Source organism: Croceicoccus bisphenolivorans (assembly GCF_001634625.1).
In the GTDB taxonomy this organism is placed as follows: domain Bacteria; phylum Pseudomonadota; class Alphaproteobacteria; order Sphingomonadales; family Sphingomonadaceae; genus Croceicoccus; species Croceicoccus bisphenolivorans.
This window is the reverse complement of record NZ_LRSE01000003.1, coordinates 1-55,521: the sequence shown is the minus strand read 5'-3', so window position 1 is coordinate 55,521 and position 55,521 is coordinate 1. Positions and strand designations below refer to the sequence as shown.

General features: G+C 62.9%; 56 protein-coding genes and 1 tRNA gene (1 of these 57 only partly in view). 34 read left to right on the top strand and 23 right to left on the bottom strand.

What is annotated here, in order from left to right; translation table 11 throughout:
- Positions 1-1,002: the 3' portion of a DNA replication/repair protein RecF gene (gene recF, locus A7A77_RS03455; protein ID WP_066553709.1), read on the top strand. 96 nt of this gene lie to the left of the window's left edge; only the last 1,002 of its 1,098 coding nucleotides appear in the window; the start codon falls outside the window, past its left edge; it ends in the stop codon at positions 1,000-1,002.
- Here recF and A7A77_RS03450 read toward each other — a convergent pair.
- Positions 999-1,664 carry an arylesterase gene (locus A7A77_RS03450; protein ID WP_066553707.1) on the bottom strand — a complete coding sequence of 222 codons (666 nt, stop codon included), beginning with the start codon at positions 1,662-1,664 and terminating at the stop codon, positions 999-1,001. The genes recF and A7A77_RS03450 overlap by 4 nt on opposite strands.
- A 49-nt stretch (positions 1,665-1,713) precedes the next feature.
- On the opposite strand from A7A77_RS03450, the gene A7A77_RS03445 reads away from it, so the two are divergent.
- Both A7A77_RS03445 and A7A77_RS03440 read left to right on the top strand, forming a co-directional pair.
- The gene (locus A7A77_RS03445; RefSeq protein WP_066554411.1) at positions 1,714-2,421 is read left to right on the top strand and encodes an ABC transporter ATP-binding protein; all 708 of its coding nucleotides are present in this window, start codon (positions 1,714-1,716) and stop codon (positions 2,419-2,421) included.
- Positions 2,418-4,949 carry an ABC transporter permease gene (locus A7A77_RS03440; RefSeq protein WP_066553705.1) on the top strand — a complete coding sequence of 844 codons (2,532 nt, stop codon included), beginning with the start codon at positions 2,418-2,420 and terminating at the stop codon, positions 4,947-4,949. Before A7A77_RS03445 ends, A7A77_RS03440 begins: the two co-directional genes overlap by 4 nt.
- 12 nt (positions 4,950-4,961) lie before the next feature.
- Here A7A77_RS03440 and A7A77_RS03435 read toward each other — a convergent pair whose 3' ends face one another.
- Positions 4,962-5,372, bottom strand: a complete 411-nt coding sequence (locus tag A7A77_RS03435; protein WP_066553701.1) for a DUF805 domain-containing protein — start codon at positions 5,370-5,372, stop codon at positions 4,962-4,964.
- A gap of 118 nt (positions 5,373-5,490) precedes the next feature.
- Positions 5,491-8,139, bottom strand: a complete 2,649-nt coding sequence (locus tag A7A77_RS03430) for a TonB-dependent receptor (protein WP_066553695.1) — start codon at positions 8,137-8,139, stop codon at positions 5,491-5,493.
- 271 nt (positions 8,140-8,410) lie between these two features.
- Between A7A77_RS03430 and typA the strand changes: the two genes are divergently transcribed.
- The 3 genes from typA (at position 8,411) to A7A77_RS03415 (ending at position 11,496) form a co-directional block, all read left to right on the top strand.
- Positions 8,411-10,234 (top strand): translational GTPase TypA, encoded by a 1,824-nt coding sequence (gene typA / locus A7A77_RS03425; protein WP_066553692.1) that lies wholly within the window; start codon positions 8,411-8,413, stop codon positions 10,232-10,234.
- Positions 10,235-10,379: 145 nt separating this feature from the next.
- Positions 10,380-11,015, top strand: a complete 636-nt coding sequence (locus A7A77_RS03420; protein WP_066553688.1) for a 6-phosphogluconolactonase — start codon at positions 10,380-10,382, stop codon at positions 11,013-11,015.
- Complete coding sequence (locus tag A7A77_RS03415; protein ID WP_082835871.1) at positions 11,008-11,496, top strand: NUDIX domain-containing protein; 489 nt, start codon at positions 11,008-11,010, stop codon at positions 11,494-11,496. Before A7A77_RS03420 ends, A7A77_RS03415 begins: the two co-directional genes overlap by 8 nt.
- Before the next feature lie 9 nt (positions 11,497-11,505).
- On the opposite strand, the gene hemN is transcribed toward A7A77_RS03415, so the two are convergent.
- The 10 genes from hemN to ccoN all read right to left on the bottom strand — a co-directional run bounded on the left by hemN (position 11,506) and on the right by ccoN (position 20,877).
- Complete coding sequence (gene hemN / locus A7A77_RS03410) at positions 11,506-12,816, bottom strand: oxygen-independent coproporphyrinogen III oxidase (RefSeq protein ID WP_066553685.1); 1,311 nt, start codon at positions 12,814-12,816, stop codon at positions 11,506-11,508.
- A 35-nt stretch (positions 12,817-12,851) separates the two neighbouring features.
- The gene (locus A7A77_RS17730; protein WP_156500367.1) at positions 12,852-13,070 is read right to left on the bottom strand and encodes a hypothetical protein; all 219 of its coding nucleotides are present in this window, start codon (positions 13,068-13,070) and stop codon (positions 12,852-12,854) included.
- Entirely contained in the window at positions 13,067-13,216 is a 150-nt protein-coding gene (ccoS, locus tag A7A77_RS03405; RefSeq protein ID WP_066553680.1) for a cbb3-type cytochrome oxidase assembly protein CcoS, read from the bottom strand. The genes A7A77_RS17730 and ccoS overlap by 4 nt, the downstream gene beginning before the upstream one ends.
- Complete coding sequence (locus tag A7A77_RS03400) at positions 13,213-15,363, bottom strand: heavy metal translocating P-type ATPase (RefSeq protein WP_066553676.1); 2,151 nt, start codon at positions 15,361-15,363, stop codon at positions 13,213-13,215. Before A7A77_RS03400 ends, ccoS begins: the two co-directional genes overlap by 4 nt.
- Complete coding sequence (locus A7A77_RS03395) at positions 15,360-15,836, bottom strand: FixH family protein (RefSeq protein ID WP_066553673.1); 477 nt, start codon at positions 15,834-15,836, stop codon at positions 15,360-15,362. The genes A7A77_RS03400 and A7A77_RS03395 overlap by 4 nt, the downstream gene beginning before the upstream one ends.
- Positions 15,837-15,846: 10 nt before the next feature.
- A complete protein-coding gene (gene ccoG, locus A7A77_RS03390; protein ID WP_066554406.1) occupies positions 15,847-17,292 on the bottom strand; it encodes a cytochrome c oxidase accessory protein CcoG in 1,446 nt (481 codons plus the stop codon).
- 73 nt (positions 17,293-17,365) lie between these two features.
- The gene (gene ccoP, locus A7A77_RS03385) at positions 17,366-18,301 is read right to left on the bottom strand and encodes a cytochrome-c oxidase, cbb3-type subunit III (protein WP_066553671.1); all 936 of its coding nucleotides are present in this window, start codon (positions 18,299-18,301) and stop codon (positions 17,366-17,368) included.
- Entirely contained in the window at positions 18,294-18,464 is a 171-nt protein-coding gene (locus A7A77_RS03380; RefSeq protein ID WP_066553664.1) for a cbb3-type cytochrome c oxidase subunit 3, read from the bottom strand. The genes ccoP and A7A77_RS03380 overlap by 8 nt, the downstream gene beginning before the upstream one ends.
- The gene (gene ccoO, locus A7A77_RS03375; protein WP_066553661.1) at positions 18,461-19,210 is read right to left on the bottom strand and encodes a cytochrome-c oxidase, cbb3-type subunit II; all 750 of its coding nucleotides are present in this window, start codon (positions 19,208-19,210) and stop codon (positions 18,461-18,463) included. Before ccoO ends, A7A77_RS03380 begins: the two co-directional genes overlap by 4 nt.
- An 11-nt stretch (positions 19,211-19,221) precedes the next feature.
- Positions 19,222-20,877 (bottom strand): cytochrome-c oxidase, cbb3-type subunit I, encoded by a 1,656-nt coding sequence (ccoN, locus tag A7A77_RS03370; protein ID WP_066553657.1) that lies wholly within the window; start codon positions 20,875-20,877, stop codon positions 19,222-19,224.
- A gap of 410 nt (positions 20,878-21,287) precedes the next feature.
- Between ccoN and A7A77_RS03365 the strand changes: the two genes are divergently transcribed.
- Positions 21,288-21,977 carry an OmpW/AlkL family protein gene (locus A7A77_RS03365; RefSeq protein WP_066553654.1) on the top strand — a complete coding sequence of 230 codons (690 nt, stop codon included), beginning with the start codon at positions 21,288-21,290 and terminating at the stop codon, positions 21,975-21,977.
- Between the two features lie 34 nt (positions 21,978-22,011).
- On the opposite strand, the gene A7A77_RS03360 is transcribed toward A7A77_RS03365, so the two are convergent.
- Complete coding sequence (locus A7A77_RS03360; protein ID WP_066553652.1) at positions 22,012-22,710, bottom strand: Crp/Fnr family transcriptional regulator; 699 nt, start codon at positions 22,708-22,710, stop codon at positions 22,012-22,014.
- A gap of 429 nt (positions 22,711-23,139) precedes the next feature.
- Between A7A77_RS03360 and A7A77_RS03355 the strand changes: the two genes are divergently transcribed.
- The 13 genes from A7A77_RS03355 (at position 23,140) to A7A77_RS03295 (ending at position 34,817) form a co-directional block, all read left to right on the top strand.
- A complete protein-coding gene (locus tag A7A77_RS03355) occupies positions 23,140-23,382 on the top strand; it encodes a Flp family type IVb pilin (protein WP_066553649.1) in 243 nt (80 codons plus the stop codon).
- Positions 23,383-23,572: 190 nt separating this feature from the next.
- Positions 23,573-24,463 (top strand): Flp pilus assembly protein CpaB, encoded by an 891-nt coding sequence (gene cpaB / locus A7A77_RS03350; RefSeq protein ID WP_066553646.1) that lies wholly within the window; start codon positions 23,573-23,575, stop codon positions 24,461-24,463.
- 4 nt (positions 24,464-24,467) lie between these two features.
- Positions 24,468-25,826: a type II and III secretion system protein family protein gene (locus A7A77_RS03345; protein WP_245638380.1), complete on the top strand. Its 1,359-nt coding sequence runs from the start codon at positions 24,468-24,470 to the stop codon at positions 25,824-25,826.
- A complete protein-coding gene (locus tag A7A77_RS03340; RefSeq protein ID WP_066553645.1) occupies positions 25,816-26,082 on the top strand; it encodes a hypothetical protein in 267 nt (88 codons plus the stop codon). Before A7A77_RS03345 ends, A7A77_RS03340 begins: the two co-directional genes overlap by 11 nt.
- Before the next feature lie 45 nt (positions 26,083-26,127).
- Positions 26,128-27,804: a pilus assembly protein TadG-related protein gene (locus tag A7A77_RS03335; RefSeq protein WP_066553643.1), complete on the top strand. Its 1,677-nt coding sequence runs from the start codon at positions 26,128-26,130 to the stop codon at positions 27,802-27,804.
- Positions 27,801-28,289, top strand: coding sequence for a TadE/TadG family type IV pilus assembly protein (locus A7A77_RS03330; protein ID WP_066553642.1), 489 nt, complete (start codon positions 27,801-27,803; stop codon positions 28,287-28,289). The genes A7A77_RS03335 and A7A77_RS03330 overlap by 4 nt, the downstream gene beginning before the upstream one ends.
- Entirely contained in the window at positions 28,286-28,969 is a 684-nt protein-coding gene (locus tag A7A77_RS03325) for a TadE/TadG family type IV pilus assembly protein (RefSeq protein ID WP_066553636.1), read from the top strand. Before A7A77_RS03330 ends, A7A77_RS03325 begins: the two co-directional genes overlap by 4 nt.
- A 44-nt stretch (positions 28,970-29,013) precedes the next feature.
- Positions 29,014-30,153: a CpaE/TadZ family protein gene (locus A7A77_RS03320; RefSeq protein ID WP_172799823.1), complete on the top strand. Its 1,140-nt coding sequence runs from the start codon at positions 29,014-29,016 to the stop codon at positions 30,151-30,153.
- A gap of 2 nt (positions 30,154-30,155) precedes the next feature.
- Entirely contained in the window at positions 30,156-31,529 is a 1,374-nt protein-coding gene (locus A7A77_RS03315; RefSeq protein ID WP_082835870.1) for a TadA family conjugal transfer-associated ATPase, read from the top strand.
- Position 31,530: 1 nt separating this feature from the next.
- Entirely contained in the window at positions 31,531-32,532 is a 1,002-nt protein-coding gene (locus A7A77_RS03310) for a type II secretion system F family protein (protein ID WP_066553632.1), read from the top strand.
- Between the two features lie 2 nt (positions 32,533-32,534).
- On the top strand, positions 32,535-33,518 hold the full coding sequence (locus tag A7A77_RS03305; RefSeq protein ID WP_066553628.1) for a type II secretion system F family protein: 984 nt from the start codon (positions 32,535-32,537) through the stop codon (positions 33,516-33,518).
- Positions 33,519-33,544: 26 nt separating this feature from the next.
- Positions 33,545-34,297 carry a tetratricopeptide repeat protein gene (locus A7A77_RS03300; protein ID WP_156500365.1) on the top strand — a complete coding sequence of 251 codons (753 nt, stop codon included), beginning with the start codon at positions 33,545-33,547 and terminating at the stop codon, positions 34,295-34,297.
- A 43-nt stretch (positions 34,298-34,340) separates the two neighbouring features.
- Positions 34,341-34,817: an A24 family peptidase gene (locus tag A7A77_RS03295; protein WP_066553616.1), complete on the top strand. Its 477-nt coding sequence runs from the start codon at positions 34,341-34,343 to the stop codon at positions 34,815-34,817.
- Between the two features lie 5 nt (positions 34,818-34,822).
- On the opposite strand, the gene A7A77_RS03290 is transcribed toward A7A77_RS03295, so the two are convergent.
- Entirely contained in the window at positions 34,823-35,233 is a 411-nt protein-coding gene (locus A7A77_RS03290; RefSeq protein ID WP_066553613.1) for a response regulator transcription factor, read from the bottom strand.
- A 162-nt stretch (positions 35,234-35,395) separates the two neighbouring features.
- Between A7A77_RS03290 and A7A77_RS03285 the strand changes: the two genes are divergently transcribed.
- From A7A77_RS03285 to A7A77_RS03260, 6 genes are all read left to right on the top strand, one after another.
- Positions 35,396-36,079, top strand: a complete 684-nt coding sequence (locus tag A7A77_RS03285; protein ID WP_172799822.1) for a TonB family protein — start codon at positions 35,396-35,398, stop codon at positions 36,077-36,079.
- A gap of 193 nt (positions 36,080-36,272) precedes the next feature.
- Positions 36,273-38,639 carry a glycosyltransferase family 4 protein gene (locus A7A77_RS03280; protein ID WP_066553611.1) on the top strand — a complete coding sequence of 789 codons (2,367 nt, stop codon included), beginning with the start codon at positions 36,273-36,275 and terminating at the stop codon, positions 38,637-38,639.
- Positions 38,593-39,897, top strand: a complete 1,305-nt coding sequence (locus A7A77_RS03275) for a glycoside hydrolase family 130 protein (RefSeq protein WP_245638379.1) — start codon at positions 38,593-38,595, stop codon at positions 39,895-39,897. Before A7A77_RS03280 ends, A7A77_RS03275 begins: the two co-directional genes overlap by 47 nt.
- A gap of 12 nt (positions 39,898-39,909) precedes the next feature.
- On the top strand, positions 39,910-40,944 hold the full coding sequence (locus tag A7A77_RS03270) for a mannose-1-phosphate guanylyltransferase (protein ID WP_066553609.1): 1,035 nt from the start codon (positions 39,910-39,912) through the stop codon (positions 40,942-40,944).
- Positions 40,941-41,741, top strand: coding sequence for a class I mannose-6-phosphate isomerase (locus A7A77_RS03265; protein WP_066553607.1), 801 nt, complete (start codon positions 40,941-40,943; stop codon positions 41,739-41,741). The genes A7A77_RS03270 and A7A77_RS03265 overlap by 4 nt, the downstream gene beginning before the upstream one ends.
- 41 nt (positions 41,742-41,782) lie before the next feature.
- Positions 41,783-42,223 (top strand): DUF2721 domain-containing protein, encoded by a 441-nt coding sequence (locus tag A7A77_RS03260; protein WP_066553605.1) that lies wholly within the window; start codon positions 41,783-41,785, stop codon positions 42,221-42,223.
- Positions 42,224-42,227: 4 nt separating this feature from the next.
- Here A7A77_RS03260 and A7A77_RS03255 read toward each other — a convergent pair whose 3' ends face one another.
- The 4 genes from A7A77_RS03255 to A7A77_RS03240 all read right to left on the bottom strand — a co-directional run bounded on the left by A7A77_RS03255 (position 42,228) and on the right by A7A77_RS03240 (position 45,726).
- On the bottom strand, positions 42,228-42,524 hold the full coding sequence (locus tag A7A77_RS03255; protein WP_066553602.1) for a polyhydroxyalkanoic acid system family protein: 297 nt from the start codon (positions 42,522-42,524) through the stop codon (positions 42,228-42,230).
- A 22-nt stretch (positions 42,525-42,546) separates the two neighbouring features.
- Entirely contained in the window at positions 42,547-43,323 is a 777-nt protein-coding gene (locus A7A77_RS03250) for a hypothetical protein (protein ID WP_066553599.1), read from the bottom strand.
- A gap of 23 nt (positions 43,324-43,346) precedes the next feature.
- The gene (locus tag A7A77_RS03245) at positions 43,347-44,552 is read right to left on the bottom strand and encodes a toxic anion resistance protein (protein ID WP_066554391.1); all 1,206 of its coding nucleotides are present in this window, start codon (positions 44,550-44,552) and stop codon (positions 43,347-43,349) included.
- An 82-nt stretch (positions 44,553-44,634) separates the two neighbouring features.
- Positions 44,635-45,726 carry a transporter substrate-binding domain-containing protein gene (locus A7A77_RS03240; protein ID WP_066554389.1) on the bottom strand — a complete coding sequence of 364 codons (1,092 nt, stop codon included), beginning with the start codon at positions 45,724-45,726 and terminating at the stop codon, positions 44,635-44,637.
- A 117-nt stretch (positions 45,727-45,843) separates the two neighbouring features.
- Between A7A77_RS03240 and A7A77_RS03235 the strand changes: the two genes are divergently transcribed.
- Positions 45,844-45,975 carry an entericidin A/B family lipoprotein gene (locus A7A77_RS03235; protein ID WP_066553596.1) on the top strand — a complete coding sequence of 44 codons (132 nt, stop codon included), beginning with the start codon at positions 45,844-45,846 and terminating at the stop codon, positions 45,973-45,975.
- A 13-nt stretch (positions 45,976-45,988) separates the two neighbouring features.
- Here A7A77_RS03235 and A7A77_RS03230 read toward each other — a convergent pair whose 3' ends face one another.
- Positions 45,989-47,827 (bottom strand): glycoside hydrolase family 15 protein, encoded by a 1,839-nt coding sequence (locus A7A77_RS03230; protein ID WP_066553592.1) that lies wholly within the window; start codon positions 47,825-47,827, stop codon positions 45,989-45,991.
- 189 nt (positions 47,828-48,016) lie between these two features.
- Here A7A77_RS03230 and A7A77_RS03225 point away from each other — a divergent pair, with 189 nt between their 5' ends.
- Both A7A77_RS03225 and A7A77_RS03220 read left to right on the top strand, forming a co-directional pair.
- Positions 48,017-49,552 (top strand): DUF389 domain-containing protein, encoded by a 1,536-nt coding sequence (locus tag A7A77_RS03225; protein ID WP_082835868.1) that lies wholly within the window; start codon positions 48,017-48,019, stop codon positions 49,550-49,552.
- Positions 49,552-49,947 (top strand): MAPEG family protein, encoded by a 396-nt coding sequence (locus A7A77_RS03220; RefSeq protein ID WP_066553588.1) that lies wholly within the window; start codon positions 49,552-49,554, stop codon positions 49,945-49,947. Before A7A77_RS03225 ends, A7A77_RS03220 begins: the two co-directional genes overlap by 1 nt.
- Positions 49,948-50,041: 94 nt before the next feature.
- Here the strand turns inward: A7A77_RS03220 and A7A77_RS03215 are convergent, their stop codons facing one another.
- On the bottom strand, positions 50,042-51,793 hold the full coding sequence (locus A7A77_RS03215; protein ID WP_066553585.1) for a fatty acyl-AMP ligase: 1,752 nt from the start codon (positions 51,791-51,793) through the stop codon (positions 50,042-50,044).
- A 233-nt stretch (positions 51,794-52,026) separates the two neighbouring features.
- Here A7A77_RS03215 and A7A77_RS03210 point away from each other — a divergent pair, with 233 nt between their 5' ends.
- The 4 genes from A7A77_RS03210 (at position 52,027) to A7A77_RS03195 (ending at position 54,154) form a co-directional block, all read left to right on the top strand.
- The gene (locus tag A7A77_RS03210) at positions 52,027-52,566 is read left to right on the top strand and encodes a regulatory protein RecX (protein ID WP_245638378.1); all 540 of its coding nucleotides are present in this window, start codon (positions 52,027-52,029) and stop codon (positions 52,564-52,566) included.
- Positions 52,566-53,084: a DUF192 domain-containing protein gene (locus tag A7A77_RS03205; protein WP_066553582.1), complete on the top strand. Its 519-nt coding sequence runs from the start codon at positions 52,566-52,568 to the stop codon at positions 53,082-53,084. Before A7A77_RS03210 ends, A7A77_RS03205 begins: the two co-directional genes overlap by 1 nt.
- Before the next feature lie 102 nt (positions 53,085-53,186).
- Complete coding sequence (locus A7A77_RS03200) at positions 53,187-53,585, top strand: NADH:ubiquinone oxidoreductase subunit NDUFA12 (protein WP_066553579.1); 399 nt, start codon at positions 53,187-53,189, stop codon at positions 53,583-53,585.
- Complete coding sequence (locus A7A77_RS03195; RefSeq protein WP_245638377.1) at positions 53,582-54,154, top strand: DUF2155 domain-containing protein; 573 nt, start codon at positions 53,582-53,584, stop codon at positions 54,152-54,154. Before A7A77_RS03200 ends, A7A77_RS03195 begins: the two co-directional genes overlap by 4 nt.
- Here the strand turns inward: A7A77_RS03195 and aat are convergent.
- Positions 54,085-54,810 (bottom strand): leucyl/phenylalanyl-tRNA--protein transferase, encoded by a 726-nt coding sequence (gene aat / locus A7A77_RS03190; RefSeq protein ID WP_066553576.1) that lies wholly within the window; start codon positions 54,808-54,810, stop codon positions 54,085-54,087. The two genes, A7A77_RS03195 and aat, sit on opposite strands and share 70 nt — an antisense overlap.
- Positions 54,811-54,919: 109 nt before the next feature.
- Here aat and A7A77_RS03185 point away from each other — a divergent pair.
- Positions 54,920-54,995, top strand: a tRNA-Trp gene (locus A7A77_RS03185).
- Positions 54,996-55,303: 308 nt separating this feature from the next.
- Here A7A77_RS03185 and A7A77_RS03180 read toward each other — a convergent pair.
- The coding region (locus tag A7A77_RS03180) for a hypothetical protein (protein WP_216635540.1) at positions 55,304-55,521 on the bottom strand (218 nt) is incomplete at its 5' end.

Genomic DNA, 55,521 nt, shown 5'->3' with positions numbered 1-55,521 from the left:
GCGGGCAAGACCAACGTGCTGGAGGCGCTGTCCCTGTTCGCCCCCGGTCGCGGCCTGCGGCGGGCGCAACTGTCCGATATTGCGCGGGAGGGGGCCGATGAGCATGCGTCGGGCGGGTTTGCCGTGGGTGCGGATCTCGTCAGTGGCGTGACGCCCGTGCGGATCGGCACGGCCGTGCGCGTCGATGCCCCGGGCCGGCGTATCGTACAGGCCAGCGGCGCGCCGCTACCGGCATCGCGTCTTGCCGAATGGCTGTCGATCGGATGGCTGACCCCGGCGATGGACCGGCTCTTCACCGATAGCGCGGGCAACCGTCGCCGGTTTCTCGATCGCATGGTGCTGGCGCTCGATCCGGTCCATGCCACCCATTCGTCCCGCTATGACAAGGCGCTGCGCGAGCGGAACCGGCTGATGGGCGGCGATGCGCGGCCCGATCCGCAATGGCTGGACGCGCTTGAGCGGGAGATGGCGGAAGCCGGTGCCGCGATCGCCGCGGGGCGCGCGGCGACGGTCGCGCGATTGTCGGAAGAACTGGCCCGCGTGCGCGATGCGCCCTTTGCCCGCCCTAGCCTGGCGATCGAACCCGCTGCGCCTGCCGATGCGGGCGAACTGGCAGACTTGTGGCGCAAGGGCAGGCCGGCGGATCGCGCGGCGGGGCGCACGCTTGTCGGGCCCCACCGCGACGATCTGGCCGTGGCGATGTCCGGTACGGGGCGGGCGGCGGCGGAATGTTCGACTGGCGAGCAAAAGGCGATGCTGATCGCGATCACGCTTGCCCACGCCGGACTTGCCGCCGGCTCGCGCCCGCTCGTCCTTTTGCTGGACGAAGTGGCCGCCCATCTCGATCCGGTGCGCCGCGCCGCGCTGTACGAGCGGCTGGCCGTGACCGGCGCGCAGGTCTGGATGACGGGAACCGAGGCCGAGCCGTTCTCCAGCCTCCCCGAACGGCCCGGTGTCTGGCGCGTCACGGCGGGTGCGGCAGAGCGGCTGGAGCAGGTTTAATCGATGGCGTCGGCGATTTCCTCGACCGAGTGTTCCACCATTGCCTTCACCCCCTGCGCCGTTGGATGGACCTGATCGTCCTGCACCAGCGACCGGTCGAAGATCAGCGGTTCGATGAAGAACGGGACCAGTTCGGCATCGTACTTGTCGGCAAGGTCGGGGAAGATCGCGTCGAATTCGTCGGCGTAATCGCTGCCAAGGTTCGGCGCGGCGCGCATGCCCATCACCACCACGTCGATATCGCGCTTGTCCAGTTCGGCCATGATCGCATCGAGGTTGGCGCGAGCCTGCGCCGGGGATAGACCGCGCAACATGTCGTTCGCGCCAAGTTCGACCAGCGCGACGTCCGGTTTCACGGTCATGGAATCGAGCACGAACTCCAGCCGCTGCCGACCGGCGCCCGTCGTGTCGCCCGATACGCCCGCGTTCTGCACGCGCACATTCATGCCGCGCCCGCGCAGCGCGGTTTCCAGCTGGGCGGGATAGGCCTCTGCCCGCGCAAGGCGGTAGCCGGCGAATAAGCTGTCCCCGAAGGCGAGCACCAGCACCGGCTTGCCGACGGGGGCATCGGCCTCGCCGGGCTGCGATGTTCCCGCATCGCCGCTTGCCTGTCCGCAGGCCGCCAGCAGGATAGCGACCAGTACCGCCACGAAATTGCGCATGTTCAAATTCCTTGCAGCTTTGTCCTTTCATGCCAATCTAGTGCGTTCCATGCAAAAAGCCCGTGAAGCGCCGCTCCGTCCTGCCATCAACGCAGAGAATCTCGTTCTGGAACTCGGCGCGCAGAAAGCGCCCGTCACGATCCTGAAGGGGGTCGATCTTGTCGTGCCGGAGGGGCAGACCGTGGCGCTGCTCGGCCCGTCGGGTTCGGGCAAGAGTTCGCTGATGGCCCTGCTGTCGGGCCTTGAACGGGCGAGCGGAGGTAGCCTCAACGTCGCGGGTGAGGATTTTTCCGGCCTTTCCGAAGACGCGCTCGCCCGCGCACGGCGGGGCAGGATCGGCATCGTGCTTCAGGCCTTCCACTTGCTGCCGACGATGACCGCGCTGGAAAACGTGGCGATCTCGCTTGAGCTGGCCGACATGCCCGATGCGTTCGACAGGGCGCGGGCGGAGCTTGAGGCGGTCGGTCTTGGGCATCGGCTGGATCACTATCCCGCCCAGCTTTCGGGCGGAGAGCAGCAACGCGTTGCGATCGCGCGTGCGCTATCGCCGCGCCCCCCACTGCTGTTCGCGGACGAGCCGACCGGCAATCTGGACAGCGCGACCGGTGCGCAGATCGTGGACCTGCTGTTCGCGCGGCGGGCGGAAACCGGGGCGACCCTGTTCCTGATCACGCACGATCCGGCGCTGGCCGGAATGTGTGAGCGTGTGCTGGAAATGGCCGACGGGCGGATCGTTTCGGACAGCCTTGCCGCATGAGCGCGGTGTTGCGCCGCTGGACCATTGCCCTGCGCCTTGCGCGGCGCGATTTTTCGTGGCGGTTTCGCGGGCTGCGGCTGCTGGTTATATGCCTGTTTCTTGGCGCGGGCGCACTGGCGGCCATCGGCACGCTTGAAACCGCGATCCGCGACCAGTTGGCCGACCGGGGGCAGGCGATCCTTGGCGGCGATGTCGAATTCGCGATCTACGCCCGGCAGGCGAACCCAGAAGAATTGGCCGCGATGCAGGCGATGGGCCGCTTGTCCAGCGGCATGCGGTTGCAGGCCATGGCCTCCACGCCGGACGGAGCGGTTTCGCCCGTGCAGTTGAAATCGGTGGATGCGAATTGGCCGCTCTATGGCACGATGTCGTTGCGCGATGGCCGCACCGTTGGTGCGCCGCCGGAGGGCGAGGCATGGGTCGACAGCGGCGTGCTGGACAGGCTGGACGTGGCGGTGGGCGAAACGATCCGGCTGGGCGAGGCCGATGTGCGGATCGCGGGGGTGATCGGAGAGGAACCGGATCGCCTTTCCGAAGGGTTCGCACTGGGCGCGCCGGTTCTGGTTTCGAATGCGACGCTGGAAAAGACCGGACTGGTGCAGTTCGGTTCGATGACGCGCACGAAGTACCGCATCGCCTTGCCGCGCGGCAGCGATGCGGACGCGGCGGTCGAAAGCTTCGAAAGCCGGTTTCCCGATGGCGGCTGGGGCACCCGAACGCGCGACCGTGCTTCGCCGGGGGCGGACCGCCTGATGGCCAACATGGGCGAGTTTCTCGGCCTTGTCGGGCTTGCCGCGCTGGTCATTGCCGGTATCGGCATTGCGGGCGCCGTCTCTTCGTGGCTCGAGGGGCGACGGGGCACGATCGCGACGCTCAAAGTGCTGGGTGCGACGAGCGAGGACGTGCTGCGCATCCACGTGTTGCAAGTGCTGGCCGCCGCGCTTGTCGGGATCGGCGCGGGCCTTGTCGCGGGGGTTCTGGCCGTACCGGCACTCAGCGCGCTGCTTGAAGGGTTCTTGCCGGTCGAGGCGCGCTTCACGATCGACGCGCTGGCGCTGGTTCGGGCCGCGCTGTTCGGGCTGTTGGTGGCGCTGGTCTTTTCCGCCCCGCCGTTGCTGGCATCGCGCTCGGTAACCGCGATGGCATTGCTCAGGGCGCGGATCGCACCGCCCGAGGGGCTTTGGCGCAAGGCGGCGCTGCCGGTCGGCGCAGGGCTTGCCGCAATTTGCGCGCTGGCGCTCGCCACGTCGCATGAAGTGGTGCTGACGGCGGGCTTCCTTGCTTCGGCAGCAGGCGTGCTCGGCGTGCTGGGGCTAATCGGTTTTGCCGTGCGCAAGCTGGCGGCGCGGGTCCCGCGCAGCGGCGGCTCGCTGGCTTTTCGCATGGGCATCGCCGCGCTCGACAGGCCCGGTGCGGCCACGGCCGCGCTTGTCACCGCGCTCGGCTTCGGCCTAGCCGCGTTTTCCGCCATCGCCGTCATCCAGACGAGCCTCGATACCTATATCGACGGAACGGTGCCCGACAAGGCGCCCGACTATTTCGTGCTGGACCTGCCGCGCGACAGGGAAGCGGCATTCCGCGCCGATGTGGAGGCGCAAGTGCCGGGCGCCCAGGTCCGCACGGTTCCGGCGATGCGCGGCGCGATCCTTGCCTATGGCCCTGCCGACAACATGACGTGGGTCAGCGATCTGGAAGAGATCCCCGAAGGCGCATGGGCGCTGCGCGGGGAACGCGGGCTGACTTATGCGGCGCAGTTGCCGGCCGGCAACGTCGTGTCGCGGGGCGAATGGTGGCCCGCCGACTATTCCGGCCCTCCGCTGGTGTCGATTGACGAGGAACTGGCGCAGGCGCTTGATCTGAACATCGGTGACAAGCTGGTCATCGGCCTGCTGGGCGTGGAGCGGGAGGCGACAATTGCATCGTTCCGCCGGATCGAGTGGGACGACATGGGCTTCAACTACGTTCTGGTATTCGGCCCCGGCGCGATCGACGATGCGCCGCACAACCTCTCGGCCTCCGTCATTCTGCCGGAGGGCGTGGAGGGAGGATCGCTGCTGCGTGTGCTGGTGCGTGAATTTCCGACCAGTTCGGTGATCGAGATCGGCGGCGTGCTGGCACAGGCGCGCGAGATCCTGTCCAGCCTCTCGGTCGCGATCCTCGCGGCGGCTAGCGTCGCCGTCTTTGCGGGGCTGGCAGTCCTGCTGGGTGCGGTGGCCGCAGCGCGGGCGCGCGAGACTTACGATACCGTCGTACTGCGCGTGCTGGGTGCGAGCAGCCGGCAACTGCTGGGCGCGTTGGTGTTGCGCTATGTCCTGCTTGCCGCAGTGCTGGGCGTGATTGCGCTGGGCATCGCGGCGGGAACCGGCTGGTTCGTGATGGACCGCCTGTTCGAATTCCCGTTCCGGCCCGACTGGCCGGTTGTGCTGGCGGTATTGTGCGGCGGGGCGGCGTTGATCGTTGCCGCCGCCACGCTCGCATCGTTACCCGTTTTGCGCGCCCGGCCCGCCAGAGCCTTGCGCAGTCTTTAGAGCGCGAAGCCTTCAAACGCCGCGCGCAAGACCTTCCTTGGGGTCCTCGCCAAATCGGTTGGGTCCGCGCGTCCCTTCGATCAGATCGAAATAGAGCAGGACGAAGAAGCCGATGATCGGCACGAAGCTGATCAGCAGCCACCAGCCCGACTTGTCGACATCGTGCAGGCGGCGCACCGAAAGTGCGAGGGCGGGAATGAAAGTGCCAAGTCCCCATACGCCAAGGGCCATCATTATCACGGCGGCCATCGGACCCATGGTGTCCGGCTCGCTACCCTCCATCGTCGCGCCCATTCCGCCGGTCAGCACGATGGCGACGGCATAGATGATCAGGATCAGAAGCTGGAACATCCAGAACTCCTTGCGGCGAGACCGCCCCGAAAAATCGAAGTAGCGCCGATAGGGCATTAACATCCATTCCATCTGAATTCCCCCTTCGCATGAATGCGTTCCGACAGCTTATCCCTGTTTTCCTTTCCAAAAGCAAAAGGGGCCACGCCATCGGCGCAGCCCCTTTCCCTCCCTGTAGCCGGAGAAGGCCTCAGAACTTGTAGCGGGCCGTCACGCCATAAGTGCGTGGTTGGCTGGGATAGCCGGAGATGCTGAGCGGCTGGATCGGCGTGTCGAAGATCGAAAGCAGGTACCGGTCGTCCAGCAGGTTACGGCCCCAGACAGAAACCGACAGTCCGTTCTGCATCGCGTAAGTCAGCGACGCGTTAACATCGTTCACACTGCGGGTGAACTGCCGCGCCGCGTCGATCGCGGGGGTTTCGCCCTCCTCGTCGATGAAGCCCGGGAGGCCTTCCACGATCATCACGTCGCTCTCGTAGTGATAGTCGCCGCGCGCGATCAGCGCATCGCCGTTGCCAAGCTCGTGCGTGTATTCCGCCGACCACGTTGCCGAAATCGGCGGCACGCCTGCGACTTCATAGCCGGTCAGGTCGCCCACGCCCGAAATCGGGAAGGACACGTATTTGCTGTCGAGATAAGTCACTGCCATGCGCAGCTTCAGCGGATCGATCGGACGCACGCTGCCGTCGAATTCGAAGCCGGTGGCGCGCTGCTTGCCCGCGTTGGTGAGGAAGAAGCCGGTGCCGGTGAAGATATTCGACTGGAACCCCGAAATCGTCTGGCGGAACATCGCGAACGAGAAGTTCGCCGGACCGAAATCGCCCTTGAGGCCCAGTTCCCAGACTTTCGCCTTTTCGCCGGTGGCAAAGCGGCCCGAATAGGTCTGGTTCGCTTCGTCCAGTCCCGCCGCCTCGATCGCGTCACGGTCGGAGGGGAAGGGCCGGCTGTCGCGCGACAGGTTCACCGAAGGCGCCTTGTAACCGCTTGCGTACGTCAGGTAGGCGTTGAGACTGTCGGTCAGTTCGTAGGCGGCGCGCAGCGTGTACGATACATTGTCGTCGCTGATCCTGCCGCTTTCCACCGAGTTCGGCACGTCCACGAATTCGGGCAGGTATTGCAGGTCCTGCAAGGCCAGCAGCCGGTTGACTGTCTCATCATTTTGAAACGCTGTGGCATAGTCCTGCGCCTGTTGCTGGGACGCACCGTTTTCCAGCGCTCCGAAATAGAGCGCGTAATAGCCCAGTTGCTGCAGATCGACTTGCGAGAACACGTCGTCGGAACTGACGTTGGCCGAATAACGCTTCTTGTCCTTGGTATAGTTCAGGCCTGCGGTCAGGGTAAGCCGGTCGGTGACTTCGAAATCGAGCTGTCCGAACAGGCTGAACGCCTTGTTGTTCAGCGTGTAGGCTTCGCGCAGACCGCGATCGCCAATGAAAAACTGGCCCGTGTAATCCTGCGGCGTGATCGTCGGATCGACCATATTGGCCAGCACGGTCAGCTGTGACAGCTGCGCCTCCAGCGCGGGTAGGTTGAGCGCGCCGTCGCTGATGCCGAATATGCCGATGTTCGCGAACTGGCGCAGATCGTCGCCGTAGAACAGCTCGTTCGCCTGCTTGATGCTTTCATCGAAATAGAACGCGCCAAGCAGGATATCGAGCGCGCCGACAGTGGCTGTCGCGCGGAATTCCTGCGTGAAGGTGTGGATCGAGAGGTCCTGGAAGTTACGGCTGATCAGGTCTGCGCCGGTAAAATCGGAATCCTGGTTGGTGATCGCATCAACGCCGCGATAGGCCGTGATCGAAGTCAGCTTGAACGGACCAAAACCGAAATCGACCTGGCCGGAAAGGCCCCAGTTCTCGATGTCGTTGGTGCTGGGGAAGTTGGAATAGATGACGTCGGCATAAGGATTGGCCGGATCGGAATTGCCCGCGCCAAGGCCGAAGGGCGGCGGTGCGACGATAGCCGCGCCGATATCGCCCTGTTGCAGCAGCACGTTGGCGCAGCAGTTCTCGTCCGTCTTCTCGTAATCGCCGATGATGCGGACTTTCAGAAGGCCGTTCGGTTCGAACAAAAGCTGTCCGCGCGTGAACCAGCGATCACGCTCGTTCGTCTTGCCGCCGGTGCTGAGATCGGTGAAGTAACCGTCACGCTTGTTGATGCCGCCGCCGATCGATGCCGCGATCGTTTCGGAAAGCGGGCCATAGACGTTGGCCTTGGCGACCATGGCGTCGAAATTGCCATAGCTGACTTCCGCTTCGCCGCCGAAGGTAAAGCGCGGCTCGGCAGTGACCACCGAAATGACGCCCGCGCTGGCGTTCTTGCCGAACAGCGTGGATTGCGGCCCTTTCAGCACCTCGATCCGCTGCAGGTCGGGCAGGTCGTTGATGCGCGCGGCGGAACGCGAACGGTAGACACCGTCGACGAAGACGCCCACCGATGGTTCGATGCCGGCATTGTTCGCGCCGTTGCCGAAGCCGCGGATAATGAAATTGGTGTTCGCGCTGGATTGCAGTTGCGTGATCTTCAGCGAGGGGGCGACGCTGGTCAGGTCCTTCAAGTCGCGGATTTCCGCGCGTTCCAGTTCCTGCTCGGTCGTGACCGTTACGGCGACCGGTGTGTCCTGCAGCGTCCGCTCCCGCTTCGTCGCGGTGACGATGATCGCATTGTTGTCATATGTGGTTTCTACATCGCTCGCAGGTGCGGCATATTCTGCCGGCTGGGCATATTCCGTTTCCGCGTCATCCTGTGCAAAAGCCGGTGCGGCGGCAATCGCGAGAACGGCGGTTCCGGTCGAAAGCGTATTGCGAAGAACCACCTGGCCGCTGCGAATCGGTTTCATCGGCAATCATTCCTCTTCAAGGTTAAGACAGCGATCATGCTTTGTTTTCAGGGGGAGATCGCCACTTCTATGTCGGTTATCCTACGTTTTTGCCGATTTCGTATCAATGAATGAAATGTGACATCTGCAACCAAAGGCAACAATGTTGCGCGACGGTCACGCTAAATCCCTTGCTGCGTCGCACCAATTCGTTTAGGGCGCGCGCGCCTCGACGGTGACCGGCCGCGTGAGCACTCACCGATCCGATTTATCAGAACCAGAGGCCCAAACCATGGCAGCCGAGCTGCGCAACATCGCCATTATCGCCCACGTCGACCACGGCAAGACAACGCTGGTCGACCAGCTGTTCCGCCAGTCGGGCACCTTCCGCGACAACCAGCGCGTGGAAGAACGCGCCATGGACTCCAACGACCTCGAAAAGGAACGCGGGATCACCATTCTCGCCAAGCCGACCTCGATCGAGTGGGAAGGCCTGCGCATCAATATCGTTGATACGCCCGGCCACGCCGACTTCGGCGCGGAAGTGGAACGCATCCTCTCCATGGTCGACGGCGTGATCCTGCTGGTGGACAGCGCCGAAGGCGCGATGCCGCAGACCAAGTTCGTCACCGGCAAGGCGCTGGCGCTGGGCCTCAAGCCCATCGTCGTCGTCAACAAGATCGACCGTCCCGACGGCCGCCCCGCCGAAGTTCTTGACGAAGTGTTCGACCTTTTTGTGAACCTTGGCGCCAATGACGAGCAGCTGGAATTCCCGATCCTCTACGCATCGGGCCGCAACGGTTATGCCAGCGAGGATATCGACGCGCGCGAGGGCTCGCTGACCCCGATGTTCGAACTGATCCGCGACCATGTTAAGGCGCCGGGCCTCGATACCGAGGCTCCGTTCAGCTTCCTTGCCACGCTGCTTGACCGTGACAACTTCATGGGCCGCGTGCTGACCGGCCGTGTCCAGTCCGGCACGATCCGCGTCAACGACCCGATCCGCGCCATCGACATGGACGGCAAGGTGCTGGAAGTGGGCCGCGCGTCCAAGCTGCTTTCGTTCCGCGGGCTGGAGCGGGTGCCGGTGGACGAGGCACGCGCCGGCGACATCATCGCGCTGGCCGGCCTTGAAAAGGCGACCGTCGCCAACACCATCGCCGACCCGGCGGTCAGCGAACCCATCGCCGCCCAGCCGATCGACCCGCCGACACTGGCGATGCGCTTCGCCGTCAACGACAGCCCCTTCGCGGGCCGCGAGGGCGACAAGGTGACGAGCCGCATGATCCGCGACCGCCTGCTGCGCGAGGCGGAAACCAACGTTGCCATCCGGGTCACCGAGTCTGCCGACAAGGACAGCTTCGAAGTTGCCGGTCGCGGCGAACTTCAGCTTGGCGTCGTGATCGAGACGATGCGCCGCGAAGGCTTCGAACTGGGCATCAGCCGCCCGCGCGTGCTGTTCGTGGAAGAGAACGGCCAGCGCACCGAGCCTTACGAAAGCGTTGTCATCGACGTGGATGACGAGTTCTCCGGCACGGTCGTCGAGAAGATGCAGCGCCGCAAGGCCGAACTGACCGAGATGCGCCCGTCAGGCCCGGGCAAGACCCGCCTCGGCTTCCGTGCCCCGTCGCGCGGCCTCATAGGCTATCATGGCGAGTTTCTTTCGGACACGCGCGGCACCGGCATCATGAACCGCCTGTTTGACAGCTACGGTCCCTACAAGGGCCCGATCGAGGGTCGCCAGAACGGCGTCCTTATCTCGAACTGCACCGGCGAGGCTGTCGGCTACGCCCTCAATGCCCTTGAAGATCGCGGTATCCTGTTCGTCAGCCCGCAGGAAAAGGTCTACGAAGGGATGCTGATCGGCGAGAATGCCAAGCCCGACGATCTCGAGGTCAATCCGCTCAAGTCCAAGCAGCTCACCAACTTCCGCTCGACCGGCAAGGATGACGCGATCCGCCTGACCCCTCCCAAGCGCATGACGCTGGAGCAGGCCATCGCATACATCGACGATGACGAGATGGTCGAAGTGACGCCGCAGTCGATCCGCCTGCGCAAGGCTATCCTCGACCCGAACGAGCGCAAGAAGGCCAAGCGCAAGGCCGACGCGGCCTGATCTGAGCTTCATCCTTCGAGAGGCCCGTCCGGCCAATGGGCGGGATGGGCCTCTCTTTATGCCTGCGACGTGACGCGAACCGGCGGGGGTTGGCAAGGCGCTGCGAATGCCTACGTCGCAGTGATGCCAGCGACAGGATGATGCCATGCTCACCGAAATCACATTCCATCACGACCTTCCCGACGCGCAGATCGCCGGCTGGCTTGCGGAGCGGCTGGGCCGTGAACTCGATCGGCGGGACGGCACTGTCGCGATCAGCGTGCCCGGCGGCTCCACGCCGTTTCCGATCCTTGCCGCACTGGCCAAAAGCGACAAGGGGCGCGATCTGGACTGGGCGCGGCTGGAAATCTGGCCGGGCGACGATCGCTGCGTGCCTGCCGATCACGAGGCCAGCAATTACGGCCGGATCGCGAAAACGCTGGCGGCCACGGGCGCAAGGATCGTCGAACTGACGGAGGATGCCGCGCCGCCCCATTTCGCGCTGGTCTGGCTGGGCATGGGCGGCGACGGGCATGTCGCTTCGCTGTTTCCCAATACCGATCCGCAGGTTGACGATGCGCGGCAGGTGCGGCGGCTTACCCCCGATCCGCTGCCGCCCGAAGCACCGTTCGACCGCGTGACGATGACCCTGCCCAAGCTGTTGAGCGCAGAGGCGTTGATGTTCGTCATTCGCGGTTCCGACAAGCTGGCCCTGTTCGAAGCTGCGGCCAAGGGGGAGAACGACCTGCCCGTCGCGCGGTTGTTGGGCCATGCACGCGGCGAAGTGAACTGCTTTGCCTGATATCCCGCTTGCGGGTCTGCTTCCGGCGTGGCTGCATCGCAGGCTGCTGCGCATGGCGGAGCTGGTCCGCCGGCGCTGGTGGGCATGGCGCAAGCCGGCGTTGCGCGGCTGTGCGGTGATTGCCCGCAATGCCGATGGCGATGTCCTCATGGTTCGCCATTCCTATCGCAAGCGGGGGGAATGGCATGTCCCGACCGGCGGCGTGCGCAAGGGAGAGGAACCGGCAGTGGCGGCAAGGCGCGAACTGGCCGAAGAGGTCGGCGTCGCGCCGGACACGCTGGTCGCCGTTCATGTCGAGGAGATCGACCTGCATGGCGCTCGCAACTCGGTCACGGTGTTTGCTGCCGCGATCAGCGGCGATCCGGTTGCCGATGGCCGTGAAATTGCCGAACTGCGCTTCTTTGCGCACGATGCCCTGCCGCCGACCACGCCGGAATGGGCGCGGACCTATATTGCCAAGGCGGTGGCCTCGAACCTCTAGGCTTTGGCCCTAGACCGCGTTGCTGAACTTGCGCGCGCTGCCGATGCGATAACTGTCGAAACATGCGGCGATACCGCGCGCATAGGGCAGGGCATTCGCCGAAAGCGTCAGAACGCCGCCCTCTATCGTGCAAAGGCCGGCATCAATGAATTGTGCCAGGCGCGGCGATGCGCCGGCCAGCAGGGCTTCGTCGATGCGCGTGTGGCCGTGGCACAGGACGCCGGTAATCGCTTTGGCGCGGCGGCGGTCCTCTGCCGAACGGGCCACGCCCATGAACGTCGGGTGGCGCCCTTCGGCAATGGCGGTGCGATAGCGGCCCGCGTTCTTCTCGTTCTGGTAGATGCCTTGCGGAAAGCAGCTGATGGCACTGGCCCCCAGCCCGATGGTGACGGGCGCGGCATCGTCGGTGAAGCCCTGGAAATTGCGGTGCAACCTGCCCGACAGCGTCGCGCGCGATAGCGGGTCGCCCGGCAGTGCGAAATGATCGAAGCCGACGGGATCGTAACCGTGATCGACCAGCCGTTCGTAGCCTGCCTGCATCATGTCGAAGCGTGTTCGCGCGTCGGGCAGGTTGCTGCCGTCGATCCGTTTCTGGCGCGGGAACATTTCGGGCAGGTAGGCAAGCCCGAACAGCGCGATCCGGTCCGCGCCAAGCTCCGCCGTCTTGTCGACGGAGGCGAGCAGGCGGTCATGATCCTGCCCCGGCAAGCCGTACATCAGGTCGAAATTCAGCGATTTGACGCCCGCGCGGCGGAGCATGTCGGTCGCGCGTTCGATCAGTTCGACGGGCTGGACACGCCCGATCGCCTGCTGGATGGCGGGATCGAAGGTCTGCACCCCCATCGAGGCCCGTTCGACGCCGACGTGGGAAATGACCTCGCGCCACGGTTCGGTCAGGCTGCGCGGATCGAGTTCGATCGAGATGACCGGATCTGCCAGCGGAAAGGCAAGTGTCAGCGCATCGATCAGACGCACGAAATCTGTGGGCGCTATGGCATTAGGGCTGCCACCGCCGAAGGCGATGTACCGCACGTTGCAATCCTGCGGCACCGCGGCGCCGACCATCGCGATTTCGTGCATCAACGCTTCGAGATAGGCGGCAAGCCGTTTCTGCCGGTTGGCCGCGCCGGTGTTGCAGCCGCAGTACCAGCAGATTTCGTGGCAATAGGGGATGTGGACATAGAGCGAGATGTCGCTCTGCGTTTCCTCCAGCGCGTTATAGAACGCCTGCGGTTCGGCAGGGCCGAATTCGGCTGCCGTGGGATAGCTCGTGTAGCGCGGGACCGGCACGGCCAGGAGATCGGGAAGGTAGGGCCACATCACGGGTCCGATCCTAATGCGCGGCGGTCAGCCGATCATTGCGCTCGATCAAGGAGCTTGCGGCGTTTCGTGCGGCAGCCCTTGGCGCAGCACGGCGTGGTGCCGCGATCGGGCAGGGCGTCGCCGACGGGCAGCGCCATCGTGCCGCCCGCGCAGAGCGAGACGATGATGCTCCGCTCCGCATCCTTAGGCGGCATACCGGTCACGGCGGGCAACAATGCCACTGCGGCCAGCGAGGTGAGGAGGCCGTTCACTGGTCTTCCTCCTCCTCGATCAGGATGCGCTGCGCCGCGCCGTCCAGATCCTCGAACTGGCCACTGCGCATCGCCCAGAAGAACGCGGCGAGGCCGAGACCGCCCATGCCGAGCGCAACGGGAATGAGGAAGATCAGCCCGTTCACTTTCCGCTCCCTGCCACGCGAGCCTTTGCCGCGCGGGCCAGCAACAGCGAATTGCCGACGACGATCAGCGAAGACAGCGACATCGCGATGGCGGCAATCATCGGCGTGACATAGCCCATGACCGCGACCGGCACGGCGAGCAGGTTGTAGATCACCGCCATCGCGAAGTTCTGCCGCACGGTTCGCATCGTCGTGCGCGCGACGCGAACGGCAAGGGCGACCGGCATCAGCGCATCGCCGACGAACACTGCGTCCGCTGCCTGCTGGCTGACGTCGCTGGCACCGCCCGGTGCGATGGAGACATGGGCCGCGGCAAGAGCGGGGCCGTCGTTCAGCCCGTCGCCGACCATCAGCACTTTCTGTCCGGCACCCCGACGCCGTTCCAGTTCGGCCAGCTTGTCCGCAGGGCTCATCCCGCCTTGCGCAGGGATGCCGAATGTTACTGCCGCTTGCGCCACGGCCTCGCTTGCGTCGCCTGATGCTATTGCGCCGGGAATGCCGAGCCCCGCCAGTGCGTCGATCGTGGCTTCGGCATCGATGCGCCATGGATCGGTAAACGGGATCACGGTCGTGGCATCGCCTCTGCAATAGGCGACTGACATACCCGATGCCGTGGCCTCGGGGCGCAGCAGGCCGACTTCCTGCCCTTCGAACATGCCGCGCAGGCCTTCGCCCGGCGTTTCGGCAATGTCGCTGACGGGAAGGGGCGTTACCCCGGCCTCGCGCAGGGCGACGGCAAGGCCCTTGCTCAGCGGGTGGCGGCTGCTTTGGGCAAGAGCGAGCGCGATGCCACGGTCTTCCTGCGACAGCGTCGTCACCGATACCGGACGGGGGCGGCCGACGGTCAGCGTGCCGGTCTTGTCGAGGAGGGCATGATCCGCCTCTGCCAGCCGTTCCAGCGCGCTGCCGTCCTTGATCAGCAGGCCATGCTTCATCAGTGCGCCCGCCGCCACGACTTGCGCAGCCGGAACCGCTAGGCCCAGGGCGCAAGGGCACGTGATGATCAGGACCGCGATGGCGATCAGCAGCGACTGGTGCACGCCCGCGCCCGCCAGCATCCAGCCGACGAAGGTCAGCGCCGCCAGCGAATGGACGGCGGGCGCGTATAGCCGCGCCGCGCGATCGGCGACGCGGACATAGCGGCTGCGCGATTGCCCTGCCTCGTCCATCAGCCGCGCGATGTCGGCGATGGCGGTATCTTCGGCAGCGGCGGTTACGCGCACGGTGACGGGGGCGAGCAGGTTTATCGTGCCCGCATGAACGGTATCGCCGGTTGCGGCCACTTCCGGTGCGCTTTCGCCGGTCAGCATCGACCGGTCGAAGCTGCTGGTGCCCGACAGGATCACGCCGTCGGCTGCCAGTGCCTCACCCGCAGCGACTTGCATTTCCATGCCGGGGGCGAGGTCTTCTGCCGCCACCCAGCGGGTTTCGCCGTCGGGATAGGCGACTTGCGCGCCGCGACCCATGCGGCCCAGCAGCGAGGCAATGCCCGACCGTGCCCGATCGCGCATCATTGCATCCAGCACGCGGCCTGCCAGCAGGAAGAACAGCAGCATGACCGCGCCGTCGAAATAGGCGTGTTCGCCGCCGGTCAGCACTTCGTAGGCGCTCATCCCCGTTGCCAGCAGCACGCCGATGGAGATCGGCACGTCCATGTTGGTGCCGCGAAACTTCAGTGCCATCCATGCGGACGAGAAGAACGGACGACCGGCATAGGCGACAGCGGGCAAGGCGATTGCCGCCGACAGCCAGTGGAACATTTCCTTCGTGATCCCGTCCGCGCCCGACCAGACCGCGACCGAGAGCAGCATGATATTCATCATGGCAAAACCCGCCACGGCCAGCGCGCGCAGCAGGCGCTTGGTCTCGGCGTCGTCGCGGGCCAGCGGGTTTTCCGCCATCGGCTGTGCTTCGAAGCCAAGGTGCGCGAGTGCATCGATGATCTGCGCGTCAGTGAGATTCGGCGCGTGGCTGACCGCGACGCGCTTGGCCGAAAAGTTCACCCGCGCGGTGGCGACGCCCGGCACTTGTACAAGGCCGCGCTCGATCTTTGAGATGCAACCTGCGCAGCGGATGCTCGGCACTGTGAACCGGCTGTCGACACAAGGGTCGGCAGTCATCGCAGTAGTGGCGACCGGCGCGTTCATGGCCCCGTTCTCGTCAGCCCGCGCTCTCCGCGCCATTCGCTGCCGTTCGCGTCTATCGCGATGCGCAAGGTCCAGCGATCTTCGGGCAGGGCCGAGGTGCTGGTCCATTTCCCGTCGGAGCCGTAGACGAAGACGAGTGCACGGTCCGGCTGGTGGCCAAGCGGATGGCGGGCGGTTGCGGTGACTTGCGCGCCCACCGGTACGCCGCTGGTGGTCAGCGCGATCTTGCCGTCGGCGTTGCGCGCGGCATCGACGGTGTAGCCGAGCGCGTTGGAGGCTTCCGCCTTGTCCAGCCAGTTGTTGAATTCCTGGCTGGCGACATAGGAATTTTCGACCACCACGCCGCCGAAACTGCTACTGGCGAGCGCGGCCATCGTGAAGTTTACCGCGACTACGACCCCGAACCCGCAAACAAGGATCGCGGTCATGTGCTTGCCGGTGAAACGGGCCTTCCGGGGGGCGGAATGCGTCATCGTTTTCGTCCTATTGCTCGGGGGCGTTGAAGCCCGTTTCGCTCTGGTCGCTTTCCCCTTCGGGCGACGTCACCACGAAGTGGAATTCCTGCCGTCCCGTACCGCGTGGGGCGACGACGTAGACCCGCAAGGGCAGGGCCACGTCGGCGGCAACTTCGCGCGTGATCGTACGGGCCGCCCCGTCCTTCGACATGTCGTCGGTCCACATTTTCGCGCCGGGCAGGCCAGTCAGAGACAGTTCCATCTCGCGCGGGCGCGACTGCATGTTGCGCAGCTTCACAGTATAGCTGTTGCGCACCGATCCGTCACTCATCAGCATGTAGGGCGGATTGCGGTCCGGCTGGACCGTGATGCCGGTCCTCTCCCTCGTGCCCAGTGCGAACAGCAGAGCCACGCCGATGGCCGACCAGACGCCGAAATAGATCAGCGTGCGCGGGTGGGTCAGCGTCTTCCACACGGGGCGCGGTTCGGCCCCTGCCGCCTCCCGCTCGCAATCTTCCAGCGTGGCATAGTCGATCAGCCCGCGCGGGCGGCCGACTTCCTTCATCACCCGGTCGCAGGCATCGATGCACAGCGCGCAAGTGATGCAGCCGATCTGCGGCCCTTCGCGAATGTCGATGCCGGTGGGGCAGACCGCGACGCACTGGTTGCAATCGACGCAGTCGCCGAACTGATCCGGGTTCTTCTGCGACTTTTTCAGGCTGCCGCGCGGTTCGCCGCGCCAGTCCTTGTACGTGACGATCAGCGATTTTTCATCCAGCATCGCGGTCTGGATGCGCGGCCACGGGCACATGTAGACGCACACCTGCTCGCGCATGAAGCCGCCCAGCCAGAACGTGGTGCCGGTCAGCACCGCGACAGTGGCATAGGCGACCGGGGCCGCGTTTCCGGCCCAGAAATCGCGGGTAAGGGTGGGCGCGTCGGCGAAGTACATGATCCATGCACCGCCGGTCCAGAATGCGATGACGAGGTAGATCGACCACTTCCAGAAGCGGCGGGCGATCTTCCCCGCGCTCCACGGTGCCTTGTCCAGCCGCATCCGCGCATTGCGGTCGCCATCGACGAAGCGGTCGACATGCTGGAACAGGTCGGTCCACACAGTTTGCGGGCAGGCATAGCCGCACCATGCGCGCCCGACCGCGCTGGTGACGAGGAACAGGCCGATCCCCGCCATGATCAGCAGGCCTGCCACGAAATAGAACTCGTGCGGCCAAATCTCGATATCGAACATGTAGAAGCGGCGGTTCGCCAGATCGATCAGCACCGCCTGATCCGGCGCATAGGCCCCGCGATCCCAGCGCAGCCAGGGCGTGCCGTAGTAGATGCCCAGCGTCAGGACCATTACCAGCCACTTGAAGCGGCGGAACGGGCCGTCGATGCGCTTGGGATGGACCGTCGTATGCTTTTCGTAGAGCGAGACGGGCGGGACGGCAGGGGGAGGCGTGGAAGGCTTCATAGCCTTCGCACCATCCTCCGCCCGTGCATGCTCCAGCAGATCGCTTTCCGGGAGGGGGTCCGGCTGGTTGCGATCAGTTGGTTGCATCTGTCTCTTGCTCCGCAGGTTCGGCATTCGCCTCCGCCGCCTGTTCGACGAAGTTCTCGCCGCCGCCCAGCGAGTGGACATAGGCCGCCAGCATCTTCACCGTCACCGGATCGAGCCGCTGCCCCCACGCCGGCATCATGCCGTAGCGGGCGTTGGTCACGGTGGCGGTCACATCGTCGCGGCTGCTGCCATAAAGCCAGATGGCATCGGCAAGGTTCGGCGCACCGAATTCGCGCATGCCTTCGCCCGACGGGCCGTGGCAGATCGAACATTGCGTCTCGAACGTCACTGCGCCGCGCTGCGAAGCCGCGCTTTTCGGTTCGAGGTCGGACAGCGTGCGGACATGGCTGACGACGTCGGCAATTTCGGCTGCGCTCAGGATGCCGTCGCGGCCAAAGGCGGGCATCTGGCTGAAGCGGGTCTGGTCGTCGCCCGGCTGGCGGATGCCGTGTTCCAGCGTCTGGTGGATCGCCTTGAGGTCGCCGCCCCACAGCCAGTCGTCGTCGTTGAGGTTGGGATACCCTTTCGATCCTGCCGCGCCCGCGCCGTGGCACTGGACGCAGTTGACCTTGAAGGCCGCCCGGCCGCCCGCGACTGCCGCGCGCATCAGGTCGCTGTCGGGGTCCAGCCGTTCGATCGGCGTCTGGGCGAGGGCGGCAACAAGTTCGGAACGCTTGTCGCTGGTCGCCTTGATATCCTTGGCCAGATCGCCGCGGCTGGTCCAGCCAAGCATCCCTTCGGTCCCTTTGGAGACCATCGGGATCGCCGGATAGGCGACGACATAGCCGATCGAGAAGACGATCGTGGCATAGAACGTCCACAACCACCAGCGCGGCAGCGGGGTGTTCAGTTCCTCGATCCCGTCCCACTCGTGGCCGACGGTTTCGGTGTTGGTGGCTTCGTCCAGTCTCTTGTCAGCCATCGTTCTCGTCCTTGAAGATCATGGTCGCCGCTTCCTCGTTCTTGGCCCGTGCGCCCGGCCGGAAGGGCCAGGCGACGAGGACGAGAAAGGCGAGCATCATGATGAGCAGGCCCCAGCTGTCGGCCAGATGCCGCAGCATGTCGTAGATGGAGTGATCGCTCATCGACCCTTCTCCGTGGCCAGTTCCTCTTCCGCAGCTGCGGCGTTGACGTCGACCATCGTGCCCAGCACCTGCAGGTAGGCGATCAGTGCATCCATCTCCGTCAGCTTTGCCGGCTTGCCGTCGAAATCGCGCAAGTTGACCCTGTCGCCGTAGCGTTCGGCGAGGCCTGCCGTATCGGCATCGGGATTGGCCTGTGCCTTCATGTCGGCATCCGCATTTTCGATCTGCGCGTCGGTATAGGGCACGCCGACCCGCGACAGGGCGGTCAGGTTTGCCTCCATGTCCTTCACGTGCAGCGGCGTTTCGGCCAGGAAGCCGTATTGCGGCATCACGCTTTCGGGCACCACGGACTGCGGATTCTTGAGGTGCTGGACGTGCCATTCGTCGGAATAGCGTCCGCCGACGCGGGCAAGGTCGGGCCCCGTCCGCTTCGACCCCCACTGGAACGGGTGGTCGTACATCGATTCCGCGGCAAGGCTGTAGTGGCCATAGCGTTCGACCTCGTCGCGGAAGGGGCGGATCATCTGGCTGTGGCACACGTAGCAGCCTTCGCGGACATAGATGTCGCGCCCTGCCTGCTCCAGCGGGGTGTAGGGACGCATGCCCTCCACCTTCTCGATCGTGTTGTCGATCCAGAACAGCGGGGCGATTTCTACCAGTCCGCCGATGGTGACGGTGGCGAAAGCCGCGACGCCCAGCAGGGTGACGTTCTTCTCAAGCTTCTTGTGCTTTTCGGTCATGCTCATGGCGCTAACCCTCAGTTTGCCATTGCCGGAACGAGCGGACGGTCCGCTTCGGCGTCGTAGGCGGCATCGTTCATCGGCTTTTCCGTGCGCAGCTTGCCCGCGATGGTGGCCCAGACGTTGACGACCATGATGACCGCGCCCGTCAGGTACAGGATCCCGCCGAATGCGCGCAGGACGAACATCGGGTGCAGCGCGGCGACCGTTTCGGCGAAGGAGTTCACCAGGTAGCCGTCAGCGCCGTATTCGCGCCACATCAGCCCCTGCGTGATACCGGCAACCCACATCGACGCGGCGTAGAAGACGATGCCTGCCGTCGCGAGCCAGAAGTGCCAGTTCACCATCCGCAGGGAATAGAGCCGCTCACGGTTCCACAGGCGCGGTGTCAGGTAGTAGATCGCCGCGAAGGTGATCATCCCGTTCCAGCCCAGCGCGCCGGAGTGGACGTGCCCGATGGTCCAGTCGGTGTAGTGGGAGAGCGAGTTCACGCTCTTCACGCTCATCATCGGGCCTTCGAACGTGCTCATGCCGTAGAAGGCGAGGGACATCACCATCATGCGGATGATCGGATCGGTGCGGACCTTGTCCCATGCGCCGTTAAGCGTCATCAACCCGTTGATCATACCGCCCCAGCTGGGCATCCACAGCATGACAGAGAACACCATGCCCAGCGTCTGCGCCCAGTCGGGCAGCGCCGTGTAGTGGAGGTGGTGCGGACCTGCCCAGATGTAGAGGAAGATCAGCGACCAGAAGTGGATGATCGACAGGCGGTAGGAATAGACCGGCCGTTCGGCCTGCTTCGGCACGAAGTAGTACATCATGGCAAGGAAGCCGGCGGTCAGGAAGAAGCCCACCGCGTTGTGGCCGTACCACCACTGCACCAGTGCACCCTGAACACCCGCGAACAGCGGATAGGAACGGCTGCCCGTGATCGAGACCGGCACGTCGAGGTTGTTGACGATGTGCAGCATCGCAACTGTCAGGATGAAGGCGAGGAAGAACCAGTTGGCCACGTAGATGTGCGGTTCGCTGCGCTTCACGATCGTGCCGACGAAGACGGCGAGATAGGCGACCCAGACGATCGTCAGCCACCAGTCGGTGTACCATTCGGGCTCTGCGTATTCCTTGCCCTGCGTCACGCCCATCAGGTAGCCGGTTGCGGCCAGCACGATGAACAGCTGGTAGCCCCAGAAGACGAAGCGGGCGAGGCCGGGGAAGGCGAGGCGTGCGCGGCAGGTGCGCTGGACGATGTAGAAGCTCGTCGCGATCAGCGCGTTGCCGCCGAACGCGAAGATCACCGCGCTGGTATGCAGCGGGCGCAGGCGTCCGAAGTTGAACCAGGGCTCCAGGTTGAGGATCGGGTAGGCGAGCTGCAGCGCGATGAACAGGCCGGCGGCGAAACCGGCCATGCCCCAGAACACCGTGGCGATGACGCCCCAGCGGACCGGATCGTCATCGTAGCGCGACGGATCGGCGGGCGCCTTGATGATGCCATTGGCAACCGCCGCATAGTCGGTGCGGGTTACCGTGACGCCCAGCGCCAGCAGCGCCGCGATGGCGACGATGCCCATATGGACGGCAAAACCGTCATCCGCCGCCGCGCCCATGGCTGCGATGGCAAGAATGAATATGACGAGCCAGATGCCCGCGCGAGTGAGAACCGTTTCCACGGTCGTCCCCTTTCTCAAAAGCCCAAGGGTTTGATCCCGGATGCCCCCTTGGTCTTGCGCGGCCCGGTTCGCATTGATGCATGTCAAACCGATTGTCGTCTAAGACTTTTGTATGAGGATTCCTGTTTTTGCGTTCGATCAATGCGGCGCCGACGCCGCGCTGCCAGATCGATGCATGCCGAAGTGACTGGCAAGTTACCGAGGCGGATATAGTTCACGAATTCGGTTTCTTCAGTAATTAAAGTCAAGTTAATTTCTGATGAAATCTTCGATTCACGAATGAAATCCCGAAGATGTAGAGCTTTCATCGCGCCAGGCAGGGATTCTTAACTCTGTTTATAAAGCGATCGGTTCAATCTTCAGTGTAGACCGTAAGGGCAGGAATACCCTGCCCCAGGGAGGAAAATACGATGAGGAAGTTCGTTCTTGCCGCCAGTGCCGCCATGGCCGCGGCCATGATTCCGGGCGCCGCACATGCCGGCAGTCCGGACGGAAAGATCCAGATCAAGCTGCAGGGCAGTGCCGTGCTGCCTGACGGAAAATTGACCAGTATCCCCTATGTAGATCCGGCGCTTGTCGACGTGCTGCCGGAAAATCCGAATACCAAGGCGGACGACAATGTCGTGCCGACCGTCGTGTTCGAATACTTCCTGACGCCGAACGTCAGCCTTGAAACCTATTGCTGCGTTACCAAGCACAACGTGACCGGCACCGAAGGTCTGGCTGGTGCGCAACTGGTTGACGACATCTATCTGATCCCGGCAACCGTGACGGCGAAGTATCACTTCACTGAAGGCCCGTTCAAACCCTACGTCGGCGTCGGCCCGACCTACTTCCTCTACGTGAAGGACAAGGCCGGCCAGACCGCGCAGGATCTGGGCGTGTCGGACATCGACATCGACGACGAACTGGGCTTCGTCCTTCAGGCCGGCGTCGATTTCAAGCTCAACGACAACGGCCTCGGCCTCAGCGTCGATGGCAAGAAGTACTTCATCGATGCAACCGCGCACTACTATGACGCAGACGGCGTCGAAGTGCTGACCACCAAGCACGAACTTGATCCGTGGGTGGTAAGCGTCGGGCTTGCCTATCGCATGTGATGAAAGCTGGCGGGGCGGGGGTGGCCCGAAAGGGTTAGCCCGCCCTGGCCACCAGCTCTTCGCGGTCGAGGATTTCGACCGCGCGACGGGACGGCAGGTCGATGACCCCGTCCCGTTTCAGTTTGGTGAACTGGCGACTGACAGTCTCGATCGTGAGGCCGAGTACATCGCCGACCTGCTGGCGTGAGAACGGCATTTCGATCGTGTCGTGCCGCGAATTGGCAGGATCGGCGCACGTCACCGGCTCCAGCCGCTGCGAGATTTCGAGCAGGAACGTGGCCAGCCGCTCTTCGGCTGACTTGCGGCCCAGCAGCAGCATCCATGCGCGCGTCCGGTCCAGCTCCGCCAAAGTGCGCTCCAGCAGCTTGTGCTCCAGCCGGGGATGTTGGCGGGCGAAATTGTCGAAGTCGCGGCGGGCGAACACGCACACGCGCGCATCGGTCAGCGCTTCCACGCCATAGGGGGTCGTTGCACCGAACGGGCGGCCGATGAAGTCGGAAGGATAGACCAGCCCGACGATCTGTTCGCGCCCGTCCTCCATGCTGTTGGACAGTTTCAGCACGCCTTCGATTACGTTGGCGACGAGGACTGCATCCTCCCCTTCCCACAGCAACTGTTCCCCGGCGCTCAGTGTCCGGCGACGACCGATAGCGTTGAGCAGCTCGACCTCGTCGAATTCGAGGTCGGCACAAATCGCGCGGTTGCGCACGACGCAGGTCTGGCAGGAATCCATGGCCCGGCCTGTACCAGTGAGGTGCCCGCCGGGCAATCGTTCTTCGCCATTGCAGCAGGGCTTGGACAACTCGCAGGGTTGATCCACAGATCGACAGGTTGTGTCAAAGCGGTACGAAAATTGCCGAAGTGTCTGTTTTGGCGTGATTTATCGAGGCGAGTCGAGGATTCGCCATGAAATTAACTGCGCCCGTTAGGATTGCAGCGCAGTAAATTACTGCGCCGAAAGGAATTTTTTTACGACTTGGTAATTGTTTGACCTTTTTCGGTGCTGCGATCAGATTCGAGAAGTGCCGGATGGGGCGGCATTTTTACCCGTTTGGGGATGTTCCCGTCTACAGTTCGGTCATCACGGTCAGCCGGAAATAGAGGCCGGAACCGATGTATTTTGGACGCGCATGGGTGCGCATGCGTCACAGGGGTAAGAATTATGACTTTCGTGAAGAACTTTTTCGCTGATGAAGCCGGTGCATCGGCTGCTGAATACGCTCTGATCATCGCCGTCGTCGGCGTTGGCATCGGCGCTGCCGCTCTGGTTCTGGGCGCCAACGTCAAGCAGGCAATCGACGGCGCTTCGGACGACATCTACGACTGTAACAATGGTTCGGCCCCGGCTGACGTTGAAGGATCTGATTACACCATCGCGAGCGGCTGTAACGTTACAGCTAACTAAGAGCGAGCTGACCGTTCAAATTATTGACAGGCTCCGTCGAGAAATCGGCGGAGCCTTTCTTGTCTTCGGAGCGCTAAACCGAGCTTTTGATTGCAATGTCTCAGTTACTAACAGGTAGAAGAAAATCAGGCTCATAGCTTGGCCGTCGCAGTTCTTGCTGATAAAAGGTGGTTGCCAAGGGGGGTAAATCATGGGCAGTCGTAACCTCATCTATATCTTGATCGCGGTCGGTCTGGGGCTCGTCGCGGTCGTGCTGGCGAACTCCTATTTCTCGGGGATCGAGGAAAAGCAGGAGCGCACAGCGCAGCAGCAGCAGCTTGCACGGATCGTGGTTGCGACGCAGCCGCTCGATTTCGGCAGCGCGCTCACTGCGGAAAATATCCGTCTTGAGAATTTTCCCGCCAGTTCCGTTCCCGTCGGTGCCTTCTTCTCAGTTGAGGAGTTGTTGCAGGGCGGTAACGTCGCGCTGCGGCCCATCGTGCCTGGTGAGCCGATCCTGGCCGACAAGTTGAGCGGTCGCGCGGTCTTGTCGGCGAAGCTGCCGGAAGGCATGCGTGCCTTGTCGATCCCGATCAACGCGACGAACGCCGTTTCCGGTTTCATCCGGCCGGCCGACATCGTCGACGTGCTGTTGACCCGTAATCTTGGTGAGGAAGAGCAGGTGACCGAGGTCATTATGGAGGCGGTGCAGGTTCTCGCCATCGGCACGGTGCAGAGCGAGAATGCGACCGAACCGGGCCTTGCCGGTACGGCGACCGTGCTTACCGACCTCTACGGCGCGCAGAAGCTGACCCTGGCCCGCAAGATGGGCGAGATGAGCCTGGTCCTGCGCAATGTCGAAGGTGCGGAGGAAGGTCCGGGCGTTGCGGTCATGACGCGCGATGTCAGCCCGATCCGCAAGAGTGCCTACAGTTCGGGTGCAGCGCCTGCGCCCGTTGCGAACGTATCATCGGTTTCCGCGTCGTCGACACCGTCCGCGCCCGGAGCTTCCGCGTCGGCACGCCCGCGCGGTCCCAGCATGACGGTGATCAGGGGAACCGCGCCTACCGATTATCCGGTTGGCCGGTTAGGGGGGAATTGATCCAATGCTGAAACATTCGATGACGGCAATCGCTATTGCGCTGGCGGGCACGGTATCTGCCCCGGCCATGGCTCAGTCCGAAGGGTACAGCCTTCACGCCGGATCGCTGGAAGTCTCGCTGAACAAGAGCGAGGTTGTTACGGCGGATCGGGCAATTTCACAGGCGATGGTGGGTAATCCCTCGATTGCTGATGTCCTTCCGATTTCGGACCGTTCGATCTACGTGCTTGGCAAGGCCGTCGGCACGACAAGCCTCACGCTCTACGACCGTGCCAATCGCGTCATCGCGGTGATGGACGTGAGTGTCGGGCCCGATGTCGAAGGGATCAGGCGCGAACTGTCCGCCCTTATGCCGAGCGAAAAGGTCGACGCGCGTATTTCTGGCGGAAAGATCATCCTGTCGGGTAGTGTTTCCAGTGCTGGCGCGGCGGGCCGTGCGGCGCAGATCGCAGAGATTTTCGCAGGCGACGAGGTGGTCAACCTCATCACTGTCGGTGGTAGCCAGCAGGTCATGCTGGAGGTGCGCTTTGCGGAAGTAAGCCGCACTGTTGGCGAGCAGCTTGGCGTTCGCGGGTTCGGTGCAGGTAGCGACGTGGAATTCGCCATCGGCGACGGTGCATCCGCAAGTACGGCGACTGGCGGTCTGTCGGTCGACGGCGTCAGCGGGGCCTATGGCATTCTGCACACGCTGTTCTCGATCGGCGATCTCGATATCGACGCCTATCTCGACACGCTGGAGAGGAAGGGCCTGTCAAAGACGCTGGCTGAACCGACCCTGATTGCGCTGTCGGGCGAACCGGCCGAGTTTCTTGCCGGCGGCGAGTTTCCCGTTCCCGTTGCCCAAGGTGACGGCGATGCGATCACTGTCGAATTCAAGCCGTTTGGTGTTGGCCTGGGCTTCACTCCGACCGTCCTTTCTGACGGTGTGATCAACCTGATCGTGGAACCGGAAGTCAGTTCCATCGATGCATCGGCATCCCTTACGGTTGGCAGTATTTCGGTGCCCGGGGTCCAGACCCGTCGCGCGAAAACGACGCTTGAACTTCGCGATGGCCAGAGCTTTGCCATCGCCGGCTTGCTGCGTCAGGATTTCCAGACTTCGGTCCGGCAGTTGCCGATCCTCGGCTCGATCCCCATCCTCGGTTCGCTGTTTCGCTCCACCAGTTTCCAGAAGGGTGAGACCGAGCTCCTGATCGTGGTTACGCCGCGGCTGGTCAAGCCGATCAAGCCGGAGCAGGTTCGCCTGCCCACCGATCGCGTGGAGGACCCTGATGTGCTCGACACGCTTCTGGCGGGCGACGATTACCAGCCGGTCGACCTTGCACCCAATCCCAGCCAGGAGGGCACGGGCTATGAATACTAAGATCCTCGCATCCTGCGTATTTCTTGCCGCTCTGAGCGGTTGCGCCACTTATGGCAGTCCGGAAGCAGGCAAGTTCAACCCGGAAGACTTCGGCGAAGCAAACCGCATGACTTATGCGGCAATGGTGGTCGATCCCGATCCGGAGTATGATGGTCCGATGGAAGGCAGCGGCGAACGCGCCGCCACCGCTGTCGAGGCATATCGCGAAGGTAGTGTGCAAGAACCTGAACGAGTCACGTCTACGCAAACGCGATAAGGAGGCGGTTGATAGCAAGGAGGCGGGCACTGCGCCCGAAGCTCTATGTTGAACAAGTGCGCGTACAAGCTGCTGAAGGACGATGCCGGCGCGATCGCGCCGCTATACGCCCTCGCACTTTTCGGTTTGGTCGGCATGGCCGGTGTCGGATTCGACTACGCCCGCGTCATGGCGATGGACACTGAACTCCAGAATGCAGCTGACCAGCTTGCGCTCGCCGCCGCCACGCAGCTTGATCAGAAGGTTGATTCGATTGGGCGCGCGGAAACTGCGGCGACGAGCGCTTTTGCCAGCGACGTTAGCGCTTTCACCAATATCACGCGCCTGTCCAACATTGATGACGACGGTGATGGAAAGCCTTGGATCATCGAAAATGTCTCGTTTCGGTTCTGGCAGGGTTATGATCGCGCAGCTGATGCCCCCGTTACCGAGATTACGGATAAGGATGATGGAAGTAATGCTCAGGTTGTAGAGGTAACCGTGGGTCAACGGGCGCTTCGCTATGCGTTGACGCCGATCGTTGGCGCTATAGTTGGGCGTGCTGGTGCAACGGCTATGGCAAGCATGGAATCGGCCTACTGCAAAGTTCCGCCGATGATGGTCTGTGCGCCAACAGGTGATCTCGACTTCGGTGCTTTCGATCCCGACACGAATACCGTGAACAATAGGGGTGAGGGTGCGCGACTGCATCTATCGCCATCGTCAACGGCGAATGATCCGATGGCGCCAGGTTTGTTCGGATTCCTGAATTTCCCGTATCCCGGTCCTGGGGGGAATCCAAACCAGACGCTGGGTTGGAATGTCACCAATCCGGGATGTACTGGCGAAACCGTGGAAAGTTTGGGTGGTGATCGGGCGTTGCAGGTCGATGCGCTCAACACTAGGCTTGATATCTATCGCGCTTCAGCTCCGAACTGCGCGGTAGCGGGTGACTTTTGTCCTTCGAAGAACGCGACCAAAGATCAGTTCATAGCGACTTCAACGCTTAACAATACGACGGCCACAGATGCTGCGACGGCATATGCTGCGATGACCGATGCCAACTGCCCGGACCTCAACCCGAACGGAAATCCAAGCTGGGTGCGTTACGACGATGTGGTGGCGACCAACGGCGTGGATTCGACCAATCTCAGAAATCCCGGATATCCGCGCGATACGTGTCACGTGAACGGTTCCTGTTCAGCTGACGTGTTCGGCAACGGCTCCTGGAATATCCAGACCTACCTGATGACCACACACAGAAGCGCGGTCGACACCAACGGTGACGGGGCTTTCGATACCTATCCGGCAGCATCGGGGCTTGGATCGACTTCGACGCGATATGACGTGTATAAGTGGGAAAACACCGATGCCGACATGAACGGAGTTCCCGATCATGTCGCCAAGTACAAATCGGGGTATACATTAGAAACTTCGGGTGGTGGTAAGTTAAAGGCGACATATTACTGTGCTTATCCGAAGCCGGTAAAAAGCAATGGTATCGCGCCCCCAACTACGATCAAGGATCGTCGCATTTTGTCCGTCGCTGTTGTCAACTGCACAGGTGCTAAGCAGAACGACCCGGTCGACATACTGCGCTATATCGATGTCTTTCTGGTCAAACCCGCCAAAATCGCAGGTGATCAGGAATTCTACGTCGAGGTTGTCGGTGAAGACGTGAATGGTGGCGCGAACACGACATTCCAGAACTTCGCCAAGCGGAAGGCGGTGCTGATCCGATGATTTTGCGCCGCCTTCTTGAAGATGAATCGGGTTCGCCGTCTGCCGAGTTCGCACTGGCGCTACCAATGATTCTGCCATTGATCTTCGTAGCTATGGAGGCGGGTAATTTCTTCTGGAGCCAGCAGAAATTGGTTCAGGCGGTGCGCGACGGAGCCCGCTATGCCGCGCGCGTAAACTATGGCCAACTTTGCCCGACCCTCGACACGACGGTCAGGGATAAAGTCAAAAACCTCACGCGCAGCGGATCTTTCAGCACCACAGCGCCCTCAAAATTGCCAGGCCTTACCAATGGCGATGTTACGGTTACTCCAAATTGCGCAGCATTCGTCGATACGGGTATTTACACGGGTTATGGAGCCAAAGGCGCTATCGTGACCGTTGCGGTAAACGGTGTCTCCTATCGGTCGTTGCTCGGGTCCCTTGGTTTTATTGATAATTCGTTCAAGCTAGCTGCCTCAGCACATTCGCCGGTGATCGGTATATGACGGGGCGCTTTTTACGAGAGGTGCGCGGCGCCAGTGCTGCAGAATTCGCACTGATTTTACCTGCCGCCCTGCTTTTGTTGTTCGGGGTCGTGGATGTCGGGCGCTATGCTTGGCAACTTAACCAGTACGAAAAGGCAGTCCAGCTTGGCGCTCGCTACGCAGTGGCGACGACTGTGATACCCGGCGCACTGGCAGCAGATGACGCATTTCTCAACCAGAGTTGCAATGGTGCGACGCTGAATTACGGCGACACGATCTGCGCTGATGCGATGCAGCCAATCACGTGCGAGATTCCCAATGGCGGCAACGATACCGATCAAGTGACGTGCAGTTGCGACGCAACTGTGAATTCTGGCGCTTGTTTGAGCGCCAGCCCCCGACCGTTGGCTTTCGCAGCGATTGTGAGCAGAATGCGTGTGGCATCGAAACGGATCCAACCTGGTGAGGTCAGCATTGGCTACATCGGATCGGGATTGGGCTATCTGGGTGATCCGGCAACATATAAAGATAGCAATGGTGTGGCGGTGCCCCTGCCGGACGCCGCGCCCATCGTTACAGTGAAGTTAACCAATATGCGCTACCAACCCATCACGCTGACTTTGATCGGCATCGATGTTCCTTATCCTGATTTCTCTTATTCTCTCACTTTGGAGGATGGAGACGGGACAGTCGCGAGCTGAATACGATGGGTAAACATGAAATACTTTCGCAAACTGGAAGCGGGATGAATGGGAAATTGCCTTCGGGCGTCTATGTCGTCGCCGGAGAGCGGCATGCGTCGGCGCTCAAGGTGGCCATGGGCGATGCCGTTGTCGTTGCCGAGATGGGCGCATCGGATGACGTAGGCGACGAAATCGTACGCAAGGCGTCTATCCTTGTCCTTGAAGTTGATCCTGCTCAGCCTGCCTCGCTTGCCCGCGTTTCGGAAATACGCGCAAAGCGGCCATCTTTGCCTGTTGTCGTCGCGCTGGAAGATGCGAACCTCAGCCTGGCGCGAACCCTCATTCGCCAGGGTGTCAGCGATGTCGCGACGTTGCCGTTCGACACTGCCGAACTCACTGGCCAGTTGCTGGAAATCGCGGCCAGCCAATCACCGGTCACGGAAGCGCGCCTTGCCCCGATGGTCTCTCTTGTCCGCGCCGCGGGCGGTGTCGGGGCGACGACGGTGATCACGCATCTCGCCGAGGCGCTGGCCGACTGGAACGGTGTTAGCCAGGACGTTTGCGTTATCGATCTCGACCTCCAGTTCGGACAGGTTGCGAACTATCTTGGCCTCAATCCGCAGACGACGGTACTCGATCTCCTCGAGGCATCGGAGCGTCTCGACACCGACCTCATCCGCGATGCGGCCATCTCTGCTCCGCAGGGTATTTCAGTCATCGGCGCACCCAGCGTCATCGCTCCGCTCGAAGATGTCGATGTCGACCGTCTGCTCAATCTGTTGACGGTCGCGCGCCAGTCGTTCGATTTCGTCCTGCTCGACCTGCCGTCGAACTGGACGAACTGGACCCTGTCGGCAGCACTGGCCTGTAACGAGATCATGGTCGTGACCGATCAGTCGATCACCGGGCTGAGGCAGACGAAACGGGTTATCGAACTGTTCGACATGATGAACGTTTCCAGGGAGAACGTGCGTGTCGTCGTCAACCGCGTGGGTAAGAAGCTTTTCCAGGCAATCAGCGTGAACGAGGTCGCAGACACGCTGAGCCGTGAGGTATCCGCCACCATCGCCCGCGACAAGGGCGACCTGCAGATGGCGCAGGACCAGGGCATACTGCTTTCGCAAACCAACAGGAAGGCCGCGTTCGTGAAGGACGTGGATCGCCTTGCCGATCAAATCTGTGACCGGATCCAGGGGAACTGAGCATGAAGTGGTCGGTCAAGCGCACTGAAGAGAAGATCGAGGCGCCGGAGTTCAGCGAACCTGCCCCGTTGCAGACGCTGGACGGCGAACAGGACGAGACGAAGCGCCGCGCGCTCGATCTCAAGGTTTCGATCCACCGTGCCTTGCTGGACCGCATCAACCTTTCCGCGCTGGAAAAGATGCCGCGTGAGCAGATCCGTTCCGAACTGAGCGACATCATCGCCGAAATCCTCGTCCAGCGGCACGAGCCGCTCAACAGGACCGAGCGTACCGCGCTAGTGGACGATGTGCTCGACGAATTGCTCGGCCTAGGTCCGCTGGAACCGCTGCTGCAGGACGATTCCATCACGGATATCCTCGTCAACGGTCCGAAGATCGTGTTCGTGGAACGCAACGGCCTGCTGGAGCGCGTTCGTACCGAGTTTCAGGACGACCGCCACCTGATGCGGATCATCCAGAAGATCGTGAGCGCCGTCGGTCGCCGTATCGACGAATCCTCCCCCTTCGTAGACGCCCGTCTTGCCGATGGTTCGCGCGTTAACGCCATCGTCTCGCCGCTGGCGGTGGACGGATCGCTGCTCTCCATTCGTAAGTTCGCCAAGAAGCGGATCGGCATCGATCGCCTGATTGAGCTGGGCTCCGTGCCGCAGCCGATGGCGCACGTCATGCGCGCCGTCGTCGCATCGCGCCGCAACGTCCTGATCTCTGGCGGTACCGGCTCGGGCAAGACGACACTGCTCAACGCCATGTCGTCGTTCATCGATACGCGCGAACGCATCGTCACGATCGAGGACTCGGCTGAACTCCAGCTGCAGCAGGAGCACGTGGCACGCCTCGAAACCCGCCCGCCGAATATCGAGGGCAGGGGCGAGGTGACGCAGCGCGACCTGGTGAAGAACGCCCTGCGTATGCGCCCGGACCGCATCATCGTGGGCGAAGTTCGTGCCGGCGAGGCTTTCGATATGCTCCAGGCGATGAACACCGGCCACGATGGTTCGATGACCACGGTTCACGCCAACACGCCGCGCGATGCGCTTTCCCGTCTGGAACAGATGATCGGCATGAGCGGGATCGACATCAGTTCGAAATCGTCGCGCGCGCAGATCGCCACGGCTATCAACGTCGTGATTCAGGTCGGACGCCTTGCCGACGGTCGCCGCCGTGTCCTCAGCCTGTCGGAACTGACCGGCATGGAAGGCGAGACGATCACCATGCAGGAAATCTATCGTTTCAAAATTTCGGGCCGCGACGAACACAACAATGTGATCGGCCGGTTTGAGGCGACCGGCATTCGCCCGAAATTCCACGCCGAAGCCGTTTCGGCAGGGATCGAACTCCCCGCCGAGCTGTTCCGGCCAGATTTTGATATGAACTGACATGATTGACGACCTTCTCAAAATCATCACGCTGATTGCCGTTTTCGGCACAATCTTCCTGATTTCGCAGGTCGCGCTGGACTGGTCTTTCAGCAAGTCCGCGCATGTCCGGGCGATCAACAAGCGCCTGAAGATGATCCGCGAAGGCAGCACGCGCGAAGAGATCATGGCACGCCTGCGTAAGGCGACACCGCAGCAGATGGCCAACCTGCCCTCGTTCATGGTGGGGCCGGTTCTGCGGCTTCAGAAAACCATCATGACGGCCGGCCTGCCGATCAATGCCAGCCAGATAATGTTCGTAATGATGGGGGCATTCGTTCTGGTCATGGCCCTGATCCTGCTGGGTATCGGCGGCGCGGGGCTTGCCTTTTCCGCGGGCATTTTCGTGCTGGCCCTGGTAATTGCGCTTTGCGCTGCGGTCTTCCTGCCGCTGATGGTCATCAGTTCCATCGCGCAGCGCCGACGCAAGCGGGTGGAAGAACAGTTCCCGGTAGCGCTCGACGTATTCGTCCGCGCGCTACGCGCAGGTCATCCGATTGCGTCTGCCATCGAATTGCTGACGACGGAGATGGAAGACCCGATCGGCAGCGAATTCGGCATCGTCGCGGACGAAGTCGCCTATGGCGCCGAACTGACGGATGCGCTGAGCGCGATGGCCGAACGCTGGGATCTGGAAGATATCCGCATGTTCGTCGTCAGCCTTGCAGTGCAGAACGAGACGGGCGGCAACCTCGCCGAAATCCTCCAGAACCTGTCCGAAGTGATCCGCGCCCGCGCCAGCCTCTATATGAAGGTGCGGGCGCTGAGTTCGGAAGGACGCATGACGGGCTGGATGCTGACCATCCTGCCGATTGCGACATTCCTCGGCCTGTTCTCGGTCAATCCGGAATTCTATCTCAGCGTGGCGGGCGAATCGATGTTCATCATCGGCTTCATCTGCCTGCTGGCGCTATATGCCATCGGATTCTTCTGGATCCGTAGCCTGGTCAACCTGAAGGTCTGACGATGATCGAACTCATTCTCGCCAATCAGGCCACACGCATCGCCACCCTTTTCGGGATCTTCATCATTGTGGTCGGCATTGCGTTGATCGTGATGACGATCGCGAACCGGCGTGCGCGCGTTCGCGCGGGGCTGCAGCAGATTGCGACCGGTTCGGTCGTCGCCGATACGCCGCAGACGGCAGCCAGCCTGCGGCAACGCGAAAACCTCAATGCCTGGGCCCGGCTTGCCGACATGATCGAGCGTACGGGCCTCGATCTTACGGACACTAAGGATGAGCGGCTTCGCGACAAGCTGATCGCCGCCGGGTACACCCATCCTGCGGCACCGCGCATATTCACACTCGCACGCATCCTGGTGATGGCGTTCCTGCCGCTGATGTTTCTGATCCTCGCCTATGGCTATATGGAAGAGCCGCCGGGCTTTCTGACGATCTACATCGGCTGTTCGTTCATGGGTCTGCTTGGCCTTTATTTCCCGAACCTGTTCGTTCAGGCAAAGGCGGATCGCCGCAAGGAAGAGATCGTCAACGGCTTTCCGGACTGTCTCGACCTGTTGCTCGTCTGCGTGGAGGCCGGCCTTGGCATCGAAGCGGCGATGGACCGTGTCGGCAGGGAAATGGTGAAATCGCACCCGCTGGTTTCGCAGCTTCTGTCGATCGCCGTGCTTCGGTTGCGTGCCGGCGCCACGCGCGAGGAAGCGTTCCGCAGGTTGGCCGACATGGCCCGCGTGGATGAAATCCGTTCGTTTACCACGCTGCTGATCCAGTCGGACAAGCTGGGTACCAGCATGTCCTCGACGTTGCGTGTCTATGCCGAAGAGATGCGTGAAAAGCGCCGGATGCGGGCCGAGGAGAAGGCTCACCGCTTGCCGGTTCTCATCTCCATACCTCTTGTGGTATGTATGTTGCCTACGATGATCGGCGTGCTGATGCTGCCGGCATCCATCCGCGTCGTTCGCGACATCTTCCCGATGATGTCCAGATAGCGGTTCGAATGAAGGGGGGAAACAAGATGCGCAAGATTGCGACCATAGCCGGGCTCGTGCTCGCGGCCACTTCGCTTGGCGGCTGCCAGTCGATATTCGGTTCGGGCACGGCCAGTGCCGACCTCAACGACATCGACATGACTGATTATTTCCAGCAGCGCCTGACCATGGGCAAGCTGCATCTGCAGGGCGGACGGCCCACGCGGGCTATCGTCGCCTTCCGACAGGCTTCCTACGATCCGCGCTTTGCGGGTGAGGCTTTCAACGGCATGGCCATCGCTTATGACCGGATCGGTCGCGCCGATCTTGCTGCCCGCTATTTCGCCCAGGCTGTCGAGGCGGCGCCGGGCGATGAGCGTTTCGCTCGCAACCTTGCGCGCCTTGAAGGCCGTGGTCCGATCCCGCTTCCAGCTCTGCCGGAAACGGCACCGGTCGAAATGGCGGTGACCGATTTGGCGTTGCCCGATGTTCGCGGCGCGGTGACGATTTACGAAGCGCCTGAAGATCTGCGCGGCCCGGTCAAGGTCGAAAAGGCACCTGCGGTTACCGTCGCTCGCGTTGCGCAGGGGCAGGTGAGCGTCGGTGTGAAACAGAACGGCAGCGTCACGCGCATGGCCGGGCAGAGCGTGGAGCCTGCGAGGATTACCGTGGAAACGCGCGGATCGGGCATCAGCGCTTCTGATCGTGTGGCTCAGCGGGCGCGTCGCAATGCGCAGGCACGCAAGGCCTATCCCATCAGGATCGTGTTGCGTTCCGACAAAGCCAGCGTCCGGCCCTGATCGCACCATTCCTGATCGCGCCAATTTCAAGGACTGAACCAGAGTGAACACCCCCGCCGTCGCGCTTGCCGCGATTTTCACCCTGTTCGCGCTGACCGGCGCGATCTTCGATATCCGCACCCGCCGCATTCCGAACTGGCTGAACGCGGCTTTCCTCGTGGCGGGACTGGTTCTGGTTCTGGCACTGGGCGGTTGGCAGGACGCGCTTTCCGGGTTCGGGCATTTTGCCGGTGCGTTGGTCGTGGCGATGATCATTTTCGCGTTGAAGCTGTGGGGCGGCGGCGATGCCAAGTTCTATGCGGCGATGGCAGCGTGGTTCCCGATCACGGAAGCGCTGGGCCTGTTCGTCAGCATTGCCGTTGCCGGGTTGTTCGTGGCCCTGGCCTGGCTACTGATCGCCAAGTTTACAGGGCGGAAGCTGAAGAGGGGCGACAAGGTCATGCCCTATGGCGTGGCCATCGCGGCGGGCGGCATCATCATGCAGCTTTCGAACCCGGCGCTGGGGTTCCTGCCCTACTGACGTTTTCAATGCAGACTATGGCGAAAGCCGCCGTCGGCTGAAACGGAACGCCGCCTTGCCAGCAGCCCTTCGATGCGCAGGGCCAGATCCTCCGGCGAAAACGGTTTCGTGACATAGTCTGCCGCACCGGCCTTCAATGCGGCCAGAACGTCCTGCTGGCTGCGACGGGCCGTCATCATGACGACGGGAATATCGCGGTGAAGCGGGTTTTCCTTCAATTGTTCCAGCGTATCCATGCCCGACAGGATCGGCATCATGGCATCCAGCAGGATCGCATCGGGCAAGCGGTGATCGATCTGGTCGAGAAGTTGCTGCCCGTCCTCGACAGTCGCGACTTCGTGGCCGACGGCGCTCAGCCGGTGCCTGACCATCTCGGCAAGGATTTCGTCGTCGTCCGCGACAAGGATATATGCCATGTGCCCTCCAGAACCTGATCGCATTATAGGCGTTGCCACAGGCGGGCGGGCGGGCGTGTCGGGAACGGCACAGGGACGACAATCATTGTTGGGGCAATGGAGCAGACGCCGATAACCGATCATTCGCGACGCAGGCGCGCCCTTGCATCGGCAAGGGAGCGTATGACCCCGCGCAAGCTTGCAACGCTCGTTGTGGTCGCGCTGATCCATGTCGGCGCGGTCTTTGCCCTGCTGCGCGCCTTTGATATCGATGTCGTGCCCAAGGCCATCGAATCCATCACTTCGATCTCCATCCCGTTCCAGCCGGAGCCCGAACCCGAAAAGGTGGAGGAGATCGAGCCGGAGGGCGCATCGGGTGCGGAAGCGGCCAAGGCCAAGCCGAAGGAAATCAGTGCGCCGCCGGCGCGCGTTCCCAAGAAAGAGTCGCCGCCCGCACCGCCGGTTTCGTCCACCGGCAACGAAAACCGTTCGGGCGCGGCGGAGCAGGGAACAGGCACCGGCGGCGGTGGCCCCGGCATCGGCACCGGTAGCGGTGGCGAAGGTACGGGCAGCGGCGGCGTGCCCTTCGCCCGTCACGCGGAGAAGATCGCCGGCGAGATCCGCACCCGCGACTACCCGCGTTCAAGTGCGAGCGACCGTGATGGTGCCTATGTGATCGTGCATTTCACGGTCGCGCCCGATGGCACCACGCGCAATTGCCGTGTCGCCCGGTCCAGCGGCAACGCCGAAGTCGATCGCATAACCTGCCAGCTGGTCATCGAACGTTTCCGCTATCGCCCCGCGATCGATGGGGACGGCAACCCGACATCGGAAAAAGTCGGTTGGAAACAATGGTGGTGGCAGTAAGGATGCTGTCATATTGTGCAAACGCGAATTTATATCGCATGTGCGATAAACATTTGTTGATTACGCACCAAGCGTGATAACTTTGCGATCAATTGCTGTCTTTTTCAGGTGATTCTCGCACCTGCGAAGGAACCTGCTCCGCTTTGATGGATTGCCATCCGGTGACGGGTCTTGAATCGCGAAGGCTAGGCATATGACCGATATAGGCAGGACAGTCGAAGCGCGTGCGGCGGGTACACGGGCTGGCGTCGTGCCGCTTTTCCCGGCTGGAGCCTCGCGGAATTCCGCCCGCCGCCTGGCGGTGATCGGAACCTACATTCCGCGCAAGTGCGGGATTGCGACCTTCACGGCTGATCTGGTGGAGCAACTGGGCCGCTTTCACTCGGACGTCGCCACCGACGTATATGCGTTGGTCGATCCTGCCGCAGGCATCGAATACTGCGGCATCGCCGGAACGATCGAACAGCGGGAACGCGAATCGTATCTGGGGGCCGCGCGCACGATCAACGAAAGCGGCGTGGATGCCGTCTGGCTGCAACACGAATACGGTATCTTCGGCGGCGAATGCGGCGAGATGGTCTGCGATTTCGTGGACAGGCTTGCCGCGCCCCTCATCCTTACGCTGCACACGGTGCTTGCCGAACCGTCGGCCAAACAGCGGCAGGTGTTGCGCCACCTTCTGTCGCGGGCATCGCAGGTGATGGTGATGTCGGCGCACAGCGCGGACCTGCTCTGCGCCATGTATGGCGTCGGCCGCGAACGCCTTACCGTCATTCCGCACGGCGCGCCGGACAGGCCCTTCGGCCGGCAGGAACAGTTCCGGCAGATCCTGGGCCTTTCGGGCCGCCAAGTGCTGATGACGTTCGGCCTGCTCGGCCCCGGCAAGGGGATCGAGACGGTGATCAAGGCGCTTCCGGCCATTGCCGAACGCCATCCGCAAGTTGTGTACCGCATCGTCGGTGCGACTCATCCCGATCTCGTCGCGCGCGATGGCGAGAGTTATCGCGAGGGCCTGGAACAGCTTGCCCGGCGGCTGGGCGTTGCCGGTCATATTGAGTGGGTGAACCGCTTCGTCGACACGGACGAGCTGCTGGACCAGCTTGAGGCGTGTGACATCTACCTGACGCCCTATCCCGGCTTGCAGCAATCGACATCGGGAACGCTCAGTTATGCCGTCGCGCTGGGGAAGGCGGTCGTGTCGACGCCGTACCTGCATGCGCGCGAATTGCTGGCCGATGGCGCGGGGGTGTTGATCGAACCGGGCAGCGAGCAGGCAATTGCGCGAGCCGTGACCGACCTGCTGGACCGGCCCGAACAGCTCGATGCCGTGCAGCGCCATGCCTATGCGAAGGGGCGTGAGACGATCTGGCCGCGGTTTGCCGATGCGGCAGCGGCGCTGGTGGACAAGGCGATGGCCAGTCCGGTGGCCAGTGCGGCCAATACTTTCGCCACGCCGGGCCTTACCGGCTTTGCCGCCATGTGCGACGATGTCGGCCTCATCCAGCATGCGATCGGCACCGTACCGGACAGAAGCCACGGCTACTGCATCGACGACAATGCCCGCGCGCTGATCCTGATGAACAGGGTCGATGCGATGGCGGCGCAGGATGCCGACCGCCTTTGCGGCATCTTCGCTTCCTTCATCCAGCATGCGTGGAACCCGCAGAAAGGCCGGTTCCGCAACTTCATGGGCTATGATCGCCAGTGGTGCGAGGAAGTCGGTTCGGATGATTCCAATGGCCGTGCGATCTGGGCATTGGGCGACACGGCGGTGCGCGGCAGGTCCGAAGACTTGCGCTGGTGGGCGCGCGGCCTGTTCGATGCCGCGCTGGACCGGTTTGGCGATGTGGATTCGCCGCGGGCCATTGCCTTTGCGATGCTGGGCGCTGTCGGTAGGCTGGAGGGGGAACCCGATCATGCCGGTGCAAAGGCCTTGCTGGAACGGGGCGGCACCATGCTCAACGCATTGCTGCAGGATACGCGCCGGCCGGACTGGGCGTGGTTCGAATGCGTGGTCGGCTATGACAATCCGCGCCTGTCTCAGGCATTGTTGGAAGCGGGCCGCCTGCTGGAACGGTCGGAATGGACCATGGCGGGCCTTTCCAGCCTGCGCTGGATTACCGCGCAGCAAACCTCTCCCAGCGGGAATTTCCGCCCGGTAGGTTCGGACAGTTTCCACCAGCCGCACGAAATCCTGCCGTTCGACCAGCAACCGCTGGAAGCGCAGGCCGCGGTAGAGGCAGCGGCAAGCGCCTTTACGGTCGATCCCGATGCCTTCTGGTTCCGCCACGCCTGTTCGGCCTATCGCTGGTTTCTTGGCCGCAACGATCGCGGCATCGTGCTGGCCGATGTCGCAACCGGCCGCTGCCGCGACGGCATCACCCCGCGCGGGGGCAACCGCAATTGCGGTGCGGAATCCATATTGGCGTTTCAACTTGCCCATCATGGCATGGTAGCGCTGGCACAGAGGCAGCAATCCGATTCGGGCCCTCCCCATTCGGACGGAGATATCATTGAGAACAACCGACTATCCCGAGAGCCCGCTGCGCATTTCAGGTGAGCGTCTGCTGGCGGATCCCTCGCGGGTCGTTCTCAGGCCCTTTCATCTTGGATGGCAGGCCCGCACCGCCGATGGCAACCGTGCGTTCAGGCTGGTGCAGGACATCCTCTCCCTGTCTGAGGAGCAGGCCGAAACCGAATATCGCCGCGTTCAGCACGATTTCGCCGAACGCCATTGGCAGACCGAGCGCATGTTCCTTGAACGGTATGCCGAGGTGGAGGAAGTGCTGGGGCTGGGCGGTTCGCGTTTTTCCGAAATGCGCCGCAAGCTGATCGGCAGCTATTTCTGCCACGAATATACATACGCCGCTGCCGCGCTGATGAACCCCTCCATCGTGCCGCATCCCGACCAGTCGGGCATGTCGGACGGGGCATGCCGTTTCGTGATGTCGCTGCGCGCGGTGGGCGAAGGGCACATCAGTTCCATCGCCTTCCGCGAAGGGATCATGGAAGAGGGCGGAGAGTTCTCCCTCTGGCCGCAATCCAGCTTTGCTACCGCCGCCGATAGCGCGATTGCCGAAGTGGCGGGCGATCAGGCCGTGACTGTCTATCGCCATTCCGATTCCAGCCTTTCGAACACCGTCATCTTTCCGGTGACGGAGCAGCAGGCCGGCGGGCTGGAGGATTTGCGACTGGTCCGTTTCGACCATGGCGACGGCGATTACGAATGGATCGGGACCTACACCGCCTATAGCGGCAGGGCGATCCGGTCGGAACTGATGCGCACCCGCGATTTCAAGAGCTTTTCTCTCGAACCTATTATGGGGCAGGCCGGGCGCAACAAGGGCATGGCCCTGTTCCCGCAGAAAGTGGGCGGGCGCTACGCGATGGTGGGGCGGCAGGACGGCAAGAACCTGTTCCTGCTGACATCCGACACGCTGGCATGCTGGGATGACGAAGGCGCGCTGTTGATGGGGCCGAAGTATCCGTGGGAGTTCATCCAGATCGGCAACTGCGGCAGCCCGCTGCTGACCGAACATGGCTGGCTGCTGTTCACGCATGGCGTTGGCGCGATGCGCAAGTATTCGCTGGGCTGCGCCTTGCTGGACAGGAACGATCCGTCGAAGGTGCTCGCGCGGTCGAAGGTGCCTGTGCTGACGGCGGTGGATGACGACCGATCAGGGTATGTCCCTAATGTGGTCTATACCTGCGGTGCGCTGTTGATGGGGCAGGAACTTCTCGTGCCCTATGGCATATCGGATAGTGCGGTCGGTTTTGCCACGTGTACGGTCGATGAGCTGATGCAGATTATGGAATAAGGTGTTGTGAATATGGCGCAAATCGTTCCGGTCGTACTGTGCGGCGGAAGCGGGACGCGCCTGTGGCCGCGGTCGCGCGCGGACAAGCCCAAGCCGTTCATCCCACTGGTTGGGGAAGAGCCGCTGTTCGTGGCCACCCTTGGCCGTTGCGCCGACAGGGAGATGTTCGCCAGCCCGATCGTCGTAACCGGCTCTCCCCACCTCGTTCACGTGGAAGGGCAGCTGGATGACGGGCACGGGCAGGTCATCGTCGAACCGGTGGCGCGCAACACGGCAGCGGCCATTGCCCTTGCCGCATGCCGCCTGAACGAGGACGACGTGATGCTCGTCTGCCCCAGCGATCACCATATCGCCGATTGCGACGCCTTTATCGCGGCGGCGCGCCGTGCGGGCGAACTGGCGCGCGATGGCTGGCTGGTCGCTTTCGGCATCACGCCCGATGCGCCGGAAACCGGCTTCGGGTACCTCAGGCAGGGCGACGAGATCGGCGACGGTGCCTGGCGTATCGCCCAGTTCGTGGAGAAGCCGGATCGGGAGCGGGCCGAGGCTTTCCTGCTTGCCGGCGGGTATAGCTGGAACGGCGGGCTCTTCGCATTTCGGGCAGGCACTTTCATGGACGAACTTGCTACCCATCGCCCCGATATCGCCCGCCACGCGCGCGAAGCAGTTGCCGCGGGGCATGAGGATGGGCGCCGCTTCTATCCCGAGGCCAAGGCATTCGGAGAGATCGAGAGCGAAAGCGTCGACTACGCGGTGATGGAAAACACCGACAAGGCGGCGATGGTGCCGGTGCAGATGGGCTGGTCCGACATCGGCAACTGGCATGCCCTGCATCTGGCGGTGGATGCCGACGAGGCGGGAAACGTCGCGCGCGGTCGGGCCGAACTGGTCGATTGCCGCAATGTCATGGTCGATACCGACGGACCGCGCGTGTCTGTCATCGGGCTGGAAGATGTCGTCGTCGTCGTGGACGGAGACGAAGTGCTGGTCACCACGCGGGAGGGCGCGCAGAAGGTGGGCAAGCTGGCCGGAGCCAGCAACCAGTGATCCTGCCGACGATCAGCGTCGAGAAACCATGGGGCAGGGACAGTCTGCCCGCCCCCTTCACGACCGGCGCAGGCCAGCGCATCGGCGAGATCTGGTTCGATCCGCCGCCGCAGTTGCCGCAACTGCTGGTGAAGTACATCTTCACCGGCGAGAAGCTTTCGGTTCAGGTCCACCCGGACGATGACCAGACCCAGGCTGCGGGATTGGGCCGGCAGGGGAAGTCCGAATGCTGGTATGTCATCGATGCCGAACCGGACGCCACACTTGGCATCGGATTTGCCGATCATGTCACGGCAGAGGACATGCGCGCCGCCGCGCTCGACGGTTCGATAGAGAAGCTGCTGGTCTGGCATCCGGTGCAGACCGGCGATTTCTTCTACATTCCGGCCAACACCGTCCACGCCATCGGCGCAGGCGTCAGCCTGATCGAGGTGCAGCAGAACAGCGACATCACTTATCGCCTCTACGATTATGGCCGTCCGCGCGAACTGCATCTCGATGCAGGCGTGGCCGTTGCCAGCGGGACGCCCTACGACATGGAACTGTTTCGCCATGTGCCCGGCCACGGGACGCAGCGGCTGGTGAACGGGCCGCACTTCATCCTGGACAGGATAGATGGCGAGATTCCCGAGATGAACGCGCGCGATTATCCGGCGCAGCTTCTCGTCATTCCGCGCACGCCCGGCATTCGCGTCGGCGGCGTGGAGGTTGCCGTGGGCGAATGTGCGCTGGCGCCAGCCATCGGCGGTGTCGACATTGCCGATGGCGCGCTCTGCCTTCTGGCGCGGCCGCGCTGAGAGCCCTTTTCCCCCGGCGCCGGCGCGAGTAGAGCAAGGCCATGATCGTTCAGTCCATTCAGCTTGCGCTTGCGCCCGTCTTCGTCCTCGTCGCCATCGGCAATATCCTGAACATGCTCGCATCGCGCCATGCCCGCGTGGTCGATCGCACGCGCGAGATGCAGACTGCCTTCCTGAAGACGACAGGCGAGGAGCACGATGCCAGCGTGCGCGAACTGCGGATGCTGGCGCGGCGCACTTACCTGATCGGTCGGGCACAACTGACGCTGGTGCTAAGCGGCATCACCATCGGGATGACGGTCGTTCTGATCTTTTCCAGCCAGTTCATCCACGCGTCAACCGAACCGTTCGTCGCGATCTGCTTTGCACTGGCAATCGCGTTGCTGCTGTGGGGCCTCGTCCTGTTCCTCATGGAAACGCGCGTTGCTGCCGAACAGCTGCGCGTGCCGCTCAGCTTCCTCGAACTGGATCGCGACCTCTGACCGGTCAGGCGAGGAGCTTGCGCCCCTTGTCTTCCAGCGCGCCCTGAATCATCGGTTCGACGAAGGACAGCGCTGGCGGAAGGTCTATGGTGAAGACAACGGCCGCATCCTCGATATCGACGTTGCCTGACAGTTCCTGCCCCATGGCGCGGATTGTCATCACCATGCGGTCCTCACTGGCCCAGCTAGTTTCCACGTCGGCCAGCCCGCCCGGCACGAAACCGGCGATGCTGTCCTGCTTTTCGTCGAGGCGACGGCGCACCTCCGCCTTGGGGAGGGAGTGCGGCACGGCTACGCGCATGTCAGTTTTCCTTGGGTAGAGATCAATTGTCGCCCGAAATGCGGGGCGTGGGGTCTACAGGGGGCAGGGCAGGTGGCTCGTCCATCGTGCCACCGTACTTGTAATCGAGATATCGTGTGCGCACGGCCAGCGCGTCCAGATCCCCCTCAGCAAGCTGGCGCGTAACCGTGTCGATCTCGCGGCTGATACTGGCAAGGCTTTCCGTCACTTGCCTGTCGGGCGTGCTGCCCGCGCTGTCCTGATCGCGAAGGTGACGCGGGATTTTCGTGTAGCTGGTGACCACGTCGGGCAAGTCGCGGGTAACGAGATTGCGCACCGAAACGGCGGCCGGCGTATTTTCATCCAGCCCGCGCAGCTGGGCGCCCAGTCCGTCAAGTTGCACGCCGATGCCGTCGACGATGTTGCGGGCAGGGGCCGGCAGGGCAGGGCGCTGCATTTCCAGCCACAGCTCTGTCCGCGCGACGTTCTCGCCAAGGCTCCCTTTCGGCAAGGTCTTCAGCGTCGGCACTTTCAGCTTCGGGTATTTCGCCAGAACTCCGATCGCCACCGCCATCAGCAGGACCGTGACGAACAGACCTTCAAAACCCAGCGCGCTGACGAAGATACCGTAGCCCATCGCCGCGATGACGATTGCCGCAAGCGCGATCAGGATGCGCTTCAGCTTTCGCGTCGCGTGTTCGCGCTTCAATCGGGCCGAACCGTCGCCGATCGACGCACGGCGTCCGCCGGCGCGCTGTTCGATCAGCGAATTGCGCCCTTCGGTCATGATCCGGTCTGCATCATGGGTGCTGTCGTTCATTTCCGCGTCGCCCGCGTCCGGTCCTATCCGTCGATGCTCAGCAGCGGGTTGCCCTGCACTTCGACTTGCGCCTTGTTCGCGCCTTCGGCCCGGGCGATGTAGCCGCGCGATTTCTCCACCTCGTCAGACAGGGTGTTCACGGTCTGCTTCATCGAATCGAGCGCCTTCAACTTGAACGTGTCGATCGTGTCCATCGTGTCGTAGATGTTCTGGAACGCGCGCTGCAGCGTTTCCAGCGGGATCGTGCTGGACGCGGCCTGTTCGTGGATCTTGCCGGTCTGGTCGCGCAGCAGTGTGCTGGTGCTGTCGATGATGCCCGCTGTCGTGTCGTTCAATGCCGTGATCTGGCCCAGAACCAGCCGCTGGTTCGTCATCGCCTGTGCCACCGTCACAGCGGTGCGCAGGGCGGATACGGTCGTCGTGCTGGCGCGGTCGACGCCCTTCACCAGTTCGACGTTGTTCTTTTTCACCAGATCGAGCGCGAGATAGCCCTGCACGCTCACCGCCATCTGGGTCAGCAGGTCCTGCGTGCGCTGGCGGGTATAGAACAGCGCGGTTTCGCGGATTGCTTTGGCCTTGGCCGGTTCGCTGGCATCAAGGTCGTTGGCTGCTTCCTCCAGCTTGTCGTCCAGCGTCTTGGAGATGTGGATCATCTGCTCCAGTTTGCCCATCGCGTCCCACAGCTTCTGCCGTTCGACGTCGATCGCCGCATTGTCCATCAACAGCTCGTCCTTGCCGCTGGCAAGGCGTGCAAGGATCGCCTGGATGTGCCCCTGCGCGCTGGTGTAGCTGTCGAAATAGCCCTTCAGCTTGTTGCCGAAGGGGATGATGCCGAACAGCTTGCGGCCCGTCAGCTTGCCCTTGCGACCGGGATCGAGATCCTCGACCGTCTGGCGCAGTTCGGTAAGGTCCGCGCCGATGCCGCTGTCCGCGTCCATCGCGCGCACTGGCCGGTCGAGGAAGCGGTTCGACATCGACGATGCCGCCATGATCTCCTTGCGGCCCATGTTGGTCAGCTGGTCGACCTTCTTGCCGAATTCGGGCGAGTTCGCATCCTGCGCGACGAGATCGGACACGAACAGGTCGACCTTTGCTTCCAGCTTCGACTTCGTCTCTTCGCCCACCGGCACAAGCCCTGCGGCCTTTTCCGGCTTTACCTCCGGTACGGGGCCGGGCGCTTCGAGGGTCAGTTCGGTCGCGGTCGCGGTTTCAGTCGGCTGCTGGGCCATGGTCATCCCGTTCGAAAGAGGCGGAAATCGCCCCGTGGTCTGCAACTGTATTAGCGATGTAAGACACGCCTTTCAAGGCACCTCACTCGGTTCCGTCGATCTGGCGCGTGACATGCGCCAGCCATGCGTCGCTTTCGATGTGACGCAGCATGGAAAGATTGATCGCCTCGCGGATCGGGCTGTCGGCAGGAAGGGCCATGCCATAATGTTGCCGGCCGAACGATCCGGGAAGAACGCGCAAGTCCGCCGTGTCGCTTCCGTGCGAAAGATCGTAGCGCAGGATGGGATCGTCATGGACAAAGGCGTCGATCTTCCCGTCAGCCAGCGCGGCCAGACCGTCGCTGACCCCGTTATACCCTGCGGACGCGATGCCGTCGCGGGCTAGCCACTCCTCTCCGGCGGAACCGGCGATGGCGCCGACGCGCACACCGTCAAGGTCCGACGGGCCGGTCACGCGCCCTTCCAGCCGGCCCGTGGTGAGCGAGGATGCGATCATGCCGGTGATGGTCGAGATGATGAGCAGGGCGGTGAACATCCAGATCAGCGCGACGATCTTTCCGGCAGGCGTGCGCGGTGCCTTGTCGCCATAGCCGACGGTGGTCATCGTCACGGCGGCGAACCAGAACCCGGAGCCGAGCCCCTGCGGCCCTTCGGGAAATTCGGCGCTGTTGCGCTTTCGCTCGGTCATCCAGAACAGGAAGCCCACGAAACCCAGCATTGCCACCAGCACCAGCAGCGTCTTCATGAAATCCCACGAAAAGAACTGGCCGAGAAGGGCGAGCCAGCCCGGCGCTTCCTTGCGCACGGCGATGCCGAAGCCGGTTGCGTAGAACGGGTGGCTGAAATCGACGCTTCTCTCCCGCTCCTGCGTGATCGTCAGCGCGCCGACGCTGGCATCGTAGGTGCCGTCCGCCACGCCATCGACCATTCCGGCAAGATCGCTTTCGACCAGCTCGTAGTCATAGCCGTTGGCTTCGGCGACGACGCGCCATAGTTCGATGGCGAGGCCTTCCCAGTGGCCGTCCTCGCTCTTGATCGCGAATGGCGGTGCCTCGCGCGTGGCGACCTGCATCCTTTCGGGAGCGGGGGCGTTCTGTGCCATGGCTGACAGGGGAAGCCATGCTGCCAGAAACGCAAGGATTGGTGCGATGAGCCTGCCGGTCGTGCGGTTCATGCCCGGATCATGCAGCAATCGGCAGACCATGCAAGGGTGCAAGGCCCCTCGCTTACCGCTTTCGCGCGGTGCGCGATGGCGCTAGAAGCCGTTCACAACAGTTCGGGAATACGAAGAATGATCCGCAAATTCGTTCATGGCGCGGCGCTTGCAGCTCTCGTCGTCGGTCTTGCCGCGTGCAACACGGTAAAGGGGCTTGGCGAGGATATCAGCTCTGTCGGCCGTGCCGGAGAGGAAGCGATCAACTGACCGGCCCCGCCGGTCAGCGGTATTCGTTCCAGCTCTTCGTCAGCATCACCGCGCAATTGATGATGCCGACCAGAGAGTAGGTCTGAGGGTAGTTGCCCCACAGCTCCGATGTCTTGGGGTCGATATCCTCGCTCAGCATTCCGGCGCCGGTGCGGCGGTCCAGCATGACTTCGAACAGGCGGCGGGCCTCGTCCTCCTGCCCGGTCAACGATAGCGCCTCGATCAGCCAGAACGTCGCCACGTTGAACGCGGTGTGCGGGATGCCGAAATCGTCCTTGCTGTCATAGCGGAGCATCTGGTCGCCGCGGCGCAGCGATTTTTCGACAACCTTCAGCGTCGAATGGATCTTCGGATCGTCTTTCGAAATGAAGCGCAGGTCGAGCAGCTGGATGATGCTGGCATCGCGCATGTTGCCGCCGAACGTGGAGGAGATCAGCCCTTCCTCCTCGTTCCAGCTCCGCTCCATGATCTCTGCCCGCAGACGCGCGGCATTTTCGCGCCAGTAGGTTTCGCGTTCTTCCAGTCCCAGTACCTGGGCGGCGTGGGCCAGCCGGTCGCACGCGGCCCAGCACATGGCCGCCGAATAGGTATGCACGTGGGTGGAATTGCGCAGTTCCCACAGCCCCGCGTCGGGCTTGTCCCAGACGGACAGTGCGCGTTCGCCCACCTTTTCCAGGTGGCGGAAATCCTCGACGCCGGAAATGCGCAGCAGCCGCCGGTCGGCAAAGGCCTGCGCGCTCGACAATACGATCTGGCCATAGGCGTCGTGCTGGATCTGGAACCATGCCGCATTGCCGATGCGCACGGGACCCATGCCGCGATATCCGGCCAGGTGCTCTGCCTCGCCCTCCGGCAGTTCAGGGTTGCCGCGCACGTCGAACATCGGGTGGATGTGACCACCCTTGGCATTGTCGACGATGTTGCGCAGGAAGCCGAGGTAGCTTTCCAGCACGTCCAGCGCGCCGATGCGGTTCAGCGCCTGAACCGTGTAATAGGCATCGCGGATCCAGCAATAGCGGTAATCCCAGTTGCGACCGGAATGCGCGTGTTCGGGGATCGAAGTCGTCAACGCCGCGACGATGGCGCCGGTATCCTCGTGCTGGCACAGTTTCAGCCCGATGGCGGCGCGGATGACCGCGTCCTGCCACTCGAACGGAATCGCAAGGCCGCGAACCCAGTGGCGCCATTCCTTCGCCGTACGGCTCAGCATGTCGCCGACCCCGCTTTCCAGGCTGGTGGAGAAGCTCTCGTCCGGTCCGAAGAAGAAGTGCAGTTGCCGTTCGACGCGAAACGCCGTTTCCTGCTGGACCAGCCCGATGGGGGCATCGGTTGTCAACCGCATCGCCATTGCCGGAATGCGGTACGTGATGTGGCTGGACCCGAAGCTGCGTTCGGGCTTGGTGGCGCCATATTCCGCCGCAGGGCGAAGCGCCATGCGGATGCGCGGCGATCCCTTTACTGGGCGAACCACGCGGGCAAATGCAACGGGGCGATAGATGCGCCCCTTGTCGCGGTAGCGCGGGCAGAAATCGATCACCTCCAGCGCATTGCCCTCTTCATCGGCATATTGCGTCTTCAGGATCGGCGTATTGCGGATGTAGGACTGGCCCACGACGCGCCCGCCTTCCATCGCGATGGACCAGAAGCCAAGTGCGTCGGCACCCTTCCCGTGGTCGAGCAGGGAGCAGAACACCGGATCGCCGTCGACACGCGGGATGCAGGCCCATTTGAACGTGCCATGGCGATCGACAAGGGCAGAGGCCTGGCAGTTGCCGATCGGCCAGAGTTCGAGATCGGCCAGATCGTCCGCAGCAGCGGCGATGGCAGCGTCAGCTTGATTCGGATCGCTCATTCCTTCGGAATTTAGGCGGCTGCCGGATCGTGTGAAGCCCTTTGCGCCGAATTCTTTTGCACTGCGGCATTTTCCCTGCCCGCTCGACAGCGGGGCCGCGAACGCTAAAATGGGCCATTGCGCGCCGGATTTGTCGCGCAACGGCATTGGTTTGATATCGGTTCGAGGCAGGGTAGCGGCACAGGGGGCATGGTCGAACAAAAAACAGCGGTAACCCGCGCGAGGACAAGCTTTAGCGCGGTCCTCCTTTCATTCCGGCTCTGGTGGCGTCATGCCGTCGTCCGCACGGTCGATCAAGCCGCCGTGATCGAGAACCGGCGCGAGGAAGCGGTGATTTCCGCGCGCTACATGTTCATGCTGGCGATGGCGGCGGGCATCGCCGTGCTGGGCCTCTTGCTGTCCTCGCCTGCGGTGGTGATCGGCGCGATGCTGCTTTCCCCGCTGATGGGGCCGATCATCGGGCTTGGCTTCGCGCTGGCGACGGGCGATTTCGTGTGGCTGCGCAAATCGCTGCGCGCTCTGGGCGTGGGTACGCTGCTGGCCATTGCCTTCACGGCGCTGATCGTCGCGCTTTCCCCGCTGCAGACGGTGACGCCCGAAATCGCGGCGCGCACGCGGCCCAACCTGTTCGACTTGTTCATCGCGCTGTTTTCCGCGCTTGCCGGCGCATATGCGATGATCCGCGGGCGGGAGGGCACGGTTGTCGGCGTGGCCATCGCAACCGCGTTGATGCCGCCGCTGGCCGTTGTCGGCTTCGGTCTTGCGACCCTCAACTGGACGGTCTTTTCCGGCGCCCTGCTGCTCTATGTCACCAACCTCATCACCATCGCGATGACGGCCATGGTGATGGCGCGCCTCTACGGCTTTCGCACCAGCCTCAGCGAAAACCAGACACGATTGCAGGATGCGGTCGTCATTCTGGCCTTCGTCGCGCTTGCGATCCCGCTGGGCCTGTCGCTGAACCAGATCCGGCAGGAAGCAACCTTCACCCGGCAGGCCAATGCGGCCATTTCGGACAGTTTTCCCGGCAAGGCGCGTATCTCGCAGATCGATATCGACTTCGACAGCGAACCGGTGGCCGTGATGGCCACGGTGCTGACGCCCCAGATCATGAACGGGGCGGAGGATCAGGTAACGCGTCGGTTGTCGCGCCTTATCGACGGGCCTGTGCAACTGACGCTGGACCAGTTCGAGGTGGGGACGAGTGCGTCCGCCGCCGAACAGGCGCAACTTGCCGCCGCACGTGCGCAAGAGCAGGAGGCCAGCGACCGCGAGGTGCGTGATCTTGTCGGCCGGCTGGCCCTGATTGCGGGTGTTACCGACAGCGATGTCCTCGTCGATCGCGAAGCACGCAAGGCGCAAGTGTCGGCCAAGGCTCTCGCCGGGGCGGACCTTGCGACATATGCCGAACTGGAAACACGCATCGCGCGCAGCGTGCCGAAATGGAAGGTCAGCCTGCTGCCGCCCGCCAGCGCGCTTCCCGAAGTCACCATTGCCGAAGGCGAACTGGACGAACGCGGTCAGAAGGCCGCCGACCTGATTGCATGGTCCGCATCGCGGATCACCGCGCCGGTCAGGCTGTCGGGTGGGGCCGGGGACGTGGCGATCGTTCGCGAGGCGCTGGAACAGAAAGGCGTGCCATTGACGGTCGAGACCCTTCGGCGCAACACCGGCAGCGTTCGGGCCGCATGGGCAACGCCCGACACCGAAACGGGAGGGGAATGATGGCTGTCGAAATACGCATCCTGCTCTATGCGGCGATCCTGCTGCTGGTGCATGTCTTTGCCGAAGTGCATTTCAAGACGAAGCAGTACGGCACGAAATGGAACATGGGCGCGCGTGACGAGGACTTGCCGCCGCTCAATCCCGTTGCCGGACGGCTGGGGCGGGCAAAGGCGAACTACCTTGAAACGCTGCCGGTCGCGATCATCGTGCTGTTCGGCGTTGTCGTCGCGGGACGGACGAGCGAGATGACGGCGCTGGGCGGCTGGCTCTGGCTAGGTGCGCGAATCGTCTATCTGCCGCTTTACTGGGCGGGTGTTCCGATGGTGCGGACGCTTGTTTTCCTGGTCAGTATCATTGGCCTTGCGATGGTGGCCTGGCCGCTATTCGCTGCATGAAAGCAATAATTCAGCCGGTTTTGCCGGTCTGAAAAAATCGGGGCGGCCCTTCGCGGGGCCGCCCTCTCCTCTCCAACCTTTTGTGTCCGTAGTCTCAAGCTGCGAGCTGATAAGGCTCTATTTCGCCCGACAAATAGAGCTTCTTGGCCTTGGCGCGGCTCAGCTTGCCCGAAGAGGTGCGCGGCAGCGTGCGCGGCGGCACCAGTTCGACCACGCAGTTCATGCCGGTGATCGAACGCACCTTGTCGCGGATCTGGTCGTGCAGTTTCACCCGCTCGATGGGATCGGAAACGCGGCAATGGACCAGCACGGCGGGCACTTCCTCGCCGTTTTCGGCCTGCACCGCGAAAGCCGCGATATCGCCTTGGTGGAAGCCCGGCAGTTGTTCCACGGCCCATTCGATGTCCTGCGGCCAGTGGTTCTTGCCGTTGATGATGATCATGTCCTTGGCGCGGCCGACGATGAACAAGTAGCCGTCCACGGTGTAACCCATGTCGCCGGTATCCAGCCAACCGTCCACAAGGCACGCCTCGGTCGCTTCGGGATCGCGGAAATAGGAATGCATGACGCTGGGGCCGCGGCACCACACCTTGCCGATGTGGTGATCGGGCATTTCACGCCCTTCCTCGCCCCGGATGGCCACTTCCATGCCGCGCACGGCCTTGCCGCAGTTGACGATGGCGCGATAGCGGGCAGGGCGCGACAGGTCGCGCGGCGTGCCGGACAGGCGCTCTTCCTCCACCAGTTCGACCTTGATGCCTTCGCCCGGCGGCATGATCGTTACCGCCAGCGTCGCTTCGGCAAGGCCGTAGCTGGGCGTGAAGGCATTGGCCTTGAACCCTGCTTCGGCGAATGCGTCGACGAAGTTCTGCATGACGTCGGGGCGGATCATGTCGGCCCCGTTGCCGGCCAGCCGCCACCGCGACAGGTCGAAGCGTTCCGAAACGTTAGACTGGCTGGAAATGCGGCGGGCGCAGATGTCGTAGCCGAACGTGGGCGAGTAGGAGATCGAATTGCCCTCGTTCCGGCTGATCAGGTCCAGCCAGGCCAGCGGGCGGCGGGCGAAATCCTCAGTCTTCAGGTAGTCGCCCGAAACCTGGTTCGCGATCAGCGAGAGGAAGCAGCCGACAAGGCCCATGTCGTGGTACCACGGCAGCCAAGAGATGCAGCGATCGTTGTCGGTAAGCACCATGCCGTGCGAATGCGCGGCAAGGTTCGACATCAGCGCCCCGTGGGTCACGGCAACGCCGTGCGGAAAGCGGGTCGAGCCGGAGGAATACTGCAGATAGCAGATGTCGTCGGACTTCAGTTCGGGCAGGGCGACTTCGGGTGCCTCCCGCTCTCCAAAGCTGCTCCAGTCGATGCCGTCGCAGCCCTGCCGCTCTGCCGCGGCGGAGGCCATCGCTGCGATCTCTGCCGGATAGAGCAGCATGGTCGGATCGCTCGACTGCAGCTGAACGGCCAGCTGGTCGATATAGCTTTCCTTGCCGCCGAAACTGGTCGGCAAAGGCAGCGGCACCGGCCATGCGCCGGCATAGACCGCGCCGCAGAACAGGGCCGCGAATTCGGTGCCGGTTTCGGCTACCAGTGCGATCCGGTCGCCCGGCCGGATGCCGCTCGCCACAAGCCGCCGCGCCATGGCGAGAGCGTCTTCGCGCAGTTCCGCATAAGGATAGACCCGCGTCAGCTTGCCGCGCGGATCGTGGAAATTCAGCCCGCGAGACCCTTGTGCCGCATAGTCGACCGCGTCGGCGAACGTCGCGAAGTCGGCAAAACGGCGCGGCAGTGCATCCGCGTTGGGGGTGGGTTCAAGGGGGGCGCCAGCCGTGGGGGCGGTTTGCGTCATAAAGCTGTTGCTTTCCCGTCAAGTTGCAAAAAACGGTTCGCTTTAGTCGCCTTCAGGATTAATCCGCCATGAAACCGGACTTTCCTTCGGGCCCTTCGCAAACTCGTCAGGTTTGATGCGTGGCCTCTGATCCCAAGGTCGTTCCCAATGTTACGAGACTGTGGCACGAATATGGCGCGATGACTTCGGATGAGGGCGAATATCCACGGAAAAGGCGCTCTGCAAGGGTAAGAATGCCCCTGAACGCCGCTTCGCTTGACGAAATGGCGCTTGCCTATGTCGCGCGTTTCGCGACCACGGCGCAAGGATTGGAGCGGTATTGCCGGCGCAAACTGCGTGAACGGGGCTGGGAAGGGCAGGACGATGGCGCGCCCGCGCCGGATGTCGCCGCGCTGGTCGAACGCTTTGTCGCCAACCGCTATGTCGATGACAGCGAATATGCCCGCGCGCGTTCGGGAAGCCTGCTGAGGCGCGGATATGGCGCGCGGCGGGTGGGCCAGGCGCTCGATGCGGCGGGCGTTTCGGCAGAGGATCGCGACGTGGTCAGCGAAGTCGAAGCACGCAGGGCCGCCTTGCGGCTGGCCGAAAAACGCCGGTTCGGGCCGTTCGGCGCGGACGGGGCACCGCCTGCCGACCGCGCGGTGCGCGAAAAACAACTGGCGGCCATGTTGCGCGCTGGCCACCCGCTCGATACGGCGCGGCGGTTGGTCGAAGCGGCGGATGCCGACATGGCGCGCGAATGGGCCGATGTGGCCGGTGAAGAAGGATCGTGATGCGAATTAGTGTTTTGGCGTGTCTGCTGGCCGTACCGTCGGTCGCGGCCTGCGCCCAGTCGCCTCAGGTGCCAGCCGCAGCGGCCAGTGATGCGGTTGCGGCAACGCATCCGGTGTCCGGCTATGCGCTGGTGCCGGTTTCGGTGGAAAGCGGGGGCAAGGTCCACGCTTTCACGGCCGAATACGTCAGCACCCCGGCCGAGCGGGCTCAGGGGTTGATGTTCCGCACCGAACTTGGCGCGGACGAGGGGATGTTCTTCGATTTCAGCACGACCGATCGCGTGTCGGTGCCGCGCAGGTTCTGGATGCACAATACCGTCATCCCGCTCGACATCATCTACGTGCGTGATGACGGTATCATCGACAGCATCGCCGCTGACGCGGTTCCCTATGACAATACGCCGCGCCCTTCGGACGGGCCGGCGATGTTCGTGCTGGAAATCCCGGGCGGACGCGCGGCGGAACTGGGTATCGGTCCGGGTGACAAGGTTCGCTTCGAACGGCCTGCGGGGCGATAGGGCAATCGCGTGGTTGCGGACGGGCGCGCTTGGGGCTAATCGCCCATGCACGATGAACCCAGCCACGATGGACTGTGGTGACACGATGAGCATGCGGGTAAAATGAGCATACTGGGCAAGATCTTCACCTGGTGGAACGGCGCCACTTTCAGCACGCTGCTCGACACCGGCCGTAACGGTACGCATGTCGGCACCGATGCGCAGGGCAACAAGTACTACCGCGCGAAGAAGCCGAACACCCAGGGCAACGAACGCCGCTGGGTGATCTACAACGGAGCGAACGATGCAAGCCGCGTGCCTGCCGAATGGCATGGCTGGCTACATGGTTCGTTCGACGACGTTCCCGAATCGAACCTGCCCCCGCCGCGCATCTGGGAAGTGGACTACACGCCGAACGCTACCGGCACGATGGGTGCCTATCGCCCCGCCGGCGCCCTTGAAAAGGGCGGCGCGCGCGCCCGTGCCACCGGCGATTACGAAGCCTGGTCGCCGGACCAGTGACCGGCCGCGCCCCGGGCCAGTTCAGGCGCAGTTTCGGGCGCGGGCTGGGGCTGGCGGCGTTGCTGCTGCTGGCCGCTTGCGGCAGTGAGCCGGAACCGGCGGAGACTGACGAGGGCGTGAAGTCCGAGCAGGCGGTTGCAGCACCGGCAGAGACCGAGAAACTGGCCGCCGATGCCGAACCGGTGATTGGCGAGGACGGGCTGCCCGAAGGTACTCCTATGGCGGAACGTGTCGCCACGCTGGGCCTGCTGAACAAGCGCAACAACCTGACGCAGGATATCGAGCTAAAGCCGGGCGAGGAACAGCGCGTCGGTGATGTGCTGATCAGGCTGGCGACTTGCGAACGCCGCCCGCCGTGGGATCCGGAGCCGGAAGAAGGCGCTTTCGTGCAGGTGTTCACGACCGGCGATGCCAAGGATGAAAATCCGGACTGGACCCGCATTTTCTCCGGCTGGCTGTTCCTCAACAGCCCGTCACTCAACGTGGTAGAGCATCCGATCTACGATGTCTGGATCAAGGATTGCGCAATGACTTTCCCGGGCGAAGAGGACGCACCGGCCAAGGACTGAAACCCTTGCGGAAGGGAGCGGTAGGGCGCTTCTTCCACCGGCCTGCACGCCCTTGCCACCATTTCGAGATAACGGGCCTGCGGCATGGCCACGGCGCCAAGGGAGGCGAGGTGGCTGGTCATGAACTGGCAATCGAGCAATTCCATGCCCGCCGCGCGCATGGCCGCCACCAGCCAGCATAGCGCCACTTTGGAAGCATCCGATTCGCGACTGAACATCGATTCGCCGCAGAACACGCGGTCGAATCCCACGCCGTACAACCCGCCGACCAGTTGCCCGTCGCGCCAGCATTCGACCGAATGGGCGTGTCCCAGCTTGTGCAGCAGGACGTAGCTTGCGGTGATCCGGTGGCTGATCCAGCTTTCCGAAACGTCGCCATCCTCCCCGTCACGCGGAGCGGCGCAGCCGGCGATAACCTGTTCAAATGCCTGATTGCAGGTGACGGTGAACCTGTCGCGGCGCAGGGTTTTGACCAGCGACCGGGATAGTGTCAGCCCGTCCAGCGGAAAGATCGCGCGTTCGCGCGGCTCGATCCACATGATTTCCGGATCGTCGCGCGTTTCGGCCATGGGGAAGATGCCGCTGCGATAGGCGAGCAGCAGCAATTGCGGATCGATGACCGACTGTGCGTCGGCGGGCGGCGTTGCCTTTGTCATCGCGCGCAAGGATGCCGCGCAATCGCTGGTTTGTCACCAGCGAGCTGCATTCATCGTCAAGAGATGCTTGTCACCGCCCGCGAAGGCGGTTAGAGGGCGCTCCACCTGCAGGAGTGTAGCTCAGTTGGTAGAGCATCGGTCTCCAAAACCGAGGGCCGCGGGTTCGAATCCTGCCACTCCTGCCACTTTCCCGGTGTTATGGCGCAATTGCACCAAGGTTCGTACATCGAAGACATCTCGGCGCGACCGGTTGACAGTCCAGATCCTCATACTTCTTGAGGATTGTGGCCACATGGTTAGGCGGCGGTTCGCATTAGGCCTGAGTTTTAGGTCCGAATCGATCCCTTGATCTCTGTTCGAGCTATTCGAGTTCCGTCATCCCGCCGCTAAATCTGCGGCAAGGTTGGGGATCTAACCCTGTCCAAAAATATTGCTACCGGTCAGCAAGAGAGGTCCGGCTCATTCCAGAGAAGACGACGTACGACTTTTCCGGTTAGCTACCGTCATGCTCAAGTTTCAAACTGGCTTCAAAGACGTCAGAGAAAAATTTCCCGGTAGCCTCATCTGCATTGTCCAGATCCATCAACGCTGCACGGTTTTTGATGTGGTAAAAAGGTGCAGGCCGGCCCGAGGCCGGGACGTCAGTTCGCTCTATCAAGAGGCCATGCTTCATGAGGATTTCCGTAAGCGCTGTCGCGGTCCCACCTTGCG

Coding starts and splice junctions, on each gene's coding strand:
- A7A77_RS03380 (WP_066553664.1), bottom strand. CDS start 18,464: ATGAGCGATCACTCCATCTACGACATGCTGCGGCATCTGGCCGACAGC.
- ccoO (WP_066553661.1), bottom strand. CDS start 19,210: ATGAGCATGACCGAAAAGCACAAGAAGCTTGAGAAGAACGTCACCCTG.
- cpaB (WP_066553646.1), top strand. CDS start 23,573: ATGGGCAGTCGTAACCTCATCTATATCTTGATCGCGGTCGGTCTGGGG.
- ccoG (WP_066554406.1), bottom strand. CDS start 17,292: ATGAAGCCTTCCACGCCTCCCCCTGCCGTCCCGCCCGTCTCGCTCTAC.
- A7A77_RS03235 (WP_066553596.1), top strand. CDS start 45,844: ATGATCCGCAAATTCGTTCATGGCGCGGCGCTTGCAGCTCTCGTCGTC.
- A7A77_RS03360 (WP_066553652.1), bottom strand. CDS start 22,710: ATGGATTCCTGCCAGACCTGCGTCGTGCGCAACCGCGCGATTTGTGCC.
- A7A77_RS03200 (WP_066553579.1), top strand. CDS start 53,187: ATGAGCATACTGGGCAAGATCTTCACCTGGTGGAACGGCGCCACTTTC.
- A7A77_RS03260 (WP_066553605.1), top strand. CDS start 41,783: ATGATCGTTCAGTCCATTCAGCTTGCGCTTGCGCCCGTCTTCGTCCTC.
- A7A77_RS03250 (WP_066553599.1), bottom strand. CDS start 43,323: ATGAACGACAGCACCCATGATGCAGACCGGATCATGACCGAAGGGCGC.
- A7A77_RS03330 (WP_066553642.1), top strand. CDS start 27,801: ATGATTTTGCGCCGCCTTCTTGAAGATGAATCGGGTTCGCCGTCTGCC.
- A7A77_RS03305 (WP_066553628.1), top strand. CDS start 32,535: ATGATCGAACTCATTCTCGCCAATCAGGCCACACGCATCGCCACCCTT.
- A7A77_RS03420 (WP_066553688.1), top strand. CDS start 10,380: ATGCTCACCGAAATCACATTCCATCACGACCTTCCCGACGCGCAGATC.
- A7A77_RS03435 (WP_066553701.1), bottom strand. CDS start 5,372: ATGGAATGGATGTTAATGCCCTATCGGCGCTACTTCGATTTTTCGGGG.
- A7A77_RS03325 (WP_066553636.1), top strand. CDS start 28,286: ATGACGGGGCGCTTTTTACGAGAGGTGCGCGGCGCCAGTGCTGCAGAA.
- A7A77_RS03310 (WP_066553632.1), top strand. CDS start 31,531: ATGATTGACGACCTTCTCAAAATCATCACGCTGATTGCCGTTTTCGGC.
- aat (WP_066553576.1), bottom strand. CDS start 54,810: ATGACAAAGGCAACGCCGCCCGCCGACGCACAGTCGGTCATCGATCCG.
- hemN (WP_066553685.1), bottom strand. CDS start 12,816: ATGTGGCCCTACCTTCCCGATCTCCTGGCCGTGCCGGTCCCGCGCTAC.
- A7A77_RS03450 (WP_066553707.1), bottom strand. CDS start 1,664: ATGCGCAATTTCGTGGCGGTACTGGTCGCTATCCTGCTGGCGGCCTGC.
- ccoP (WP_066553671.1), bottom strand. CDS start 18,301: ATGGCTGACAAGAGACTGGACGAAGCCACCAACACCGAAACCGTCGGC.
- A7A77_RS03280 (WP_066553611.1), top strand. CDS start 36,273: ATGACCGATATAGGCAGGACAGTCGAAGCGCGTGCGGCGGGTACACGG.
- typA (WP_066553692.1), top strand. CDS start 8,411: ATGGCAGCCGAGCTGCGCAACATCGCCATTATCGCCCACGTCGACCAC.
- A7A77_RS03215 (WP_066553585.1), bottom strand. CDS start 51,793: ATGACGCAAACCGCCCCCACGGCTGGCGCCCCCCTTGAACCCACCCCC.
- A7A77_RS03300 (WP_156500365.1), top strand. CDS start 33,545: ATGCGCAAGATTGCGACCATAGCCGGGCTCGTGCTCGCGGCCACTTCG.
- A7A77_RS03355 (WP_066553649.1), top strand. CDS start 23,140: ATGACTTTCGTGAAGAACTTTTTCGCTGATGAAGCCGGTGCATCGGCT.
- A7A77_RS03335 (WP_066553643.1), top strand. CDS start 26,128: ATGTTGAACAAGTGCGCGTACAAGCTGCTGAAGGACGATGCCGGCGCG.
- A7A77_RS03320 (WP_172799823.1), top strand. CDS start 29,014: ATGAATGGGAAATTGCCTTCGGGCGTCTATGTCGTCGCCGGAGAGCGG.
- A7A77_RS03315 (WP_082835870.1), top strand. CDS start 30,156: ATGAAGTGGTCGGTCAAGCGCACTGAAGAGAAGATCGAGGCGCCGGAG.
- A7A77_RS03430 (WP_066553695.1), bottom strand. CDS start 8,139: ATGAAACCGATTCGCAGCGGCCAGGTGGTTCTTCGCAATACGCTTTCG.
- A7A77_RS03230 (WP_066553592.1), bottom strand. CDS start 47,827: ATGAGCGATCCGAATCAAGCTGACGCTGCCATCGCCGCTGCTGCGGAC.
- A7A77_RS03240 (WP_066554389.1), bottom strand. CDS start 45,726: ATGAACCGCACGACCGGCAGGCTCATCGCACCAATCCTTGCGTTTCTG.
- A7A77_RS03205 (WP_066553582.1), top strand. CDS start 52,566: ATGCGAATTAGTGTTTTGGCGTGTCTGCTGGCCGTACCGTCGGTCGCG.
- A7A77_RS03340 (WP_066553645.1), top strand. CDS start 25,816: ATGAATACTAAGATCCTCGCATCCTGCGTATTTCTTGCCGCTCTGAGC.
- A7A77_RS03220 (WP_066553588.1), top strand. CDS start 49,552: ATGGCTGTCGAAATACGCATCCTGCTCTATGCGGCGATCCTGCTGCTG.
- A7A77_RS03290 (WP_066553613.1), bottom strand. CDS start 35,233: ATGGCATATATCCTTGTCGCGGACGACGACGAAATCCTTGCCGAGATG.
- A7A77_RS03225 (WP_082835868.1), top strand. CDS start 48,017: ATGGTCGAACAAAAAACAGCGGTAACCCGCGCGAGGACAAGCTTTAGC.
- A7A77_RS03245 (WP_066554391.1), bottom strand. CDS start 44,552: ATGGCCCAGCAGCCGACTGAAACCGCGACCGCGACCGAACTGACCCTC.
- A7A77_RS03365 (WP_066553654.1), top strand. CDS start 21,288: ATGAGGAAGTTCGTTCTTGCCGCCAGTGCCGCCATGGCCGCGGCCATG.
- A7A77_RS03270 (WP_066553609.1), top strand. CDS start 39,910: ATGGCGCAAATCGTTCCGGTCGTACTGTGCGGCGGAAGCGGGACGCGC.
- A7A77_RS03400 (WP_066553676.1), bottom strand. CDS start 15,363: ATGAACGCGCCGGTCGCCACTACTGCGATGACTGCCGACCCTTGTGTC.
- A7A77_RS03445 (WP_066554411.1), top strand. CDS start 1,714: ATGCAAAAAGCCCGTGAAGCGCCGCTCCGTCCTGCCATCAACGCAGAG.
- A7A77_RS03395 (WP_066553673.1), bottom strand. CDS start 15,836: ATGACGCATTCCGCCCCCCGGAAGGCCCGTTTCACCGGCAAGCACATG.
- A7A77_RS03285 (WP_172799822.1), top strand. CDS start 35,396: ATGACCCCGCGCAAGCTTGCAACGCTCGTTGTGGTCGCGCTGATCCAT.
- A7A77_RS03440 (WP_066553705.1), top strand. CDS start 2,418: ATGAGCGCGGTGTTGCGCCGCTGGACCATTGCCCTGCGCCTTGCGCGG.
- A7A77_RS03255 (WP_066553602.1), bottom strand. CDS start 42,524: ATGCGCGTAGCCGTGCCGCACTCCCTCCCCAAGGCGGAGGTGCGCCGT.
- A7A77_RS03210 (WP_245638378.1), top strand. CDS start 52,027: ATGCCCCTGAACGCCGCTTCGCTTGACGAAATGGCGCTTGCCTATGTC.
- A7A77_RS03345 (WP_245638380.1), top strand. CDS start 24,468: ATGCTGAAACATTCGATGACGGCAATCGCTATTGCGCTGGCGGGCACG.